Raw genomic sequence first — 57,671 nt, 5'->3', positions numbered from 1 at the left:
CTATGTTCAAACTATTGAGATTTTGAATATAATTAGCACTCAATTTTCCAAACCGCTTAGATAACATTCTTAATAGTAAGTTGATTGCTTCATCTTGTTTACCTTCTTGCTTTGCTTCTTGATAGACTCTTGTTTGCTTAATATCACTCACTAAAAACATTGCTTCTATCTCCTGACGGCTTAATTGTGAAAACTTTGACAATAAAACAGTCTCTAATAATTCTATTATACCTTGTTTTTCGTTGTCATCTTCAATTTCTGTTTTGGTTCTTTCCATGAGGTTTTTTACTAATTCTGGTGCTTGCGCTTCTTTACTCACAATTAATTCAATTAACCCCATTCCTATTGAACCTGGTGGTAATTCATCTAAATATATTCTTTTAATTCTCCCACTGTTAATTAATTCTTGTTGATAAGTTGTTAGTTCTCCTACGTCTAAACTCCGTTTTGCAAATAACGCTATTGCTTGCCAATCTTGTACAGGTTTAAATTGATTGAGATAAATGTTTATTTCTGCTATTAATTCCCAGTAAAAATCCGGTTTGGGTTGAAATTGCACTTCCACAAAATAGATGGGTTTCTCAACATTATCTGTTTGAAAAATCCCATCAAATCTAAATGCTTTTTCTTTCACTTCTACTGAGGTGAATTGATAATCTTTGGCATTTTCTGTTGGTTCTCCCAATATTTCAAATAATAGGGTGTGAAATGTCAGGAATATTTGGTAGAAGATTGTGTCTGTGTGCATTATTTTGTCGTTATTATTCCCTTTTTTAAACTAACAAAACTTATCGCAAACATCTAATTGCTTCTAATAAACCTCTCGCTTTATTTAATGTCTCCTCATATTCTTTTTCTGGTTCTGAGTCTGCAACTAAACCTGCACCTGCTTGAACGGTAACGATATTATTATTTAAAACCATTGTTCTAATGGCGATCGCACTATTTAATTGTCCTTCAAAGTCATAATATCCATACACCCCAGAATATACACCTCTGCGCGTTGGTTCTAGTTCGTTAATTATTTCCATTGCGCGAATTTTCGGCGCACCGCTTACTGTTCCCGCAGGAAAACACGCTTTTAATAAATCCCATGCGGTTTTATTTTCTGCTAATTTTCCAACTACATTACTCACAATGTGCATGACATGAGAATAAAGTTCAATTACCATTAATTGATCAACTTTAACTGTGCCATTTTTACAGACTCTTCCTAAATCATTTCTACCTAAATCTACTAACATAATATGTTCAGCAACTTCTTTAGGATCTTGTAATAAATCTGCTGCTAATTCTTCATCTTCTTTTGTGGTTTTTCCTCTTGGTCTTGTGCCGGCAATGGGTCGAACTGTGGCAATAATTCCCCCTTCTTCTTCTCGTTCTGCTTTCACCATTACTTCAGGACTAGAACCGATAATTTGCCAGTCTTGGAAGTTAAAAAACGCCATGTAAGGTGAGGGGTTAATTTGCCGTAAAGAACGATATAAAGCAAAAGGATCGCCTTGATATTCTGTGGATAATCTTTGAGAAATCACAACTTGAAAAATATCGCCGGCTTTAATATATTCCTTGGCTTTTTCTACACTGGCGCAAAATTCTTTTTTAGTGAAATTGCTGGTGTATTCTTCTATTCCTGCTTTGGGTTTATTTTGGGGTGATGTCCAAGGTAATTTAGTATTTTCTGGTGATATGGGTAAGGATAATTTGCTTACCATTTCTTGAATGCGATCGCACGCTTTTTGATAGGCAATTTCTAAATTTTCATTGTTCCTTAAATCTGCGTAGGCGATCGCCCAAATTTTGCGTTTTACCTGATCAAATATCAATAAATGATCTACTTGCATCCATAACCCATCAGGGAGATTACGCTCATCCTGGGGATGAATTGGTACACGGGGTTCAATCCAATTTATTAACTCATAGCCCCAAAACCCAAATAAACCGCCAATTCCTGAAGGTAGCTGTGGTAATTTTACGGGGTGATAAGGTGCTAAACATTCCGCTAACACATTAAACGGATCACCTGTAAAAACTTGTTGTGAACCATCTCTATAAGTTTGAGTAGTTTGATCTCCTCTGGCTTCCAAAGTCCAAAGCGGATCACAACCTAATAAACTATATCTGCCTACTTTTTCACCACCTTCCACCGACTCTAGCAAAAAGCTGTAAGGTTGATCTGCACAAACCTTGTACCAAGCGGAAACCGGAGTATCTAGATCAGCAACCCATTCTTGATAAACAGGGACAAAATTACCTTGTTGAGCGAGCTTTGTAAATTGTTGGAAGTCGGGGAAAATCATAAATGCAGAGGTGACAGGTGACAGGTGACAGGTGACAGTAATAAGAAAATAGGAGTTTATGAGTATGGCGATCGCCAAGTTATGTTATCAGAATATAGGAATTAAGAATATAGAGCTTGTCCTAAGTTGACCATTTTATAGACGAAAATATACTTATGTTGACAAAAATGGACATAAGTTAGCTCAGAAAAATGCCAACTTGATATATAATCCTCAGATATCAAGTATTGAATCAGACTATTACCGACGCGAAAACCAAGCATTGATAGTGATAGTCTGTTTCCAAATCTTAACCTGAGAAAGTCGCGTTGGGCTACAGCGTGCAAGTCTACTGAGGGATAACCGCTCCCATGCTCCCGTTGAAGTAGAAAGTAAAGTCTAGCTTTGTCTAGGTTTTATATAGCAGATTTATAACCGTAGACAGAGTAGTTAGGATATCAATGAATCATGAAACTCTCACCCCAATAGGGTTTGACTCCTGACTCCTGACTCCTGACTCCTGCTATAGAATACAGGAATTATAGACGTGAATAATGGGTAATTAGCAAAGGTTTTTGATTACCAATCACCAATTACCAATTACCCATTACCGTTTACCTAGTACCTAGACCTTATGCGTCGTGGGTAGCTTTACCACTGAACTTGAGTTGTGCAGGGCTGGGGTTTTGACCAATTCTGCGGGGTACGTGGCGCACCATTTGACGACCTTCATTTACCTTTTCAGGGAATACTCCATCAGCAGGGTGAATGAGGGTTGTTTCACCACTGGGGAGAATCCGGTAAACTTTGTAGTCAGTAATTTTGAATTTGCGAAGTTGAGCGCCTAAAGCGATGCCATACTCCTTGCGAGCCAAATAAAGCAAGTTTTCGCCTTTACGCATTGTAGCCGCGCCACCAGTGGGCATTTCAAACACTTTTTCCTCTTTAGCAGTCCAGGTGATAGCGTACTTTTCTTCTACTTCTGCTTTTTTGAGTAGACCGCCAGTGCTACCGCCGAAGAGGGGAGTTTGTCCAGTTAGAGTTGCCATAAGGTTAAGGTTTTCTCTCAACGTTTTTAGGGCATACTAACACCGTAACCTACCTTATGTTGCGATCGCGTTATAGACTGTAACAGTTTTTAGGAAATGGGTGATTGGGGACTGGTGACTGGGGACTGGGGACTGGGGACGGGGGACGGGGGCAACCACAGGGGGTTGCCCCTACATTTGATGCAATCTAGCCAAAAGGTGAGATACTGCAAAAAAATTATTTCACATATTCAATAATTGGCTATGGAAAAAGTACAACTGTTTGGTATACCTGCTGAAAAAGGCCGTTGGTTATTGATTCCTCTGAGTATAACTGTTTTGCTGTGCTTGGGTACAGTTTATTCTTGGAGTATCTTTAGAAAGCCTTTGGAAAAACTCTTAAATGTAGGTGCAACTGATAGCCTGTTACCCTTTACGGTGTTGCTGGTGGTATTTGCAATTTTCATGCCGATCACTGGCTTTTACATCAATCGTTTTGATACTCGTTTAATTACAGGTGTCGGTGGGTTAATTACTGCCTTGGGTTATATTCTCTCTAGTTTGGGTGGCAATATCCCCGTATTAACTATTACCTATGGTGTGATCGCTGGTATTGGTGTGGGTATTGCTTACGGTGTACCCTTGGCTGTGGTAGCAAAGTGGTTTCCTGATCAAAAAGGTGTGGCTGTGGGTGCTACTGTCATCGGGTTTGGTTTGTCACCTTTAATTACTGCTCCTTTAGCAAAGTCTCTGATAGATAGTTTCGGAGTTAAGCAAACTTTTGTCATTTTAGGTATTGCTTTTGCGGCTATTATTACGGTTATTTCTACTGTATTAAAAACACCGCCCGCAGGTTGGCAACCAGAAGGCTGGAGTCCTCCTGTTTCCGTACAAGCAAATTCTCAAGGAACAACTTCCGGATCAATTCTGCAAACTTCGGGTTTTTACGGGTTGTGGTTGTGCTATACTATCGGCTCGTTTGCGGGGTTGGCGGCTATTGGTATTTCTAGTCCTTTAGCACAGGAAATTATTAAATTGGATGCAACTACAGCAGCAAGTACAGTTTCTTTGTTTGCGGTTTTTAATGGTGCGGGGCGTTTGTTTTTTGGTTGGTTTACTGATAAATTTACGCCAAAATTGGGGGCAATTGTTTCTTTTGTTTTAATTTTAATTGCCTCAATTATGATGCTTAGTGCTAGTGAAGGAACTGTACTCACTTATATTGTAGCTTTTTCTTTGTTTTACTTGGCTTTGGGTGGTTGGTTAGCGATCGCACCTACTTCTACTTTAATCATGTTTCCACCTCAAGACTACGCCAAAAATTACGGTATTGTCTTCACCGCTTACGGTATGGGAGCTTTGGGCGGAACTTTATTAGCTGGCAGAATTAGGGATATTTTTGGTAGTTACACTGCTTTCTTTTATCCTACTGCGGGGTTAGCAATTGTTGGTATTATCTTGGCTGTCTTTATGCTCAAACGTAAGTAGGTAGGTGTTAAAAATTGTCGTGATGACAAGGCAAGAGGCAAAAGGCAAAAGACAAAAAGCAAGAGTGAAATACCTACTATTACTCAGATTCAGAAATTTTTGATTCTATAACCATCTTGCCTCTTGAAATTCCTCTTCTACATAATTTTTAACAAAACCTTTGATGAGAAATTTTATTACCAAATCTCTATTAAGAATTATCTAAATTAGCTTCACTCATAAATTCAATCATAAATTGTTCAATGCTGTCAGGAAAATCACCATTTTCAACCTTTTTAGTAAACACTTGGTAACAATCTTTTTTATCTCCCTCCTTGCGCGGAAAACCTAACCACAGAATAATAATTATCTTTTGTTAATAATTATCTTTTGTTCTTTAAAAACCTTAAAAAATAATCTATATCTTTCTGGTAGTCCCTTTTTTTTCAGACGACCATATTTTTGTAAAGGTTTCTGTAAAAGGAAATATGATGCAAAAGGGTCTTGGGCAATTTTTTCTTTAATCCCAATATTTAAGGCTTTTAATAATTTCGCGTCTGGATGTTTGATAAATTCCTCTTTGGGTAATTCATCTTTTAATTTTTTGACCTTTTCACGCAATTCTATCCATTGAGTGTTAAATAGTGGGTAGAAAAATATTTGCCAACCATTACAAGTAAATGCAGATCCCCTATTTCCCACTGTCTATTCCTCAATTTCTACATCTGCTACTAAAGTATCTATTTCTTCGCTCATTTCCTGGGTGTACATCACCAATTTATCAGGATTTTTCATAGCATCTTGCATGAGAAAATCTAAAAATAAACTTAACATCACACTTTCATCTTCATCATTATTAATATCATCCGTATCTAATTTTACTAACAATGTGTTATCAGATAATACCTGTAAATAACCTGAAGCATTGGCTAAATGGGGATAATCTTTAAAAAAAGATTGCGGGATACGAAATCCGTTTTGATTACCAATCTTTGCAGGATTAATAGGATAAATTTTATCAGCCATAATGTTTTTATGTTACTGGTTTTGACTAAGTTTTTCCAAAATACATAATTTTATTATAACATAAGTTATAACTTATGCCAATTCTAACTACCATCATTTGACTGTAAGGTTTATTATCAAGATAATCTTCTATAGCTTTACCCTGCCATTATTTGGTGAATTTCTATTAACATAGAACGGAGTTTTTGATTTCCAGGCTATAATTTTAATGCTGTCTCTACAAGGGTTCTGGAAAAGGGATAGTTGCATTTGCTCAATGTCTAATATGGGAATCCTGTTTGATATCTGTTCGCGTAGCGTGGCGAAGCCATAATTCTCTGTGTAGACAGGCAAAAGGGTTTTACAAGATTTATATGTACGGAGTTTTTTAAAAAATCAAATACAGCAGATTTTATTGCTATGAGGTACAAATCATAATAATAAAACTCTTGTGGGGTGGGCATCTTGCCCGCCCATAGTGTACCTCATTACACCGGAAAGTGCTGCATCATTCCTATATCTACAACAAAGCCGCATGATTGGTAACAAGTAAGAGAAGTTACGAAAAATATCAGTGTTTTCCGTGTCTTCCCTGCTCATCCTATTTGCTCATCTTTTCATCTTCTCCACCTCCTGACTACTCTGAACAATAGGAATGGTGAAATGAAACTGACTCCCTTGGTCCTTACCCTTGGACTCAGCCCAAATTTTCCCACTCCAACCGTTGACTATTTGCCGACATATCGCTAAACCCAGTCCTGTACCGCCCGCAGTCCGTCTTAAAGCTCCCTCTTCTTGATAAAATCGGTCAAATACTATTTCTAAGCGATTCGGTTCAATTCCCCTACCAGTATCAGCTACAATCACTTCTACCTCATAATTACCATTTTGACGGGCTTTAATGATTATCTGCCCTGATGCGGGTGTGAACTTACAAGCATTATCTATAATTTTTGCTAATACTTCCACCAACCAATCACCATCAGCCCTAACTAGAGGTAAACTTTCGGCAATTTGAGTTTTGATCGTTGGCGGTTTATCTACCGTAGGGCGTGTACGGATACGACTAAGAGCTAAATCTACACATTCCTGTAAAGTTAATGATTCGGGATGCCATTCTACACGCCCGCTTTCTAAATTAGAAAGAGTGAGAAAATCCTGTACCAGTTTACGCATTCTTTCGGAATCAGAAAGTGCAGTATTTAACATTACCTGTTGTAAATCCCAAGGCATATCCGGTTCACTGGCCAGACTTTCTAAACACACCTGAATGGTAGACAGGGGAGTGCGGAGTTCATGACCGGTGATGGCAATTAAATTACTGCGGGTGCGGTCGAGGGCTTCTAATTGTTTATTTAGTTCTTCTAAATTGGCAAAGGCTTCAGCTTGAATCAAAGCTGCACCTACTTGAGTTGCGATCGCCTTAACTAAATCTAACTCTCCTGCTTGCCATTCATGGGCTGGTAAATGACAAAAATGTAACTCTACCATTCCCAGTAGTCGCCCTTGGGAAAATACAGGTTCTATCAACCACGAATGAATAGTAAACCTTTTGACAATTAAAGAAAGTGCGGTAGAACTAGTAACACGATAATCAGTAAGTGTATCAGTAATACATATACCTTCACCCAGTTGGGTAATTTCGTGAAATAAAGGATTTTGTGCCAAATTCCAGGTTTGTCCCCGTACAGAAATCACACCAGGACTTAAAAACTCATGTTCAATTATTGCTTTGTCATCAGTAGCTTGAGCGCGGTAAATCAGACAGCGATCAGCTTCTAGATGTTGACCCAACTCTTGAGCAGCTACTTGCAAAACTGCCTGTGGATCAAGCGATCGCCTAATTGCCATACTAATAGAATTGATCAACTTTTCTTTTCTAGCCTGAGCAGCAAGAGAACGATAAGCTTTATGTAATTTATATTGACTAGCTTGCAGGTAAGTCACCAATCGCTGTACAAAAGGGTCAGAATCAATATTTACAGCATCTTCATGGGGTGATTTTGGTTGAGACTTGAGTGGTACTGAACCGATACCAAACCTCTGACGTGCCTGGTTGATTTTGCCCGCTAAATCGGGTCTATAAACTTCTATTCTTTGCAATATCAATTCTGCGGCCTTGAGACTAACTCCTCTGTCAGAAGTCCAAATTCCCTCAAATCTCCGCGCTGTGTCTATATCCAGACTAGAGGTGATTTCCGGTAACTGCTGATTTTTAGCAATTGACCTCACACTTTCTCGACACACTAAACAAGTAGCATAATTATCCGCGATTACAACTAAATGCCATTCTTTACTTAAAGCATCATCCGGTTCAAAAGCTACCTTTTCATAGTCATCCGAGCTATTAGCAAACTCTGTTTCTGGTGCAGATAATACGTATATTTGATCACTTCTCTCGGCAAGGCGTTGATAGCGATGAGCTTCTTGACGATAAAATCGCTCTCGCTGAAAACTAGCAATAATAAGCGGTTGATCCAAGGAAGTCGCCAAAACCTGATCTTCCATTGCATGGGAGAGCGCAGTGAGGGAAGCCTTGAAATACAACTGAGTCCGCAAGTAGGGTAGTGACTGTAGCAAATCACTTAGCACAGAAGTCGAAATGCTCATGAATATCTTTAAACGCCCAATCTAGAAAAGATCCACTTCACAGAAACACTTTAAAAATTCAAACTGGTCAGTGGTCAGTGGCAAAACTTTTACCCATTACCGATTAGCAATGCCCAATTGGTGAGGGTTAGAAAGCACCTGTCCAGATATTAACCCAAAAAAGACCTTGGTAAGTTTGATGACTGTTGACCATTGACAAAACTCAAAACTTTTTTAACTCAACATTAACTGGACATAATTTATGAGTATTTCCCAGGTCTATTATCTCTCAATGCTGATCAAAGAATAAAACCCTGGAAAATCCTCAGTTTTCAGCCTTGACTTCAGATGCAAAAGGTATAGATTTATTGGTGATTGGTGATTGGGTTATTAACCTTCCCACCTCCCCTGCTTCCCCTACCTTCCTCACACCCCACACTCTACTTCTCATGACACTGGATTTATTAACGACTGCCGATAAAATCGTCCTCGATGGCAAAATTTTTATTCCTGCTGAACAAGTACCCATTCCAGAATGGCCTTGCGTTGTCAGTGAAAGACCACAACCCACTTTAACGGTTAAAGATGATGATTTATTTTTGGTGACAGATACAATGGGGAACATTTCCGGTTGTTCCCTAGAAGATGGGAATCCGAGTGTGGGTTTGTTTTGTGCTGATACGCGATTTTTGAGTCGTTTAGAGTTACAAATTAATGGGCGATCGCCTGTTTTATTAAGCAGCACTGCTGATAAAGGTTTTGCTCTCTCTGTTTTATGCACTAACCCCAAAATTGATGATCACTTAAATGCTGATACTATTGGTATTCGTCGGGAAATTGTCCTTAATGGTGCATTATTTGAAGAAATAGAAATTTCTAACTACAGCACCTCTAGCATTACTTTTGAAATTAGTCTCAGCTTTGACGCTGACTTTGCAGATTTATTTGAAGTGCGTGGTTTTTATCGAGGAAACCGGGGTAAATTATTACGATTAGCAGAACTAAAAAACTGTTCAGAAAATCTCAGCCTTGCTTATCAAGGTTTAGATGGTGCGGTGATGGAATCCCGGATACAATTTCAACATCAACTACCAGATTATTTTCAAGGTTATACCGCAATTTGGCGTTTAGAATTAGCTTCTCACGAAACCAAAAAACTCGGTTATCGGTTGCAGAGTTTAACCAATAATCAAACGATTTCTCATGTCAATGCTGCCACAACTTTGGCACAAGCAAAAGCTTCTGAATTAATGGAGGAGCAAAACTGGGTACAACAAATTACCCGCATTCACTCAGATAAAAGTCTTTTCAATCGTGTGGTTGAAAGAGCAGAACAAGATTTGTATTTATTACGCCAATCTTTTGGCAAATATAAAACTGTTTCTGCTGGTGTTCCTTGGTTTTCTACATTGTTTGGACGGGATGCTATTATTACCGCTTCCCAAACTTTGATGTTAAATCCCCAAATCGCCAAAGAAACTTTAATGATTTTGGCAGACTATCAAGGTAAAAAATTAGATGATTGGCGCGAAGAAGAACCGGGTAAAATATTACATGAATTGCGGTTTGGAGAATTAGCAAGATGTCAAGAAATTCCCCATACACCTTATTACGGAACAGTAGATGCAACGCCTTTATGGTTGATGTTGTATGCTGATTATTATGCTTGGACTCATGATCAAGAAACTCTAGAAACATTGTGGAGAAATGCTTTATCCGCAATGGATTGGATTGATCGCAATATGCAAGAAACCGGCTATCTCAGCTACAATCGTAAATCAAAAGGCGGTTTAGTTAACCAAGGTTGGAAAGACTCTGGTGATTGTATTGTTAATAGAAAAGGTGAATTAGCTAAGGGTGTAATTTCTCTATGTGAAGTGCAAGCTTATGTCTATGCTGCGAAAATCAAATTAGCAGAAATAGCAAAGATGAAAAAGCGGCTAGATTTAGCGGAAACTTGGTTAGAAGAAGCTAAAAATCTCAGAGTTAGATTTAACAAAGATTTTTGGATAGAAGATCAAGATTTTTGTGCTTTAGCTTTAGATGGGGAAGGAAATCAAGTAGATAGTATTACTTCTAATCCTGGACATTGTTTATCTTTGGGAATTTTTACCCCAGAGAAAGCATACAGTGTAGCGGAAAGATTGCGAGCGCCTGATATGTTTAATGGTTGGGGAATTAGAACTTTAAGTAGTTTTTCACCAGCTTATAATCCAATGGGTTATCACGTTGGTTCAGTGTGGCCACATGATAATTCTTTAATTGCAATGGGGTTGCGTTCTTTAGGTTTAATTGATCAAGCTTTGGAATTATTTCAAGGTTTGTTTAATATGACATTTCAACAACCTTATCAACGTCCACCAGAGTTATTTTGTGGTTATGAAATGAATGGTGATAATGCACCTGTGCAATATCCTGTTGCTTGTAGTCCCCAAGCTTGGGCGACTGGTAGTATATTTCAATTATTGCAAATGATGGTGAATTTAGTCCCAGACGCACAGAATAATTGTTTACGAATTATTGACCCTGCTTTGCCAGAATCAATTAATCGTTTATCGTTGCATAATTTGCGTGTTGGTGGGACTATTTTGGATTTAGAATTTGAGCGAGTGGGTAGTACGACTTCTTGTAGAGTTGCGAATAAAAGGGGGAATTTGCGAGTGGTGATTGAAGCGTAGATTAGTGGATAGATCCCGGACTTATTAAAGAAGTCCGGGATCTGGGTATTAGAATAATTGAACGCAGATGAACGCAGATAAACGCAGATTGTGTTAAAAAAATTATGTTCATCCTTTAATCCTGGATATCCTGATTCTGACAAAAAACCCTCTTCATCAAGAATTAACATAAATTCCGGTAAATCGCTTTCAGTACAGAATCAGAATAACTGAACGCAGATAAACGCAGATAAACGCAGATTGTGTTAAAAACATCCTGTTAATCCTTTAATCCTGGATATCCTAATTCAAACATTTATTGTATGATCAATGAGTTGTCTTGATTTTTCAGTTGATTAATAGTGCTTTCTTCTAAGAGATGGTAGATAAAATGAGATGTTTTTAAATTCACTGAATGTAAGAGTTTTTGGTAAACCTGACAGGCTAATTGATAATTTAAAATTCGATAGGTATCACCTTTTTATTGTTTTGAGATAGCGATCGCAGTATAATATAATTTTATGCTATTAACCCCTTATGCTAACTACATACACTGCCAAATATACAAAAACTAATAGCGGTTATATGGGACAACTCATTGAATGGCAAGAAGTCATTACCGAAGGAGCAACATTAGAAGAATGTAGAGCTATGTTACAAGATGCTCTCCAAGAAATGATTATTGCCTATCGTCAACAAAATAAAGAAATTCCTACAGGAAGCTCTTTACTTGAACAAATTCCCGTAGAGGTTTAATTGTGTCAGTAAAACGAAAAGACTTAATTAAATATTTAGAAGAAAACGGATATTATTTATTACGGGAAGGTGGCAATCATTCTATTTATACTAATGATATCAAAACTATTCCTGTGAAAAGACATCGCACAATTGATCGTATTACTGCCAATGCTATTTGCAAACAAGCCGATTTATTACCCAAGTTCTAAAATTAAACCCCTACCTGATTTTTTAAGTCATGTATAACAAAATGTCAAGCATCAAAAAAAGCTATTTTCATATAAGTAAATCATTCAAACTGTAATTAAATCCCTATGTTAAACCTCTCTAAAATTCAAACCCTAGCTCAAGAATACAGTCCCCAGGAACTTTTTGCAGCATTAGTATGGCAACGTCGCTTTAATCAGTTTAACGGAGAAGAAGTTATTCAGGATCTTATTCAAAATTCCCATTTATGGGCAAGTTTTTTATTTACAAAACCAATTTTTGCACCCGATGAACATGGTTTAAGTTTTGGTGGTTTGGTTGATACTTTATTAGCAATGGCCAATTATCACCCGATGCCAGAATCAAGTATAATTCACTTTATTTCTTATCCTGCGGATACTCTATACATATTGACGGAAAATCAAGATACTATAGTTTCTCAGCTTTTAGATTTGGGTAAAAAGTGGCGTGCAGATTCAGTAGATATTACTGATGGTAATAATGAAGAATATGGTTTGCGACTTCAGCGTAGGTTGCGGATGAGATTGGAAGGTGGTTTGGAAGGTGAGTCATTTTGGGAACAGCGAGATGGTGTAGTTATTGCTTATTGGTGGGATTAAGTTAGATGACTTAAAAATTAAAAATTAAAAATTAAAAATTAAAACATCCTGTAAATCCTTTAATCCTGGACATCCTGATTCAGACAAAATAATAAGGGGTAAAGCAAATTGCTAAACCCCTACAGATTCCCAAATTATAAAAATAATTATTGAATTAATTAAGCATCTTCTGAACGTTCAATTTTTTGACCAGGAGAAGATTCATATAACGCATCCAACTGTTGACGCGCATCATCCACATTAATAGAACGCATTACCAACAGTGGTTCTTTAATTAAATTACCGGAATTATCTAATAATTCTGGATGAGGTACAGATTGTCTTCTTGCTGCATAGTAACCAAAGCTACCTTTATTCCGCGCAGAGGATGTATTTGGATAAGGTCGCTCCCTATCAAAACTGAACATGACCAGGTTACGAATTAAATTACTGACAGCAATAAACGCCAGTACGGTAAAGGCTAAAATGTAGAGCAAGTGTAACATAAAACAATCCTCCAGGGGCAACAAATTTTACAAAATCTAAAGTTTTATATCGTAGTCCTCAACTTTTCTTTACCTGCAATTTACAGGTACAACAAAAGTTAAATTATCTATTTGTGTTGTGATATTTTGTAATCTTATTCAGATTAACGTAACACGGTATACATTATTTTTTTATGAAAATAATGTTAAGGTTTTTGTCCTAATGTTTCAACTTATAACAAGTTAGGTCATTCCTGCTGTGATTGACGGTAGCGGATACCAACTTTCCAACATTCGCCTAATAGTTGATGCCAAGGCATTAATGTAGCCATATCCAGTCCTACTTGTTTACCAGTTGCAGCAAATAGCATCTTAGAAGTATTTAATTCTGATTGTGCTTGCGTAACTCGGTTGAGTAAATCAGATTGTTCATGTTCACTCATAAATGAGATTTTCTCATTTTCTAATAATTGACGCGATCGCGCAAACCAATATTCAAAATCCTCTAACAGCGGCTCCAAGACTGACTTTAGCAACTCAGCACTTGGTGAATTTGAGTCACCCATATATAAGAAGCATATTTCCTAATGTCTTCTTAATATTAACGCTATTTACGAAACTTAACAATCGGATCATAAATTCCCCGCCAAAACAGCCAAAATTTGTAATCTGCTATACAATACACAATTGTATAATTTTGGCAAGAGGTTTGTACAGTTCCTTGCGACTATGTTTTGATCTGTCTAAAGGAGTATCTATTGTGAACATTTAGAGATAAGAATTACAAACAACTGTTAACAGAACTTCAGTTAATCGGAAATGCTTTTCCCAACTAGCTGAGTGGGGGTGATAAATTAGGAGAGTCCAGAGAATAAAGCCCACTGCGTCGTCAGCAAGTGGACTATGATTTTAAGAATATATTTTCAACAATTCTATTTGTAATCGCCAATGGTTCAACAGCCGATGTCGCCAACTCAAGAAACCCAACCAGCAGAAAAAATCTATTTACCCCGCACCAGCGAATCAGAGACATTAAAAAAAATTCGCCATACCGCTTCTCACGTCATGGCCATGGCCGTACAAAAGCTGTTTCCCAAGGCGCAAGTTACTATTGGTCCGTGGATTGAAAACGGTTTTTATTATGACTTCGATAACCCCGAACCCTTTAGCGATAAGGATTTAAAAGCCATCCAAAAAGAGATGGTGAAGATTATTAACCGCAAACTCCCTGTGATTCGGGAAGAAGTCAGCCGCGAGGAAGCAAAAAAACGGATTGAAGAAATTAAAGAACCGTATAAATTAGAAATTCTCGCAGATATCAAAGAAGAACCCATCACCATCTATCATTTAGGTGATCAATGGTGGGATTTGTGCGCTGGTCCCCACGTCGAAAATACCAAAGATATCAACCCCAAAGCCATAGAATTAGAAAGCGTAGCTGGTGCTTATTGGCGCGGAGATGAAACCAAGGCACAGTTACAGCGCATTTATGCTACAGCTTGGGAAACTCCCGAACAACTAGCAGAATACAAACGCCGCAAAGAAGAAGCGTTAAGGCGTGATCATCGTAAAATAGGTAAAGAACTCGGTTTGTTTATTTTCGCCGATCCTGTCGGTCCTGGTTTACCGTTGTGGACTCCTAAAGGTACGCTGTTAAGAAGCATTTTAGAAGACTTCCTGAAAAAAGAACAGTTAAAACGGGGTTATTTACCTGTTGTTACTCCTCACATTGCCAGAGTTGATTTATTTAAAACATCGGGACACTGGCAAAAATACAAGGAAGATATGTTTCCGATGATGGCTGAAGATGAGGAAGCAAAAGCCATTGAACAGGGTTTTGTCCTGAAGCCGATGAACTGCCCCTTTCATATCCAAATATACAAAAGTGAGTTAAGATCCTATCGGGAATTACCGATGCGGTTGGCAGAATTTGGCACAGTTTACCGCTATGAACAATCGGGAGAACTGGGTGGTTTAACGCGGGTACGTGGTTTTACTGTGGATGATTCCCATTTATTTGTTACTCCTGAACAATTAGATCAGGAATTTTTGAATGTTGTAGATTTGATTTTGACAGTGTTTAGAAGTCTGCAACTGAAGAATTTTAAAGCGAGATTGAGTTTCCGTGATCCAGCCAGTGATAAATATATTGGTGGGGATGAAGTTTGGAATCAAGCAGAAGGTGCGATTCGTCGCGCTGTGCAAGAATTAGGAATGGATTATTTTGAAGGTATTGGGGAGGCGGCTTTTTATGGTCCGAAACTCGATTTTATCTTCAGTGATGCGTTAGATAGAGAATGGCAGTTAGGAACAGTGCAGGTAGATTATAATTTACCTGAACGCTTTGATTTAGAATACGTTGCTGAGGATGGTTCACGTAAACGCCCTGTGATGATTCACCGCGCACCTTTTGGATCTTTAGAAAGGTTAATAGGGATTTTAATTGAAGAATATGCGGGTGATTTTCCCTTGTGGTTAGCACCTGTGCAGATTCGACTTTTACCTGTAGGTGAATTGCAAGTTGATTTTACCAAAGAAGTAGCCGCGAAAATGGTAGCTTTAGGAATTAGAGCAGAAGTTGATTTAAGTGGCGATCGCCTGGGTAAATTGATTCGTAATGCGGAAAAAGATAAAATCCCAGTAATGGCCGTAGTAGGTGCGAAGGAAGTAGAAAGTAATTCTTTGAGTATTCGTACCCGTGCATCTGGGGAGTTGGGAGCGATAACTGTAGATGAAGTTGTCAATAAAATGCAGGAAGCGATTTCTAATTTTAGCAACTTCTAAAAAAGTAGGGGTTTAGCATTGTTCATAGGTGTCAACTTAACGTTAAAACCCATAACCCGACTGGGAATGAATTCCCAGTCTCATAGCAAAAGTCATCTAAAGATGACTAAAATAACTACAAAATTCTGCAATTATTTAGTTTACTTTAGTAAACTTTAGCTATTAGCCCGGAAATTCATTTCTGGGCGGGTGCGGAAGCCAAACAAATAAACCATCTGTAGCTTAAATTGACACCAATGAGCATTGCTAAACCCCTACATAAATCAAATCGAATCTCTAAAGACTGAATTTTGGAAGTTCAATAATATTAGATTATAATTATGCCAGCAAAGGATATTTATCATGATAATGTCAGGAAAGCTCTGGAAAAAGACGATTGGATAATTACAGATGATCCTTTGAAATTAACTTGGGGTAAAAGAGATTTTTTTGTTGATATTGGTGCTAAAAAATTGATAGCCGCACAAAAAGGAGAATTAAAAATTGCGGTTGAAATTAAAAGTTTTGCGGGTATTTCCCAAGCAACGGAATTAGAAAAAGCATTAGGACAATATATATTATATCGCAATATTTTAGAAGAAAAAGAACCTGAACGTTTATTATATTTGGCAATTACAAAACCAACATTTAATGATATATTTTCAGAACCTATTGGTGATTTAGTTATCCATAAAAATCAAATTAAACTGATGATAGTTGATGCCAAAAAGGAGATAATTATCAAATGGATAAATTAACTAATTATCGTCAAATTATTGAAAAAGTCCTCACAGAATATGCTGCTATTCCCTATCATTATGGAGATTTAAAAGCCGAATTAATTATTAGCAAAGACGAAAATCGTTATTTAGTGATTACATCAGGATGGGAAGATGATACTAGAGTTCATGCTTGTATTATTCATATAGATATTATTGATCATAAAATTTGGATTCAAAGTGATAGTACAGAAGATGGAATTGCTTTAGATTTGTTAGCAGCAGGTATTCCTAAAGAAGAGATTGTTTTAGGATTTCATGAACCTAACATTAGACAATATACAGGATTTGCAGTAGCTTAAATTCTCAATCCTGTTAATCCTTTAATCCTGGACATCCTGATTCTGACAAAAAAATCTAGCTAGAAATTGCTAATCTCTTTTCTGCGTGGGATATTTACCGATAGGGTTTTATTTCTGCAATGGGTAATAGTAAAGTATCTTCTATATACTGGCGCACATCACGGCTGACATAACAATCACTATTAGACATCTCCAGAAATTAAATATGCGGTTTCCAGAACCCTTGTAGAGACGTTGCATGCAACGTCTCTACATTCTTTTTCGGAGATGTCTATTTAAGCACTCCAGTAGAAAGTTATTGGCATCATAATATTGTTGCAGTAATTGTTTTTGTTTTTTGTTAAACTGCCAATGATGACCAATATTGCGATATTTAATCATGATATTTCTTAATTCTTCAGCCCAATTTTTACCATTAATTGTCCACCAAGCTTCTTTATCTTTGTTGATGTATGGTATTTGTTCTTTCAATTGTTCTAGACAATTTCTGAGTTCTGGGTCGAGGTCGAGGTCGAGGTGGAGGGAGAGGGTTCTATTTTAATTATTGTATTCACCGCGTTATTAACTTGGGCAATTGAAAAATCTGCTGATGCGATTCTAATTTTGATTATCAAGCATATACAAACTGATAATCAAAATGTTGATGAAAGCGAAGACAATTAGATTTTTATATTTACAGTGAGGTGAAGCAGGGGTTCAGCAATACTCATTGGTGTCAACTTAACGTAAAACCGATCACCCAACTGGGAATGATAGCAAAGCACGCTACGCTATCATTTCTGGGCTGGTGTGGAAGCCAACAAAAAGACTTTCTGTTACTAATTGAATCTCTGTCATGGATTTAATAGATTTAATTTAATTTAATAATTTAATGGTGCGATCGCAAATCATAACATACATAAATATTATCACATAGATATACCCTCATCAATCCTTAGCATAGGAATTTTCTAAGTATTTATTCTCTCTATACCAACCAAAGGTAAAAATTTATAAAGAAATTGTTACAAAGTCCAGTACAATATCTTCATTACACAAATAAGTATTTTTCTCTATTGACATGATGGCGGAACAATTTCCCTGGCTGACCGCGATTATCCTCCTACCCCTCCTGGCATCCTTTTTGATTCCTGTCCTACCTGATAAAGACGGTAAACTTGTCCGGTGGTATGCTTTGGGTGTAGGTATCGCTGACTTTGCGTTAATGTGCTATGCTTTCTGGACACATTACAATCCTGCTGATGCGAGTTTTCAACTAATAGAAAATTACGCCTGGATGCCCACCCTGGGACTCAACTGGTCTGTTGCAGTTGATGGTATTTCTGCGCCTTTGGTACTTTTAGCAGGTTTTGTCACCACCCTTTCTATATTTTCCGCTTGGCAAGTTGACCGCAGACCACGCCTATTTTACTTTTTAATGTTGGTGCTATATGCGGCACAAATAGGGGTGTTTGTCGCTAAAGACCTAATGTTATTTTTCATTATGTGGGAAGTAGAACTTCTCCCCGTATATCTATTAGTTTCCATTTGGGGTGGTCAAAAACGACGCTACGCCGCAACCAAATTTATACTATATACCGCAGCCGCTTCTATATTTATCTTAGTAGCCGCCCTAGCAATGGGTTTACAAGGTGACGGTGTTCTCAGTTTTGATATCAGTGACTTAGCTACTAAAAGTTATCCTCTCGGTTTACAATTACTGCTTTATGCAGGTTTGTTTGTTGCCTTTGGGGTGAAGTTGGCGATTTTCCCCTTACATACGTGGTTGCCCGATGCCCACGGTGAAGCATCTTCCCCTGTGTCTATGATTTTGGCAGGTGTGTTACTGAAAATGGGCGGTTATGGTTTAATTCGCCTCAATATGGAACTTCTACCCGATGCTCATATTTACTTTGCACCAGTTTTAGCTATTCTCGGTGTTGTCAATATTATCTATGGTGCGTTAAACTCCTTTGCCCAAACTAACATGAAACGGCGTTTGGCATTTTCCTCTATCTCTCACATGGGTTTTGTGCTGCTAGGTTTAGCTTCCTTCACCGATTTAGGGATGAATGGAGCTATGTTGCAAATGATATCACATGGTTTAATCGCCTCAGTGTTATTCTTCCTAGCAGGTGTCACCTATGACCGCACCCATACAATGGTGATGAAAGATATGGGTGGTATCGGTCAAGCGATGCCTGTGGTGTTTGCATTGTTTACTATAGGTGCAATGGCATCTTTAGCTTTACCCGGTATGAGTGGTTTTGTGGGTGAACTCTCGGTGTTTGTCGGTGTGACAACTAGCGATGTTTATAGTTCCACTTTCTGCACTGTGACTGTTTTCCTCGCTGCTGTGGGTGTTATCCTCACTCCTATTTATCTGCTTTCTATGCTGCGTCAGGTTTTCTATGGTAAGGATGCGGCTTTGATTTGTGATATCAATAATGCAGGTACGGAAAATCTGGAAGATGAAGGTACTGCTTGCTTTGGGACTGATTGTTTATTACCTGGTCAATCACTGTACACTGATGCTAGACCCCGTGAAGTGTTTATTGCAGCCTGTTTTCTAGTTCTGATTATCGGTATTGGTTTCTATCCTAAAGTGGCTATGCAGATGTACGATGCTAAGACTGTGGCTGTAAATGCTCATGTTCGTCAATCTTACACTGTGATTTCCCAAACTAAACCCGGTATCTATGCAGGTTTCTTAACTCCCAAAATTGCTGAGGTTGAGGTGAACTCGGTTTTGGCAACTGTTGAATAAACCTAATCTTGGGAACGAAATTAAGTTTTTTATTGTTTACTCAACAAAATAGAAAATTTTTGATCATAAATTAATCCCACTACTTTTACTATATTGGTAGTGGGTATTTTTTATAGTGAAGCATTAAATTTAAGTGAAATTAGCTAACTCATCTGATCTTGAGATATCAGATATAATCTGAACTTGAGGTTATCAAGTCAGTAGCTAGTTGCAATTAAATATAAGATGTGGGATGGGCCAGACAGCCCGTCAACAGGCTAGAAGCCTGTTCCACTATCTAACAGTTAATTAAGCCTACTTACTTATTTCTATTGAGAGTGTGACAAAATTTGTAATCGGCGATCGCTCTCTTGATATCTAGTCAAAAACATTGATAAAAGAAAGAGTAATCTTAAATTTGATTACCCCTTTTTTTATATCAATTTTGATATCTAGGAAAGCAATTTGTGAGTGTTTTTCTGTGAAATGTGGGTTACGAATTAACCGCCGCCGCCGCCACCACTACTTTCACTAATTACTGGAATTACTTCTTCATACTCGTTATGGTATGAGCAGTTTGTACAGTGGTGGGTTACTCTTTTCTTTCCTGTACTGCTAGTCGTTGCAGCAACTAATATTGTAGAATTCCTGTTGAGCGTAAATTTTTCACATTCAGGACATTTTCGATTATTGATTGCTGAAAAGAGGTGTTTGTGCGCCAGCATGATTGAGAGAAAGTGCAATAGTGAAAAATAGAGCAACGCAAAATAGAGACAATCTTCGGATAAGTTTAGTCCACATAATTTAACCTATTGAATGTAGTTCAAGAATTATTTATGAAGCGGAAATTTCACAAATCTCCGCACAATAATTAAAAGCTTCTCTATTACTCAAAGTCATAGTATTGAGAGCCAGAAATCAGTTGAACTTGACGCTAACGATGATATCATTGAAATCTTTATCACCACCATTGGGCAAGTCCTCAAATCCGAAGACATTGTTGCCTAACATCCGCACATGGTCTACTTTGTCCGAATTTGCACCAAGATACGGGAAGTAAATGGCGGGGTTATTATTGGGGTTGCTATCAAGAAATTGGTCTGGTGTGCCATTGACAATGAGAAACGGCGCAAATATTGAGCCACCCTCAAACTGACCCGTAAAGCTTGCTTGACCTTGGTTTCCCACACTCAGGTTAATACCACCGACACGGTTCTTTACCGCAACTTCTCCATAACCTGTTTGTCCGGGTAGCAAATCCCCTATACCGTCACCGTTGATATCAATACTACCGTTGGCATCAGCTACACGAAAGAACCCGACAAAGTTGTTATATGCTGCCTCACGGTTGACCGTAAATGTTGCCGTTTGCGTATCTGTTAGCCCACGTAAGTCAAGTACCTCACCTTCCTGCTGGTCTTGTAGATTAGTACCTATAGGTTTGTCAGCTTCTGTTCCCAGTTGCATTTGCACCACTGCATCATTGAACTGACCACTACCGCTATCTTCAAAACGCAGGTCAAAGGTGCTGTTACCTACGTCAGAAACTTGCAAGGAGGCAGGAGAGGATAGCAACAATTGTGACAGTGGTACTGTACCATTCCTTAAACCATCGAGAGTGCCGTTTTGTACTAATAGGAGGCGGAAGCGAATACCAGCATCGAGGTCTAGAGTCCGGGTGAGGTTAGTATCAAATCCGTTGGGCGAATTTCCTAAAGTTGAGAAAATACTGCGAGAACGTGACAGCACCGCTTGAGTGTAATTAGAATCGTTGGGCGCAATACCGTCTATAGTTCCTTGATCATCGTCTACAGTAAATAGTCCAATTTCGTTGACAACACTAGGACTGGCACTTTTGAGGAGAAACTGTATAGGGGTTGCAGCACCGTTAAGATTGAATACGCTGTCAGTATTATTAGGTATTAGAGTGATTTGTGTTTCCCCTACTTCATCCCCAAGCTTGACAATAAAGGCATCTATGCTGCCAGCACTGGTGAGGCTGGTATTACCAAAGGTGGCAGTATTCCCAAAGCCTCCCGTAGCGTAGATGTTACCCTTGCTGTCGCTGGCGATGCCAATACCGAGGTCGAGGGATGTACTGCCAAATTTCTGAGCCGATAGGACATTACCATTGCTGTCAAGCTTGGCAATGAAGGCATCAGCATCACCTGTACTGCTGAGGGTGGTGCTACCAAAGCTGGCAGTGCCACTGAAAACCCCTGTAACATATACATTACCCAGTCCATCAGTGACGATTCCTAAACCTTCATCAACCCCGGTACTGCCCAAATTCTTTGCCCACAGAGCTTTACCATTATTGTCAAACTTGGCGACAAATGCATCCTCATCACCTGCACTAGTAAGGGTGGCGCTGCCAAAGCTGGCAGTGTCTCGAAAGATTCCCGTTACGTAAATGTTCCCTGCTTCATCAGAGGTAATGCCAACACCTCCATCAGACAAAGTACCTCCCAATCTTTGCGCCCACAGGAAGTTTCCACTGGTGTCAAGCTTAGTGATGAAACCATCTTCATTTCCTACACTGGAGAGGCTGATATTACCAAAGGTGGTAGTACCTGAGAAAAATCCTGTGGCATAGGTGTTACCTGTTATGTCAGAGGTAATGCCAATACCTCTATCAGCTAAAAAAGCACCACCCAAGTTTTTTGTCCAGAGGATGTTACCCTTGTTGTCTAGTTTAGTGATGAAAGCATCATCGCTCGTATAGGTATTTGTGGGTGCGTTAATATTTCCAGGTGAACTTATTGTATTTAGTACGCCAGTAACATAAGTGTTGCCTACGCCATCGGTAGTGATGCTGTACCCAGAGTCAGATGACGTACCACCCAATTTTTGCGCCCAGAGAAATTTGCCACTACTGTTGAGCTTAGTAATGAAGGCATCCTCATTGCCTGCACTGGTGAGGGTAGTGTTGCCAAAGGTGGCTGTACCTGTGAAAAACCCTGTGGCGTAGCTGTTACCAGACTCATCGACAGTGATGCCAAAGCCTTGAGCAGACGATGCTCCAACCAATTTTTGCGCCCACAAGACGTTTTTATTGCTGTCTAATTTGGCGATGAAGGCATCGCTAGAACCCAAACCTGTGTGGGTGAGGGTAGTATTACCAAAGGTAGCTGTACCTTTGAAAGCTCCTGTTACATAGGTATTACCTGAAGTATCGGCCGCGATGTTCCAGCCAGTATCAGGTGATGTGCCGCCAAATTGCTGCGCCCACAAGACGTTGTTAATGTTGCTCATGATAGATATGTATTAGTTGCTAGTAAATTTCTTTTGCCGTTAATTTTTCGGCTCAAAGTTTAGTTTATGGAATTTCTGCTTGACGACCAGTGATTTTTTCTAACTGCGATCGCAGTTCTCTACCAGTTTCTCGCTCAACAAATAGCCTTAAAGAGTTCTCACTTTTTTCTTGGCTGGTATCTTGGGGAGTAGTTGATATATAATCAATCTCAATTTCTGATACTTTTTTGTTAGGAGTGAGTAGCAACCCAGCAACTCCAAATAGGATAGTGTTGACAACCTTTGCCTCTGTATTATCTTTTTCATCTTCACGATATTGAATTCTACCCACGCTAGTCGGGGTTATGTTTACGGTACGAGTAGATTTTTTATCGTTAATAATTTCCAGTTCTTTGCCAGTTTCTTGGTAGATGGTAATGCCTGTATCATTGACAGTAATCTTACAAAGTCCTCGGCTTTCTACCTCATTATTTTTAAAGATACAATCACCTATTTTTCCGGCTCGATCATCCAAAGCTATAGGGGTTTCGTAACCCTGACATTGGGAATTGAGGGGAAAGCGAGAACATAGCTGGTATAGCTTTCTTGCATCCAACCCATGAGCAGCAGGTATAAAGACTGCCTCTACTAGCAGCAAGGGAATACATACAATTCCCAAGACTTTACTTTTTTGCATAATTTTCCTGTCTTCAATTTTGAATTGTTTACAATGTATCTTTGCTATCTAGCTCTTTTTCTGCGGTGTCTGCAATGTTGAGAATTTCTATGATGTCCTTACGTCCCAAATTTGGATCTTTGTTTAGAGGTATAATCTTGTAGTAAAAAGTGGAATATATTCCTTCTTTATAAACTGTATTGCAACCGCTTGATATGTCATTAACTCTGCTTTCCAATTGCTTGATTTTATCCATAGACGTGGTTTTTTTCATCGGGTTATGGTACGTCGTGATTGCAATTCCAGTGAGTTTGTGTTTATTCCAAGCGATCGCTGTCTAAAATGTCAGTTTTAGTGTTAGATTATTCCTTTCCATGAGATGCTATTTTATTGATTAATAAATATCGGCAAATGTCTACTATTTCTACTGTTACTGTTCAAGTTCCTGCTACTACTGCTAATTTGGGTCCTGGTTTTGACTGCATCGGTGCGGCTTTACAACTGCACAATCAATTTAAGTTTACTCGCAATCTGGGCGGTTTGGTGATTCAAGTTTCTGGTACAGAAGCCAAAAAGGTGCAAACTGATGAAAGTAATCTGCTTTATCAGGCTTTTGTGAAGTTATATGAGCATATCCAAGAAACTCCGCCTGCTGTGAAAATAGAGATTAAGTTGGGTGTACCTTTGGCGCGGGGTTTGGGAAGTTCTGCTACTGCTATTGTGGGTGGGTTGGTTGCTGGTAATGCGTTAGCGGGTTCGCCGTTGTCTGATGTGCAGGTAATGGAATTGGCGATCGCTATGGAAGGACATCCTGATAATGTTGTACCCGCTTTTTTGGGTGGATGTCGTTTAGCTGCTACTGGCAGTAATGGTTGGGAAATTTGTGATCTGACTTGGCACAGAGATATTATACCTGTGGTGGCAATTCCTGATTTTGAGTTATCCACTTCGGAAGCACGTAAGGTTTTACCTACGGAAATAAGTCGGGCTGATGCGATTTTTAATGCTGCTCATTTGGGTTTATTATTGCGGGCTTTGGCAACGAGTCGGGAAGAATGGTTAAGGGCGGCTTTGCAAGATAAATTACATCAACCCTATCGTAAAGCTTTAATTCCTGGTTATGATGCTGTGGAAGCTGCTGCTATAGCTGCTGGCGCTTATGGGATGGTTATTAGTGGTGCTGGTCCGACGCTTTTAGCTTTAACAGATTATCTACATAGTTCTGGTGTAGCCACAGCAATGGCTAATGCTTGGAAACAGGCAGGAATTATTGCTAATGCGCGATCGCTCCCTATTGATATACAAGGGGCGGTGATTTTATAATTCGTAATTCTTAATTTATCAATAACAGAATTTACCCACGATTTACGGGAGAAATGAACCACGAAGACACGAAGAACAAGAAGGAAAGGGGGTTTGAGAGATATTTTTTGTAAGTCGTGAATTTCATTAATATCAAATATCTAGAATGCAAAATGGAAGGTTTACTTTTATTGATCTTTTTGCGGGAATTGGTGGGTTTAAAATTGGATTAAGTAATAATGGTGGTGATTGTATAGGGTTTAGTGAAATAAATCAGGATGCAATTAATACATATTGTGAAAATTTTCAAGTTTCACCTAGTTTGAATTTGGGAGATATTACCAAAATCAAACAATTACCACCTCACGATTTTTTAACTGCTGGTGTTCCTTGTCAAAGTTGGTCTATTGCTGGTAAAAATTTAGGTTTTAATGATGATCGAGGTCAGTTATGGAATGATACAATTTATTTACTGGAACAATCTCAACCCAAGGTATTTATTTTTGAAAATGTTAAAGGTTTGGTTGATCCTCGCAATCAAAATGCTTTATCTTATGTCTTAAAAAGAATTGAGCAAGCTGGATATTATGCTAACTATTTTGTAATTAACTCTTTTGATTATGGTGTACCACAAAATAGGATTCGAGTATATATCATTGGCTTTAAGGAAAAGGCATATTTCCAAAAGTTTGTATTACCCAAACCTCTAGAAAATAAGCTCAAGTTAGGTGATATTTTAGGTATTAATTCGCCTCAAACAGAAAACAAACAAGAAAGTAAAATCATTCAAAGAGACTTATTGGGAAATGTTGTTGAATCTAAAAGTATGAGTCTTTCAACAACAAACGGATTCAATGATTACTTTTTGTTTAATGATCTGAGAAATGGTCATACAACTATACATTCTTGGGATATTATTGATACTACTCAAAGACAGAAAGATATTTGTTTATTATTACTGAAAAACAGAAGAAAAAGTAATTATGGTGAATTAGATGGAAACCCATTGTCATTAGCACATTTCCAAAGTCTAGATCCGTCAATTACACAATCTGAAATTGATGAATTGATCAAATTAGAAATATTAAAGGTTGAAGAGTATCGTTTTATTGTTAAGCAGTATCATATTAATGATTTAACAAAGGATGAAGAATTTATACTGTCATTGAAAAACAATCAAGAAATCATTGTTGATAATTTGAAAAAACAAAAGGAATTGAAAATCAAAAAGATTCCAATTATGAAAGTTATTGCATCTCTTAAAGCCAAAAATATTATTGAATGTACAGAAATTCGTTATGATTTTAAAAAAACTAAAATAAGTACAGGATTATTTGGTGTAAATCGGATATTTTTACCAAGTTCTGATATTTTTCCTACATTAGTGGCAAGTGATACTAATGATTTTATCACTTTAAAAACCATTTCTGCCCAAAATCATCATGATTTTAAACAAAAATTCATCGAGGAAGTTTATAGAAAACAAGAATTTAGAAAAATTACTCAAAGCGAAGCTTGTTTAATACAGGGTTTTCCCAAACATTTTAAATTACCAGAGTCAAGATCAAGATGGATGAAATTAATCGGTAATAGTGTTTCTGTGCCAGTAATTGATAAACTGTGTAAAGCGATTATTGAAACTGGGGTATTTGCAAAATAAGTGCGATCTTGTAATTGTATTGCAGATGGGGTATAATTATTTATATATGATTAAGTTACCCCATAGCCGTAGGGTAATCGCTGTTTTTGGTTAGGTTGAGGAAAGGAATTTAATTTTATCCAACTAATTAATTATTTATGAATTACCGAGATTACATCACGATTGAACCAAATAAACGCGGTGGTAAGCCTTGTGTGCGCGGTTTGCGGATAACGGTTTATGAAGTGCTTGAGTACCTAGCCTCTGATATGACAGAAGCAGAGATTCTGGAAGATTTTCCCGATCTAACACGGGAAGATTTTAAAGCGTGCATCGCTTATGCTGCTGACCGCGAGCGACGATTTATGACTGTGCCATTATCTGTATGAAATTACTTTTTGACGAAAATCTCTCTCCCAAGTTGCCACTCCGTTTGATTGATATTTTTCCAATTATTATATTTTCAGCCGATAAGTAAGCTGTTGTGCGATCGCATTGTATTCTTTCATCATTATATATATGAATAAAATTCAAGCAGAAATCAATGAACTAAACTCACAAATTCAAGCTCTCCTCAGAGAAAGGGCAGTATTAACCCAAAATCATATAGCATCCAGTGAAAATAACACAACCTTGGCAATAGTAGAAGCTTATCGCCGGCAAGCTAGGGAAAATCCCGAAATTGCGGCAGAATTAAAAGGTATTGATGATGCGATCGCCTTTTTAGAACAACAAAAACAACAAAAACAAGCACAGTTAAATAGTTCACTAACTTTTTCTAAACGTCTCTCTCAAAAACAACAAGAATTAGAAGCAGCCAAAAAAGTTGCCGAAATTCACGCCCAAAGGGTAAATGAACTCGCACAAGAACTAGCAGAAGAAATTAAACTGCTCAAAGCCTGTGCTGATGAACTTAGCCCCATGTATTGGCAAGTTTACTACAAACCCTTTATTACCGGATTTAAAACTATCTCAGTTCCTCATGTCCGTTCTGATGGAGAAGTGTGGACAATTGTCAACCGTATTGTTTAAGTATTTAATACATCGCGTGTATTTGGGTTTCTGATCTTTTTAGCTCAAGAAAATCTGCCTTTGTATCTTCCCACAAGATAAAATTTTTAGTAAAAGCGTTGATGAATCGTCAGAGGAACTCATGGCTGTAAAAAAAGGAAATATGGTTCGTGCTGTGCGCGAAAAGTTGGAAAATAGTGTAGAAGCAAAAGCTAGTGATACTCGCTTTCCCTCCTATTTATTTGATAGTCCAGGGGAAATAGTAGATATTAAAGGTGATTATGCTTTGGTGAAGTTCGGAAAAGTACCAACTCCCAATATTTGGTTAAAATTAGAACAATTGGAAGAGTTTGCATAACAAAGGTTGTGCTTTAGTGTACAATTCCCGCAAGGAACTTAAGTTCCTTGCTAATAGCTCAAGTCATCTAAAGATGACTAAATAATTGGGAGTTTCCCAAATTTGTAAATTTATTTCTATCCAAGGAAATAAAATAATCCAAGGAACTGGATATGATTGAACCGCAAAGGGTGCAAAGGACACAAAGGTAAGAGAGTTTAAGAGATTTTTTGGTTTTGCTGCGGTGATTTTTTCCAAATTGGGATGCTCCCAATTAAATTAGAAATTTAATTTCTAACTTCAGTGGATATTAATATTTACTAATCTACTCTACTATTAGTCAGGAATTGCAATTGTCAAGAAAATATTGCTTATGTCTTATTTACTTTCTTCTACTGTTTCCTGTAAATCTCCCCGTGTGACTATTGTGGGTGCGGGTAGAGTTGGTAGCACTTTAGCCCAACGCATTGCAGAGAAAAATTTAGCTGATGTAGTATTGTTAGATATTGTCGAAGGAATGCCCCAAGGTTTAGCTTTAGATTTGCTAGAAGCGAGGGGATTAGAATTACATAATCGGCAAATTAGCGGTACTAATAATTATGCAGATACCGCTAATTCTAATATTGTAGTCATCACCGCTGGTTTTCCCCGTAAACCGGGAATGAGTCGGGATGATTTGCTAAAAATCAATGCCAAAATTGTGGTTGAAGCGGCAAAAAATGCGATCGCTTATTCTCCCCATGCTATTTTTATTGTCGTCACAAATCCTTTGGATGTGATGACTTATTTAACTTGGCAAGTTACAGGTTTACCCAGAAATCAAATCATGGGAATGGCTGGAGTTTTAGACTCAGCAAGATTTGAAACTTTCATTGCTTTAGAATTAGGGGTTTTACCTGCTGATGTCAAAGCAATGGTTTTAGGTAGTCACGGTGATTTAATGGTTCCTTTAGCCCGTTATGCTACTGTTAATGGTATTCCGATTACAGAATTATTAGATGCAGAAAAAATTGAAGGTTTAGTACAAAGAACCCGCAACGGTGGCGCAGAAATTGTGGAATTAATGCACACAGGCGGCGCGTTTTTTGCTCCTGCCTCTGCCACTTCTTTGATGATAGAATCTATTTTATTAAATCAGTCTCGCTTATTACCAGTTGCAGCTTATTTACAAGGTGAATATGGTTTAAATGATGTAGTGATTGGTGTTCCTTGTCGTTTGGGATGTGGTGGAGTAGAAAGTATTTTAGAATTGACTCTCAACGATACAGAAAAAGCAGCTTTACAAACTTCAGCTAATTCTGTCAGTAATAATATCAAAAGAGCGCAAGAAATTTTATCTAATATAGGGAATAGGGAATAGGGAATAGGGAATAGTTTTTTATCCATTACCAATTACCAATTACCAATTACCAATTACCAATTACCCATTACCAATCACAAATTCATCAAATTTCACAACTTGCGAATCAGGTTTTTTGGTATTAAAGCGATAACTGCTAATAGTACCTGTTCCCGTGTCGAAAATGCTGAAAACTGTAATCTCATTACTTGCAATATAAGGTAAAGGTTTACCATCTTCTCCTAATAATGGCGAAATATTTGGTATAACTGGTTCTAAACCATTAGGATCACCAATTCTGGTATAATCATTTTCTGGATAATTGACGGGAATATCTCGCTTTCTTTCACCCCAAGCAGCACCATAGGAATTACCAACATTAGAAGTTTCTAAAAAGTGCATTCCACTTTCACTAACAAACCTATTCCATAAATGGGAATGTCCATAAAATACTAACTGCACTTTAGCAGCTTCTAATAAAGGAATCACATCCTGAATAATATAATCTGCATTTTTGGGATATTCGTAATTTACAGATTTAATATTTCCTGTTTGATCTTTTTCAATAATTTGCACAGGATTAGTGTAAGCTGGAACAATATTATCACCCAAAGTATGAGGAGGATGATGAAACATGACTACTTTATATTTTGCTTGTTTAAATTCAGGACTTTTTAATTCTTCCTGCAACCAATTATATTGATCACTTCCTTGAAAAATAGGTTCATAAATTAACTGTCCATAACCCCAATTTTCAGGATGATCAAAATCCTTTTCTGGTTCTATATATTTACCTTTCCTCTCGGAATTTAATTGAGGATGTCGCCACATATTTGTAATATACAAAACCACCAAACGGACATCACCAAAAGTAACAGTGTAATAGGTTTTTCCACCTGATTTAGTTTGCGGTAAAGTAAAAATTTCCTCGTAAGTGATAGTATTAAAAGAATTATCTTTTACAGATTTTACACCATACAAATTTTCGGCAACTTCACGGGGAATAGTATCATTAAATTCATCATTTAAACTCTTTGTTCTCTGATATCTTCCCATGACTTCATGATTACCAATACAAGGAAACATAGGGGCATTTTGAATAATTTTACCACCAGTGTAAGTAACCTTGACACCATCATGAGATTCCATTGTATAATTAGCACGACCTTGTAAACCTGGAAACAAAGCATTTCCGCGATTATCATCAAACCATTCAGAAGCACGATCTGGAACATTAATTAAATCTCCTGCAAACCATACCCCGTCAACTTTCCCGACAGTTTCCACCACTTTTTGTAAATTTGCTGCTGTCATCGGTTTTAATTGATGATCAGATGTGAGGAGAATTTTTAAAGGTGTATCGGGTTTTGGAGTAGGTGCAAGAGTAAAAACTTCACTATTAACCTTTTTCCCATCTTCTCGTATACTGGTGACATAATAAGGAACTCGCAGATTAGGAGTTAAACCAGAAACTTCAGCTTCATGTCGCCAAATATCTCTTTTTACAGGTTGTTGATAAACTTGCCCATTTGCCTTTTGATCTGCTACTCTTGATTCTTGATCTTCCCGAACACGACTAAGTTTAGTGGTTTTTGCAATTGAATTTCTATCAAGTTGATCACCGTAAACAACCAAATGTTTAGCACCTGCAAACTCAGTAAACCAAACTACTCGCACAGAATTTTCTGTTGGTAGTTGTAAAAATGGATCTGTTAATAGTTGCGGTGGTGATATCATAGTTGCTTCTCCCAAAAACTCACACTTACTACCGTCAAACATATTACCAGAAAAAGTACAATATTTAGGGTATTCTTTATATGCTTAGACCAAAAGCTGAACTCCTACCTTCAAACGGAAAGAAGACTTCTTTTCTTCCTTTGTGTACTTTGCGTACTTTGCGGTTAGTTTAATCAATATCAAAAGCAGCATAACAGATAATTCTTATTACTTTGCGTCTTTGAGTGAGAAAAAAATATGAACATCAAAAAATCAAATCGGCAAATTTTCATTATATACGGATTATTGACAGCGATCGCACTCCTCACCCTTTTTCCCTTATTATGGCTCATTAGTACAGCATTAAAATCACCAACAGAAAATCTTTTACAATCTCCACCACAATTATTACCCCTTCAACCGACTTTAAATAACTTCACTCGTGTTTGGCAATCTTTACCCTTTGGGCAATATTTATATAACAGTATTTTCGTGTCTTTCTTGACTGTAGTATTGAATTTGCTATTTTGTTCTTTAGCTGCTTATCCTTTAGCCAGATTATCATTTGTAGGACGCAACGGAATTTTTATTGCTATTGTTTCCACAATTATGATTCCCTTTCAAATAGTCATGATTCCCTTATATATTTTGACAGTGCAGTTAGGTTTAACAAATAGTTATTTAGGAATGATTTTTCCCGGTTTAGCTTCTGCTTTTGGGATTTTCTTATTAAGACAAGCTTTTATGGGAGTGCCTAAAGAAATAGAAGAAGCAGCCCGCATGGATGGCAGTTCTGAGTTAGGATTGTGGTGGTTTGTGATGTTACCCGCTATTAAACCAGCACTAATAACTCTGGCTATTTTTGTGTTTATTGGTGCTTGGAGTGACTTTTTATGGCCTTTAATTGTTATCCAAGATGAAAGTTTATATACTTTACCCTTGGGAGTGGCTAAATTAGCAGGTACATTTTCTTTAGATTGGCGATTAGTAGCAGCAGGATCTGTAATTTCTATTGCTCCAGTTTTGCTATTATTTCTCTTTTTACAAAGGTTTATTGTCCCTACAGATACAGGTAGCGGTGTTAAAGGATAATTGATAATTGACAATTGATAATTGATAATTGTTTCATTCAAGGCTTAAAACCTCTCCCTTCAAGGGAGAGGTAATTGTCAATTTTTCATTGTTAATTGTCCATTATTGAATAATATCATGTCCGGGTAATGACTTACGATTAAGCGCCAGTTTGCAACCACCAATGAAAACCCGTCAAACCACGAATTAAATCAGGCTGTTGGAGTAAAGATTGACACCGATGAAATAAGACATCCTCTAAATCATCGAGTGTCTCAAAAGATTGATTAGCAATTGGTTCGTCCACCAAAGTCCAAAGCCTTTCTGCGGGTTGTAATTCAGGTGAGTGAGATGGTAATAATGTTAAATGCAGCCCTTCGGGAATCTGTAAACTCTTACTGGTATGCCATCCGGCTTGGTCAACGGCTAAAAGAATACGTTTATTAGCACCTAAGCCAAATTCTTGAGCAAAATCGGCTAAAACCTGATTGAATAGCTCTGTGTTCACATAAGGAAGAATCCACCAATAGGTTTCTCCAGTTTTAGGATGTACAAAAGCATACAACCATAGCCATTTAAACCGCCAATTCACATCAGCAATTGGTTGTTCTCCTTCTGGTACATAAACTCGTCGTAAAACTGGTTTAAGTCCCAAGCGATGTTCATCTTCGCACCACAACTGAATTTCCGCATCTGGGTAGCTGGTTTGCAGTTGTTCTACTTCTGTAGCAATTTTTTTTTCCAGGCTTGTTGTTCAAAAGGGTCGCTTTTTGTATGAGACGGACGGGGTACTCTGAGCCTGAAAGTCATCTGCCGCAATATTTCCCATCCCCTCTGTCTGCTTATCTTTGTTCCTGTGACTTCACTCAACCAATCTGCTACCTTTCTCCCATTCCATAATCCTCCATCTGGTGCTTTTTCTTGTAACGCTTGCCATAAATGTGCCTGCTGGATATCATCTACTAGCGGCTGTGTACCTTGGTTTAACTGTCTACGATCGCCTAATCCTTCGATCCCTAACTCGTTGTATCTTTTTACCAATGCGTACATCCATGTTCTGCTGTAGCCTGTGATTTCCTCGATTTCTTCCGTTTTTTTGCCTTGCGCTACTAACCAAATAATCTGGTACTGACGGCTTTCTATCCCGTCTTTAGCTTGACGGTAACGTTTTTCTAACTCTTCAATACTCAGATGTGTGGCTACACTAATTCGTTTCGGCATTGGTCATCTTTGCACTCACCTCTTTTATCGTAAGCGATTAGCCGGACATGATATAATTTTGGATTTTGGATTTTGGATTTTGGATTGTTTTTGTTATCTCCAATCTAAAATCTAAAATCTAAAATCTAAAATTTTCCTCCCTGTTCCCTGTTCCCACAAAAAGACTTTTTCAGCAAACCCTATTTATTGGCTAACAGTTGAGACAAAGTTAACCGCTAAAGGTTCTTCTAGTGATTGTAAAGAACTAGCTTTGATAGCATCCAAATAACGACGCAACAACAAAAGTTGTTGAGAATTGGGACGATATGTGAGATTTCCTTGTTTTTGAAACAATGGTGCGGAGGCGATCGCCTGATAATCAGGATTTTCCTGAGAAGTTTTTGCCAACCACAGAGAATTTAAAGATGTTTGCCCTGAAAGATGTTTATCATCCGGTTCTGGTAAGGTTTCAGCAGCAACAGTAGGTATTAAACCAGCAGGTAGTTCACCTTCCAAGAAAGCCAGCAAACGCTGTTGACAAATGCGGGTATTGATGCCACGATTCTCAAACAATTGCAGAATTTCACCAAAAGATAGAGAACGCATGGTTTCACCACCTGAGCTATGCGGTAAAATTTTCAGCAATTCCGAAAACAAGAAGTAATCTGTATACTGTTGTCTAGGTATTTCTAAAACCTGGGGATGTAGAGGTAAAGTAGCCAAACCATAAGCCACCCGACTGCATTTAGGAGCGCCATTTTCACCCAGATATAAATCCTGAATAATTTTGGCATTGGGAAGTTTTTGTCTTAACCAACGGTTGACTGTAGCAATGGCAGCTACCCCACCAGAAATAATCGCCTGATCAACAGCTTCTGTAGGAATACCACGAGCTACTAATAATTTATTCAGTTCCCGGTTGAGACGACGTATGTAGGGGACAAAAACCTGAGTTTCCAAATCTCGTCGCTGCAATACCCAGCACTGATCTGCTAACTCCAGAGTGAAAGATTCTTGATGTTGCAAAATCAGCTTCAGAGCCAGAGCAGCATCTAACAATCCCTGTCCCAACAAAGAACTTTCCAACTTTTGCTGTAAGCGGATGCGGGAAAGTAGATCCGGTTCTCCAACTCGTGGTAGTTCTAACGCTTCCAAACTCAAACTAGACCATTGTATCTGGTCTAAACCAGGAATTGAGGGTTGCCAATGCCAAGGATTACTACTAGAAATGCTACTGTTAACTTTTGACCTCCCACGAAGTTGACGAGATTTTGGTGGTAGTAGCAACTGACAAATAATATCCTGCTCCATAGCCTTACCAGCATAGGCAAAACTGTGAAGCATAAAATCTCTGTATGTTAATTGGCTCAAATCTGCCGGTAAATCAACCAATGCCATCTCTGTAGAAGTAGCACCAATATTTAGAGCCAGAGTTGTACCCGCATGGAAATTTTCACTGGTTTTTAAAGGACGCAAACCTTGATGATCATGCAACTGTACTGAAGGAGAATTGCTAGGATTAAGTTCTGGCAGCAAACTAGCGATCGCCTCCTCCACAAAAAATATCTCTTGGGGATGGGAAACAAGCTGACTAGCCAATATTGCTTCCCGCACATTAAAACGATATTGTTCAGACCAACTAGAAGGACAACTACAAACAACACCGGCAATATTATTCATAATCTCAGAGAAAACTTGAGTATCTATCCCCACAGCATGAGGAATTAAAGCCGGAGTTGTACTAGTTTGATCCGATTTGAGAGTTAACAGTAATTTAGAGAGCGATCGCACCACCCAAATCAAAGGACCTGCGGAAAATTCATTTAACTGCAACACAGGTTCCCATTTTTGCTGCGTAGTTCTATAGGAAATCCCTATGTCTAAAAAAGGCTTTAAATGAGCAGAGTAAAGATTTTGTTTCGGTGCTGTTGTGGAGCGAGTTTTATCCTGTGACACCACCGCAGGTGTTGTCTGCTCTATATTTTCTCTGCTTTCCGTGTCTGAATGAGGTATAGAAGCCGTAGGTAAATAAACTTCTGCTGGTAAACGAAAAGATTGCTCAAAAGCAGTATTACCTGATGGATTTTCTGTTGACCAGTAAATCGGATACACAACCAACTGCGAACGATTCAACAACGCTGCGGAAATCCCAGTTGTACCCAAATCAATTCCTAAATACCAAACAAAGTTTGGGTCGTTGACTCTCAACACAGAATTATCACTTAACTTGTCATCGCCCAGCAAAGCAGCTTGTGGTGCAGAATTTGTGACTTCCTTTTTTTTTTCAGTTTGCGGACTATTCAAATTAGAAACAGCAGCTAATGGGATATTTTCTGTTGCTGTGCTGCTAGGAGATTCCATCAACTGCATTCCTGTATCCAGGATATCCTGGAGAATATTCTGACCTTCAGATACCGAATCCTGCAAACTTTCTACTTTCGTTGTCTGTTGCGATTCAGAATTTAACCGCCAATCAAAATTGGTTAAATCTCGATCCAACTGCTGCAACTGCGCTTCATCTAAAACAATATTCGGTATACCTTGCGTCTCTGTATCCGTATGATTTAGAGATAGTAAATTTTCCTGTGGTGAAGCCAGAATATAAGCAGATGCTAAATTTTGTGTATCTGTCGATTCTTCTACAGGAGAGCTAACTATGGGAGTCTCTAGTTCTGTAGTGTCTGGATGATCATCAACAGCTAAAGCTTCTGTAACTTGTTCTTCACCGAAGACATCAACTAGCAAGTCCGTCAGGACTGTGATTGTATCACTACTATCTGGATGAAAGTTCAGTAATGTAGGAGTGCTGGCAAATTCAGCTTGTGATTGCGTATCCTCTGGCAACAAGGATTTTTCCCATAAATCAGATGATGCTGGCTCTATAGTTTCTACAACCATAGCCGCATTTTCAGGTGGAAAATTGTTACTCTGCTCAAAAAGATTTAAATCCTCTTGCTCTACAGTCTCTGACGACACCTGCACATTAAGCTCTTGTGCTTCTTCCTGTGCTTCTTCTTGTGCTTCTGGAATAATTGGTGATGCTGACATACTTTCACCAATCTCAGCAGTGTTATCTACTTCACTTGTCACCACTGGCACAGCAGTAGATTCTGTAGTCGATTCTGTAGTCGATTCTGTTGATTTAATCCTATCTGCACCACCAAACAAACTCGCATACAGTTCATCTACTTCATCAATACTCTCTGACTGAGTTTCATCAGGGGTGGTAAAAGAAGCAGCAACTGAACTTGAAATCTCATCTGACCTCAGTTGTAACAGCACTGCCTCCAGATTCTCCACAATCTCAGGTTCTTGAATGTCCGCAGTCACAATATCCTGAATTAATTCCTCCCCATTCTCTGATGGAGATTCATCAGAACTAATATTAGAACTCATAAAACTATCAAATGCTGAAACTGGTGCTGGTTGTGCAGTCAGTTGTAACAGCACTGCTTCCAAATTTTCCACAATCTCAGGTTCTGGTGTTTGAGCCGCAATAGTATCCTGAATTAATTCCTCCCCATTCTCTGATGGAGATTCATCAGAACTAATATTAGAACTCATAAAACTATCAACTGCTGAAACTGGTGCTGGTTGTGCAGTCAGTTGTGAAATCACTGCTTCCAAATTTTCCACAATCTCAGGTTCTGGTGTTTGAGCCGCAATAGTATCCTGAATTAATTCCTCAGCAACAGAAGAAACAGGTTGTACTTCTGTTGCAGAATCTAACCCAAAGGTTAAAGGTGGAGCATCTGGAGATTGTATTTGTAAAATCTGATGCAAATTATTCAGAAAATTTGCCATCAACTGTTCACCTTGCAACCCCTGACTGTGCATTCTTGCCAGTGCTTGGGATAAAGACTGATAATAAGTGTTAATGTTACGCTCTAATGCCCCAAAGATAACGTTAACAGTTCCATCTAGTGATAGTAAACGTTGATCCAACTCCTTGGCCAAACTAGCTAACCTTTCTAACCTTTCGACGGATTCCACAACAGGTTGAATAGCAGAGTTGCTGACTTCTTGCTTAGTTTCACCTGTAGTCAAACTAGAAGAATTAGCTGCATTTCTTGTTAAATATGGAATTAAATTTGGCACTAAACGACTGACTAACACTTGCAGAAATTCGCTAATTATCTGCTCTTGGGTGGCTAACTGCTGTGTTAAGGAATAGTTTTGCAGTCGCTTTTGCTCTAGCTGTCTAATTTCCTGGACAAGAGAAGCTCTTTCTTGCAACAGACTTGATAATTCTGCTTGCAATGGTTGAAGCACAACCGAAATTTCATCTTTTAATTGTTCTGCTGTAAAATTAGCCTCTGGCTGTTGGGATTGATAAGACTGTGATGCAGCTTGGTTATGCTCCTGCTCCACATATCGCGCCAACAAAGATGACAGTGGTGGTGTCTGTGATTGCTCCACAGGAGTTTCTTCTGGTGTCTCACTTTCATTGACTTTGACAAGAAACTCACGCACTCGCTGTAAAACATCTCTCTCTTCTTGTCCCTGACCAGACAGCAGTTTTGATAGGGGATTACCACTATTGGCAAGCAAGTTGTCAATATCTGCAATCAGTTTGTGAATTTCATCTTTACGGGAAGTCACGTTAAATTACCTTAGCTAGAAATGTACTGTGATGTTTATGGTGATTAAATTTACAAAAGCACTGAGTGACCAAATTTATTGCTCGTACTTCTGACGGCAATTATGTTATGAATCACTCAGAGATGCAACTTGATTCCGATGATTAGCTTTGTTTTTAGGTAGTTCGCCAGATTTTGAGTTAAGTTAACTGTAAAATCAAAATTCGATGGTTTAGTGGTGGCAGGGAGGTCAGCCTGGTGTATTTAATCAGCAAATACTAAGAGAAAGTAAAAATTGTTGAGAAAAAATTATATTGTCGTTTTCTTGTGTAACATAGTTTAGTCTCCTCTTTGAAAGCGGCTGTAATAATTTGATAGGTAAGGCTCAAAACACCGATCTTACTTGTTCTGTTCATAGCAGCTTAAATAAATATGTCCTAATGGAATACCGATATAGCTTGCAGACATACGCTAAAAACTGGATCACTTCAGCACCCTTTTTTCAAGGGTTGCCTCAATCTATTGTAGAAACAGCCCTCACCAATCTTGTTACCCGTACCCACCCAGCCAACCAAGTGATCCTGCTAGAAAATGACTGGGGTGGTTCAGTATATTTTATTTTAGAGGGATGGGTAAAAATCCGTACATACAATTTAGAAGGAAAAGAGGTAACACTAAACATTATTGGGCATGGGGAATTATTTGGAGAAATGGCGGCACTAGATGAAGTTCCCCGTTCCACTGATGTCATCACTCTTACCCCAACCATGATCGGCAGTATGCCTGCTCAAGATTTTGTCAAATTGTTACAAACAGAACCTTTAGCGGGAATGAGATTATCCCAATTAATGGCGCGACGATTAAGACAAGTAAATCGTCGTTTGCGTCTGCGAGAATCAGATAGTCAATCACGGGTAGCAGATACTTTGCTATTTTTAGCAGAGGGACAGGGTAAGATAGGAGAAACAGGTACAGAAATTCCTAATTTACCCCATCGAGAATTGAGCAGTTTGAGTGGACTGGCACGGGAAACAGTTACACGCATACTGACAAGGTTAGAAAAAAAAGGCTTGATTATCCGGGAACAAGATGTCATCTGTATCCCCGATGTAGTAGCTTTGGAAAAAATGATCATTTAGTAGGGAAGAGGGAAGAGGGAATAGGGAATAGGGAATAGGGAATAGATGATTATTTATTACCAATCACCAATCACCAATCACCAATCACCCATCACCAATCACCCATCACCAGCCAAAACAGATATGATAGGTGTTAAAACAAACATGATATGAGTATTTTAGATTCTCTGCCAGATGAACCGGGAGAAGATCCATCACCTGAATCATTAACTCCTGGTAATCAGCCTGATCAACACCAACAATTAAAGCGCCCCCAACTTAAAGTTGATGCTCCTTTGAGGATGGTGGAAACGGCATTTTTAGCCAGTACCTCTAGTTTAATTTGGTTTATTAATTTCTATTTTCCCTTGGGTCCGGTTTTACGGATGTTTTTCCCTGTTCCCATTGCTCTAGTTTATTTACGCTGGGGTAAACGCGCTGCTTGGATGGCTGCGGTAACATCTGGTTTACTGTTGGCGGTGCTGATGGGACCTGTTCGCAGTATGTTATTCGTGATGCCTTTTGGTTTGATGGGTGTACTGTTAGGAGCAACTTGGCATCGTCGTGTACCTTGGATTGTGTCAATTACTTTAGGTATGCTCCTGGGTACTTTGGGTGTGTTTTTCCGTCTGTGGTTACTGTCGGTTTTATCTGGTGAAGATTTGTGGGTTTATGTGATTAACCAGGTGACAGAAATTATTGAATGGATATTCCTGAAACTGCAAATATTAGCAACTCCAAGTGTGTTTGTTGTTCAAGTGGGCGCTATGCTTTTGATTGCATTCAACAACTTGATTTATTTGTTTGTGGTACATCTGGTAGCATGGTTACTTTTGGATCGTCTGGGAAATCCTATTCCCCCTCCCCCACGTTGGGTACAAATCTTATTGGATTATGAAGGTTAATTGATAATTGATAATTGATAATTGATAATTCATAAACTCCTGTCTGTTCCCTATTCCCTGTTCCTAATGACAATGATTAAAATTTATACCCAAATTGAACAGGGTGAAGCATGGCTCAAACCTTATTATGGTAGTTTACCTATTTTTGCCTGTGTTTTAGGTTTTACAGAAACTTGTTTGATTCCTGGTATTTCTGCTGCTGGGTTGACTCCAGAGGATAGAAAATATACTGCTTGTGCTGATGCGGAATTTTTGTATTATGGTGCAACCCCTCAGCCTAAATACCCTTTACCACCTTTGACTGCTGGCGCTTCCCCGGTGCTAATTTCTCGTGCTGTGGTGGAAGAACTAAAAATACCAGTTTATTTGTTTAATGCTGGTTTACCCTTAACTCCATCTGTACCATTTATTGATTTGGGAGGCACGACTGCCAGGTGTTTAAGTACAGGTACTGCTATGGAAATAGCCACAGTTAAACATTTGCTGGAACAAGGTTTACTTTGGGGTGATCAACTCGGTGCTAAACACTCTCAGGGATATCTAATTTTAAGTGAGTGTGTTGTGGGTGGTACTACAACTGCTTTGGCAATTTTAACTGGTTTAGGTATTGATGCGGCTGGAAAAGTTAATAGTAGTCATTCTGTTTGTAATCATGCACAAAAGTGGGCTGTAGTACGAGCAGGTTTGGAAAAACGCCACAATTTTACAGATCCTCTGGAACTTGTAGCAGCAGTAGGTGATCCAATGCAAGTAGTGGTAGCTGGGATGGCGATCGCTGCTAGTCGGCGTTGTGGGGTTTTGCTGGCTGGTGGTACACAAATGCTGGCTGTTTATGCTTTACTGCAAGCGATCGCTCAAGCTTACTCTTTGTCTTGGCAACCAGAAGCAATAGTTGTTGGTACAACTCGTTGGGTTGCAGAAGACACTACCGGGGCTACAGTTGACTTAGCCCTCAGCTTGGGTAAAAACAACTTTAGTCGAGGTAAAATCACTCCTCCCCTACTAGCTACACAATTAAGTTTTGCTGATTCTCGTTATCCCCAACTCCAAGCTTATGAGCAGGGTTTTGTCAAAGAAGGTGTTGGTGCTGGAGCAGCGTGTATAGCCGCCTATATCAGTCAAAATTGGCAGCAAGAACAGCTTTTAACAGCTATTGAAGCCCAAATAACACAATTAATGAATTCGTTGTCGCATTAATTGTTCTTCTAAAGCAGCAATACGATTATATGCTGCTGTTAATTGGGCTGTTAGTCGTTGGATTTGAATCTCTGGTGTTATTAGCTTATCTCCAGCTTGCATATTCATATCTGGATAAATGCCATCTATTAACACATCCTTATGTTCCAAATCAGAATTGAAAGTAATCTGTGGTTTGAAGTTGAACATTTCAAGTTCATGATTTTCTAGATAATTATCTTTTGGCTGTTTTTGCTCTAAAAAGCAATCTGACAAACCCTGAGATAGTTTCCTGTCAAGGTTGTCAATCACTTGGTATAGAGCATCTACTTTCTGGCTCAAAGTCAGTATCTGTGTTTGCAGTGAGTCCATTTAATACCTTTATTCCCAAATAGTGTTTCTATGTTATTCAATTTACTGGAAATGTTAAAAATACTTATGATTTATTTAATCTTTGATATTTTTCTTGGTATGATCCTAAATAAATCATTAATTATATTCCTAAAGTTAAAAATAAATGAATCGACGTTCTTTTTTGATAGGTACAAGCGGACTGGTTATTTTCCAAATGCTGATGGGGTGTAATAGACCGAACCAGACGCAATTTAATGTGCAACTGTTAAAAGGTTCTATACCTGGATACGTGGTTAATCAGTTTCGTAAAACTTTACAGTCAGAGGTAAATTTAAAGTTTGTCCCTGTTAATCAAATTTATGATTTATTTAAACAGTTACAAACTTGGCAACAACCAGATGCTAATAACAAAGAAGGATGGAGTCGTTGGATTCCATTTAGGCAAAATTCAAAAGTTACTAAATCTGACTTAGTAACATTAGGAGATTATTGGCTAAAAGCAGCTATTGAACAGAAACTAATTCAACCATTGGAAACAGAAAAAATTAAACAATGGTCAACTTTAAATCCAAAATGGCAGCAACTGGTAAAAAGGGATGATCAAGGAAACATAGATCCACAAGGTAAGGTTTGGGCAGCACCTTATCGCTGGGGTAATACAGTAATTGTTTATAATCGGGAAAAGTTGCAACAATTTGATTGGCAACCAAAAGATTGGAGTGATTTGTGGCGCAGTGATTTGCGATCGCGCATTTCCTTACTGAATAATTCCAGAGAAGTTATTGGTTTAGTTTTAAAGAAACTAGGAAAATCCTACAATACAGAAAATCTGGCAGAAATTTCCTCTTTAGAAACAGAATTACAAACATTAAATCAACAAGTAAAATTCTATGATTCCACTACCTATCTAGAACCGCTAATTATGGGAGATACTTGGTTAGCTGTGGGTTGGTCAAATGATGTCATACCTGTACTCAGTCGTTATCCCAAGCTTAATGCTATCATTCCCCAATCAGGAACAGCAATTTGGGCTGATTTATGGGTAAACCCAGCAGGAGTTGAGCAAAGCAATTTATCATCCGAATGGATTAATTTTTGTTGGCAACCAAATATAGCTAAGGAAATTACTATATTGACTAAAACCAACACGCCTATTACGACAAATATTCCTGCCTCTGATATTTCCCAACCATTACAAAACCTATTATTAACTAATCAGGAAGTATTTGATAAAAGCGAATTTATTCTACCATTATCAGCAGCAGCAACAAAACAGTATGAATCTTTGTTTACGAAAATGAAAAATCCAGGATAATTGAATTATCAATTATCAATTAGTAAGTATTCAGCTATCAGTAATCAGTAATCAGTAATCAGCTTTTACCTACATTGAGACAGATTTGTCTTAAAATTAGCAGAATGTTGTCAAATTTCACAACTGTTAATGAGAGAAAGCTACAGGTTAGTATTGATGTTTTTTAGGCTCTTGCTGATGGCTGATGGCTGACGGCTGAATGCTTACATCAATTATCAATTATCAATTATCAATTATCAATTATCAATTATCAATTATCAATTATCAATTGGTAAACCTAACTTACTTTGATTGGTCATTTGGATATTACATATTTCTGGATTTAAATCCAGTTTACAGGTGTAAGTTGCTAACATTTCTTTTTGATAATTGAAAACGCGGATGTTATAACCAAAATTACGAGTATAATTACCCAGATTATGCACAAATCGGTAGCGTTCTAGATAATCTAATAAACTCCAAATTTGCTGATTTACGATCAAGTCTACACGGGCTGATTCATTTTCAGACGCTGGATATGCTATCCAATTATCTAAAAGTTTATTTTCGGCATTTTCTTTTGCCCACCATAAACTAGGGATAGTTAAACCTTGTGGGTTGATAGTGTTAGCTGTGATGACGGAGCTTTTGGGCTGACTCAATAAATTTAGTTCTAGTGGTGCATCGGAAGGACGGGGTATATTTCCCGCCTGTGAAGCTAGAATGGGTAAACTAGAAAAAGTAGTCAGACTCGCGCTGAGTATGAGTAACAGAGATTTTTGGGAAGTGATAAAATTCTTTTTAGACATAAGTACAAATCAAGAATTTTTGTGTTATTTATGTGTTATTTATAATATATGCAATTCCAATTTCTCAGTTTCTTTTGGTACTGCTAAACTGGTTGAGAATCCTAACAAACACAAATTATGCTGAAGCGTTCCAAGTTCGAGACAACCCAATCTCAAATTATGCACCGTGCCGAGGATCTGATTAGCGCCGCTTCAAATCGCTATCGGATTACTGTGCAAGTAGCTAATCGTGCCAAGCGTCGGCGTTACGAAGATTTTGAAAATAATGAAGATAGCATGATGAAACCTGTACTTAGAGCCATTATTGAAATGTCTGATGAACTAACTCAGCCAGAAATTATCGGCGATTTGTAATTTAGGCGATTTGTAATTTATATGATGCTGGGGATGGGTTATTAGTTCCCATTTCCCAGTTTTTCTCTAAACATGAAAAAGACAAAACTTTTATTTTTGCGCTTTCATTCAGGACTGATAATTACAGTAATAACTGTGAGTTTATTGGTTTTGGGTTCAGGAAACTTCTATTTTCTTAGTATCTCACCTGCTGTAGCCCAGAGAATCAGCCCTAGTGATATTTGGCAGTTAGTGTATCAGCAATTACCATATCTGCCAAAAGAAAATCAATATATCAGTAAAGAAACTGGAAAGGTGGCTGAAAATAATACTTTAGCTAGTCGGTTGCTTCGTTATCACATTTATGTAAAAGGTAGAGCGCCTATATATCGTTTCGATTGGAAACTAACTTTAGCTGACTATTTGAATGCCAATGAAATTATATATGAAGCTTCCTATCCGGGTAATGATTCCTTAAATCAAAATCCCTTAGAGGGCGATCGCACTGCTATAGCTAAACTCACCCGCAACCAACGTCATCAGTTAGTACAAGTCCTGGTTGATATTTTTAATACTCCATCATCAGGTGACAGGTGACAGGTGACAGGTGACTGGGGAGGAAAATTTTAGATTTTAGATTTTAGATTTTAGATTGGAGATCACAAAAACAATCCAAAATCCAAAATCCAAAATCCAAAATAAAAAACTCCTGCCTCTTGCCTCCTGCCTTCTGTTCCCTGTTCCCTGTTCCCTGCTCCCTATTCCCTCACCAATAACTAATGGAAAAAGTAATTAAAAGCGGAACTGGTTGGCATATAGGTTGGAATCCAGACGCACCCGAATTTAAAGGCTTAGTTGGTACAGATAATTGGGCGGTTGAATTAACCGAAGTTGAATTAGATGATTTTTGTCGCTTATTAAATAAGCTTGCAGATACGATGAAGCATTTAGCGACAGAATTAATGGATGAAGAAAAAATTGCCTGTGAAGCCGAAAGTGATTTATTATGGATGGAGGTAGAAGGTTATCCCCACTCCTATAGTTTGCGCTTTATCCTCAACACTGGGCGATGTGCAGAAGGACAATGGGATGCTCATGCTGTACCGGGTTTGGTGGCAGCAGCGGCGATGCTGAAAGTTTTTTGAAAAACCCCTTGCGTTTTCCTTAGACTTTTGATATATTTAGAAAAGTGACTTAATAAAGGTTAGATTCAAAATATAGATTCACAAATTTGGAAAAATCCCCAATCCAAAATCTAAAATTGAGAATCTAAAAGTTAGGTTAGCGGGGCGTAGCGCAGCTTGGTAGCGCGCCACTTTGGGGTAGTGGAGGTCGTGGGTTCGAATCCCGCCGCTCCGATTTTATCGGAAGTAAATTTCCGATTCAGTAATAACACCTTGTAAACGTTTATCCCAATTATCAGAGGGTAGTTGAGAGAAATAGGCAAAGTCAAAAACTACTCCTATAGTGGGTAATTTAGACCAAACGGGAGAACTCAAAAAACGGTCATAATATCCACCACCATAACCTAAACGATATCCTTGGCGATCGCAAGCTACACTAGGAACAAGAATTAAATCGACTTCTGTAGGATCTATAGTTGGTGCTTCTGGGTGTGGTTCAGTAATACCATAATTACCAGTTTGCAGTATATCATCTGGCTGCCACAAATGCCAGGATAGAGACTTACCAACACAACGGGGAAAACCCCAACGACGCTGCGAGTCGGTAAACAGTGGACTTAAATCAGGTTCTTGACGAAAGCTGAAATAGGCCAGGATAGTAGTTGCTTGGCTAAATAAAGGCGAATTTTGCAGTTGTGAAGAAATGCGATCGCTCTTTTTTTGCCAATCTTGAACAGTCATAGATTGACGTTTTCTTAGCAAACTACGTCGAATTTCTGTTTTGTTTAGCTGTGAATCAATTTTTAGCAATGTGCGAACAGGTGAATTGATAATTGATAATTGATAATTGATAATTGATAATTGATAATTGTTTCATTCAAGGGTAATTGTCCATTGTTAATTGTCAATTGTCAATTGCTGCTATATAAAACCTAGACAAAAATAGACTTTACTTTCTACTTCAACGGGAGCATGGGAGCAGTTATCCCTCGGTAGACTTTCACGCTTTAGCCAAACGCGATAAATTAATTGCAGCATTCAGATCCCTATCCATCTCAAAACTACAGTTCTCGCAGTGATAAATTCTTTCAGATAAAGAAAGACTATCTTTTCTATGTCCACAGTGAGAACAGGTTTTACTTGATGGATAAAATCTATCAGCAATTATAATTTCACAACCAAACTTTTTAGTTTTATATTCTAGCTCTTTGATGGCATTCCCAGTCAGAGACTGGGAACGAGATAAAATGCTAGGTTTTTACCTATGCAGCGTTTTGACGATACCACTCAATGGTATTTTTTAGCCCTTCTTCAAAGCTGACTTGAGCATTGAAACCAAACGCTTCCTTGGCTTTTTCCGTATCTAAACAACGTCTTGGTTGTCCGTTGGGTTTGTCAGTTTCCCAAACAATCTCCCCTTCATACTCCATTAACTCACAAATCAGAGTAATCAAATCTCTAATAGAGATTTCATAACCTGTACCCAAGTTAACAGGATCAGACTCATTGTAGAACTGAGTACCCATGACAATACCCCGCGCTGCATCTGTAGAATACAAAAACTCGCGGGTAGGAGAACCATCACCCCAAACAGGAAGTTGCTTTTCTCCCTTAACTTGTGCTTCGTGAACTTTGCGGATCAAAGCTGGAATAACATGAGAACTTCTAGGGTCAAAATTATCTTCAGGACCATATAAGTTCACCGGGAGTAGGTAAATACCATTAAACCCATACTGCTGACGGTAAGATTGCAGTTGGACTAACAGCGCCTTCTTAGCTACTCCATAAGGAGCGTTGGTTTCCTCTGGATAGCCATTCCACAAGTCTTCTTCTTTAAAAGGGACTGGGGTAAATTTAGGATAAGCGCAGATAGTACCAACGCAAACGAACTTTTCTAAACCTGCTTGATAGGCCGCATGAATTAGCTGAGTACCCATGATCAAGTTATCGTAAAATAACTCACCTGGTTTTTCGCGGTTGAGGCCAATTCCACCGACATGAGCAGCTAAGTGAATAACAATATCCTGTTGATTAACTGCACGTTGGCAATTTTCCCAAACTCGTAAATCACAATCACGCGATCGCGGTACTGTAATTTTCTCACGGTCAGCCCCAGCTTGACACAATTGATCAATTACTTGACGGCCAAGAAAACCTGCACCACCAGTAACAAGAATGCGTTTATTTGTTAATTCTAAAGCAGTCATTCGATTTTGGATTTTAGATTTTGGAATAAACAGGAGTCAGGAGTCAGGAGTCAGGAGTCAGGAGTCAGGAGTCAGGAGTCAGGAGTCAGGAGTCAGGAGTTCAGAAGTTCAGGATTTCAGAACAAATATTCCCCAGTCACCAGTCACCAGTCCCCAGTCACCAGTCACCTTTCACCTAATTAAAAATGCAAAGAACCTAATTCTTGACGAATAGTAGCAATATCTTGGGGTTGTTGTGAACCATTGCCATTAGGGGAAGTATAACCTAGTGCTTGTAAGTCAGCTTCTACCATTAAAGAAACAAGTTCTTTGAAGGTAACAGAAGGTTTCCAACCTAACTTTTGTTGTGCTTTGGTAGGATCACCAATTAATAAATCTACTTCTGCTGGTCTGAGATAGCGTTGATCAAATTCAACATAATCTTGCCAGTTGAGATTAACATAACCAAATGCTAATTCCAAAAATTCCCGTACTGAGTGAGTTTCCCCTGTAGCAATAACGTAATCATCTGGATGATCTTGTTGCAACATCAGCCACATTGCTCTAACGTAATCTTTGGCATAACCCCAATCACGTTTAGCATCTAAATTACCCATATATAAGACTTTTTGCTTACCAGCGACAATGCGAGCAACAGCTCTGGTGATTTTTCTAGTAACAAATGTTTCACCCCGACGGGGTGATTCATGGTTAAAAAGAATACCGTTGCAAGCAAACAAGTTATAGGATTCTCGATAATTTACTGTTTGCCAGTGGGCATAAACTTTAGCACAAGCGTAGGGACTGCGGGGATAAAAAGGTGTTGTTTCACTTTGGGGGACTGCTTGCACCAAACCATACATTTCTGAAGAACCGGCTTGATAGAAGCGTACTTGAATCCCTGTGCGGTGTTGATAGTCGCGGATGGCTTCTAATAAACGAAGAGTTCCCATCCCTACAGCATCTACTGTATATTCAGGAGAATCAAAACTAACTCTAACGTGAGATTGAGCGCCTAAATTATAAATTTCTGTGGGTTTAACTTCTTCTAAAATGCGGCGCAGGGTAGTACCATCAGTTAAATCGCCGTAGTGGAGAAATAATCTTACACCTTCTTTATGTGGATCTTCGTAAATATGATCAATGCGATCTGTGTTAAAGGTAGAGGTACGGCGGATAATTCCGTGAACTTCATAACCTTGTTCTAGTAAAAATTCGCTTAAGTAAGAACCATCTTGACCTGTGATACCAGTAATCAACGCTCGTTTTTTTTCTGTCATGCCCAATTATCTCTTGTTGTTGAAGTTGTAAAATTTACAGGCAATACTAGATAAATTAGCAACTCATTGCTAAAATTGCCTGATTTTAAACATACAAGTCTTAGTTGCTATTCAAGCTCAAATGTCAACTACTGTACTAAACAAAAACCATTTTAACAAGTTAGGTTTCCATTATCTATAAAAACAAAGCGGTTAAGTTTGTCTGCCAAGATCCAAAACTTGACCTCAAGGGGTTTCAGGCTTTTTTCTAATAATTTTTCTGAGATTTGCAAAAATTAAATAAACTATAGATTTATATGAAGATTTAATAAAGTTGACAGTAGACGTTGTAGCATTTTTTTGTGAGGCTACTGATTTTATTAGGTTTGGCATTAGCCATACTCCTGATAGGGGAGTGTGGCGTTAGCCATAGGGCGTTAATAAGCCCCGTTATTTTTAGGCATGATTACCACATTAATGGTTTTCAAGATGATCCATAAATCTAGCCAAAAATTTCTGAATTTAACATAGTGTAGGTCTATTTGGACTCGCCGGGGGTAAGGTATATCATTACGTCCAGATACTTGCCATAATCCAGTAATGCCTGGACGAATGGTTAAAACTTCATTAATGTGAGAGCCATATTTGGACAATTCTTCCGCTACTAGGGGGCGGGGTCCGACTACACTCATATCCCCTTTTAAAACGTTCCAAAATTGGGGAAATTCATCTAAGCTGGTAATTCGCAGTAAGTGACCAATTTTGGTAATCCGGGGGTCTTTTTTCAGTTTAAAAGTGCTGGTAAATTCTTGACGTAACTCTGGGGAAGTTTCCATCATTTGGGCGAGTATTTCATCCGCATTTGTTACCATTGTGCGGAATTTGATACATTTAAAGGGACGATAGTTTTTACCAACTCGTTCTTGGATATAAAAAATCGGACCTTGTGAGCTTACAGCAATCAGTAAGGCCAAGATTATGTATATCGGGAAAAACAAAATCAAAACCGACAAAGAAAATGCAATATCGAACAGTCGTTTGGCTAACTCTCCGTTTAAACCCTGATCAGATAAACCTCTGGGTTTGATCTTGGGCGGTTTTGATTTTTGACCACGTTTGACTAAAGTATGCGTCGAGGCATTAGCATCTTTACGTGGGTATCGCTTGCCGGAGAGAAGTGAACTCTGGGCAGTCATCATACTCCTTAATAATCCACACCACACATAGTCCCAATCTTAAAGCTAAAAGGCAGTGATTCTGGGGGGAAATTCCCAAAAGCCTAGAAAATAAATACAAAAATCCTGAATATTATTTCAGGGAAGGTCTTTTTTCTTGACACTGATTCAGGAAATCTAGATAACGATCTGCAAAAACCTGTCTCGAAAACTGACTAGCGTGTAATTTTATATACTCAGATTTTAAAAAATCCTGATAGACTTCAAACTTTTCTACGGCCTCCACCAAAGCTGCTACTGTTTGTTCTTTAAAGAATATACCTGTTCCGGTGTCCATACAAGTGCGAATATCTCGCACGGTTTCTAAAGCACCACCAGCACCATAAGCAATAACAGGAGTACCACAAGCTTGTGCTTCTACTAAGGCAATGCCAAAATCTTCACAAGCTGCATAAACAAAGGCTTTAGCACGAGCCATATAGGTTTTTACCATATCCTCAGGTTGCCATCCGAGTATTTGGATATGAGGACTGGCGATCGCTTGCAGATGTTTCATTTGCGGTCCTGTACCAATCACCACCAATGGTCGTTTGAGTTGATTAAAAGCCTGAACAATCAAGGATACTTGTTTGTAGCTGACTAATCGGGAAACGATCAGATAAAAATCCTCTTTTTCAGCGCAGAAGGGCAAGTTTTCGATGTTTACTGGTGGGTAAATGACTTTTGCTTCTCGGCGATAGCAACGCCAAATCCTGCGGGCTGTATGCTGGGAGTTGGCGATGAAGTAGTCAACCCGGTTGGCACTCAATACATCCCATTGACGTAAGCTATGCAATAAGTATTTTGTGATCCATCCAATTCCACCTTTTCCTAGTTTGCTTTGGTTGAGATAATCAAAGGTCAAGTCCCAAGCATAACGCATTGGACTATGGCAATAACAAATGTGCAGTTGATCTGGAGTGGTGAGGACTCCTTTGGCTACTGCATGGGATGAAGATAAAATTACCTCATATTGACGTAAATCTAACTGTTCGATGGCCAATGGTAACAAGGGTAAATATTTTTGTACCCCTTGACGGGCTAAGGGTAAATGTTGCAAAAAGGTTTTACCTATCTGACGCTGGTAGAGATAACTTTCTGGGTTGGTAGATTCAAAATCTATTAAGGCATATAAATCAGCATCTACATGATTTAATATTTCCTTGACTACGAGTTCTGAACCGCCTGTGGCTTTGGGTGTTAGCCACTCATGAACTAAAGCATATTTTGAAGACATGAGTTCAATTAAAAATTAAAAATTAAAAATTAAAAATGGGTAATTGGTAATTGGTAATTGGTAATTGGTAAGAATAAACTTTTGCCTCTTGCCTATTGCCTCTTGCCTTTTTACTGTCACCTGTCACCTATCACCTATAACCTGATAATCTCAACAATAGGGGTGTTTTGTCACCTGTGTTTATAAGGATTTGGGATTTTATGCGTATTCTGGTTATTGGTGGGACTCGGTTTATCGGTGTCTACTTGACTCAACTGCTGGTAAAAGCTGGCTATGAGGTGGTTTTGTTTAATCGTGGTAATCATCCCGCACCTGATGGTGTAGGACAGATTATAGGCGATCGCACTGACCCAACTCAGTTAAAGGATAAGTTATCACAGGAAAGTTTTGATGTCATTTTTGACAATAATGGTCGGGAACTTGCTGATACTCAACCTTTGGCGGAAATTTTCAACGGACGGGTCAAACATTTTGTTTATATGAGTTCGGCGGGGGTATATTTAAAGTCTGATCAAATGCCCCATATTGAAGGTGATGCTGTTGATCCGAAAAGTCGTCACAAGGGTAAGCACGAAACGGAAGCGTTTTTACAACAGTTAGGAATACCTTTTACTTCCATTCGTCCGACTTATATTTACGGACCACAAAATTATAATCCTTTGGAAAGTTGGTTTTTTGATAGAATTGTCCGCGATCGCCCTATTCCTATTCCGGGAAATGGTATGCACATTACCCAGTTAGGCCATGTTAAGGATCTAGCACAGGCGATGTTACAGGTAATTGGCAATGAAAAAGCCATTGGTGAGATTTATAATGTGTCAGGTGATCGCTTTGTCACTTTCGATGGTTTAGCCCGTGCTTGTGCGATCGCTGCTGGTAAGTCTGCGGATGAGATTAAAATCGTCCATTACGATCCGAAAAAGTTTGATTTTGGTAAACGGAAAGCTTTCCCCATGCGAGTACAACACTTTTTCGCATCGGTAAATAAAGCCATGACTGAATTAAATTGGCAACCAGAATATGATTTAATTTCTGGTTTAAAAGATTCTTTAAACAATGATTATTTAGCTAATGGACAAGATAAAACAGAAGTTGATTTTTCTGTAGATGATGAGATTTTGAAAGCTGTTTAATTAGGTAATGGGTAATAGGTAATGGGTAATGGGTAATCAATTTCATTTTTCCCAATCACCAATCACCAATCACCAATTACCAATTACCAATTACCAATCACCTTTCATTACAAATCATCAGGATTAATTCCCAATTCTCGCAACTTCGCCGCTAATTTATCAGCCCGTTGTCTTTCCTTTTCCACAGAGGTAAGAACCCAATTTCCTGCACTATCATACCAGCGTAACCATAAACGTTCAATCCCTTCAAAACTACCTTGCCAAAGTCCCACACCTAACTCTATTCCTGGCATCCAAATTTTACCAGAACTCACATCTATTTCTTCATAGCGATCCGCCACTAATTGAAATGCTTGTAATTTATCAGTGTACCGATCAAAAATAATATAATAAGGCACTCTGACAATTTTTTCATATACTTCCCATTTTGTAGGCGGTTGGTTCACTTCTCTCAAAGTTCTACCTAAATCTTCCTTTTCTGTTTTGGGTGACAATAATTCTACCATCACTAAAGGGGCAATTATTTCTTGCCACATTACATAACTTAAACGTAATTCTCGCTGATCAAATAAACGAGAAACACCAACCACCGCAAACCAATCTGGACGTTTATACCATAATGGATTACGAGTATCATAATAAAGATTTAAGTCACTGGCAACAAATACCTGATCTGGGGGATAATTAGCGGGTGAAAAGGTATCCGTTAAAAGTCTCGGTTGTAAAAGATGAAATTCGTCTGGCAACCCTGCATCCTCCACGTACTCACTAGGAAGATCATACATGGTAGGGAGGGTTTCTTGAGCAGGAACAGGTGGTTCTGTTTGGTACATAAAAATCATTCTTATTTAGTAGCTATTAGACAGGGAATTTATTCCCTTACTGCTTCTGGGAATAGCTTCTATAACTAAACCCTTATATAACAATTTTATAACCAATTACCAATTAATACAAAAGCTGACCAATAATAAGGATGATTAAAGTTTTCTTGCTTTAAAACTTCTAATTGGGGCTTGCTGAATAAACGCAAAAGCCAGATAAATAAAGAGTTTAGGGGTCAGAAAAGAGAAACAAAGTGCAAGAAAAAAGGGTAAAATATGTAAAAATCCTTGCATCAAGGTGCATCACAATGTATCGTAAACAAAAACAACAAGACACGCTACCGGAAGAGTTTGAACTACCCTTTGGGGGAAAACTAGCAGCAGATAACCGTTGGGTAATCTTAGCGAAAATAATACCGTGGACAGAATTTGAAGCAGAATACGCAGCCATATTTACTGAAGTTTTAGGCGCACCAGCCAAAACATTTAGAATGGCATTGGGAGCATTAATAATCAAAGAAAAACTAGGAACAAGTGATAGGGAAACAGTAGAACAGATTAGAGAAAACCCTTACCTGCAATACTTTATAGGAATGTCAGCCTATAGTAATCAAACACCATTTGACCCATCAATGCTAGTTCATTTTCGAGAAAGAATAGATATGAACCTAGTCAACAGATTGAATCAAAAAATAGTCAAAAAGGTATTAGAAAATCAAAAGGAGTCAGAAGTAAAAGGAAAAAAGTCAGAAGTCGAGGATTCAAAAAGTGAGGTGACGAATCGAGGGAAATTAATATTAGATGCCAGTTGTGCGCCAGCAGACATCAGTTATCCCACAGATTTAGGATTATTAAATCAAGCTAGAAAGCACACAGAAATAATTATAGATATATTATATAACTCTGTAAAAGTAAAAAATAGCAACAAACCAAGAACCTACAGAAAAATAGCCAGAAAGGAATATTTAGTAGTAGCCAGAAAAAAGAAAGTCCAATCCGCTGAAAGAAGAAAAGCCATCAAGAAACAACTGCAATATATCAAAAGAAACCTAGCGCACATTCAACAAATAATGAATGGGGGTGCATCACTCTTAGAATTGAGCAACAGACAATATAAAATGTTGCTAGTAGTGGCAGAAGTTTATCGTCAACAACTATGGTTATATGAACATGAGAAACGGAGTATAGAAGACAGGATAGTTAGTTTAAGTCAACCACATATTCGTCCCATAGTCCGTGGTAAAGCCGCTAAAAACACGGAATTTGGGGCAAAGTTCTCAGCTAGTTGTTTTGATGGATATGTATTTTTAGACCAGATTAGTTGGGATAATTTTAATGAATCTGTTCATGTAGATAAAATTTATCGTACTAGGGATAATCGAGACTGGTGTAAAGAAAGAGGAATTAGAATTAGTGGTCCGCCACTGGGTAGACCACCTAAAAATGTCAGCAAAGAAACAAAGAAACAAGCTATTGATGATGAACGGATTCGTAATTCTATTGAGGGGAAGTTTGGACAAGGAAAAAGAAGATTTAGCCTGGGTAGAGTTATGACTAAATTGCCTCATACTTCTTTAACTTCTATTGCTATTTCCTTTTTGGTTATGAATCTTTCTACCCTGTTATCAAGACTTTTTTGGGGATTTTTTTGTCCATTTTTCAAAATTACGTCTTTTCTCTCTTATTTGATTAGTGAAATTGATGTTTTCGTGAGGTTTAGACAACAAAAACTTATCTTTATTTCTGCTTGACTACCCACTCAATTTTCCTCAAGGTTTTTTTCGACTTTTTCAGCAAACCCTACTTATTCCTGATTGATAAACTCCAAATATCCCTTACTCAACTCCTCCACAGCTACATCATAAAACTGCTTACCATGTTCAGGAGTCGCTAAATCAGGATTTGAACCCATACGGCCATCAGGATAACGTAACCGGAAATCAGCAGCACCATAAATTTTATGTCCACCTGCAACTTCTGGAGACAAAGGAGCTTTTTTAATAGCTTCAGGATAGACATATTGAGTAACAGCAACTTCACTAGGAGTAGCATGAGAACCTTCTTGATCCCCATACAATTCTTTCGCTAGTTTATATACAGAACTGCACATAAACCAATTAGCAATTTGACATTGGACTTTTTGGTAGTTTTGAATTTGTAAATCTTCTAAATGTGCATAGGTTTCAGAAAAAGCAGCTTTTAAATTAGCAATATTTCCACCATGTCCATTAATAAAATAAAACTTCGTAAAACCAGCTTTTGCTAAACAAGTGATGTAATCTTTAATCACTAAAATTAAAGTGCTAGGACGTAAACTAATTGTACCGGTAAAAGCAGTGTGATGTAATGCCATACCGACATTAATTGTTGGTGCAACCATCGCTGATGTTGCTTTACCGACACCATGAGATATAGTCTCGGCACAAATCGCATCAGTTCCGATTAAACCCGTTGGTCCATGTTGTTCAGTTGAACCAATGGGAATAATAATTCCCTGAGATTGTTGTAAATAAGTTTCAACTTCTGGCCAGGTGCTAAGATGTAATAACATTTTGTGTAAATCTTATGTAAATAGGAAAATATAATTATATATCAGTTATTCCTGATTGATGAATATTTTTACAAATGATTTTTAAGCTTTAACTTTTAACTGGTAATTGTAATTGTAATTGTAATTGTAATTATTTGGGAGTCGCAACAAGTGATGAAAATATTGAACAATTGACAACTTGAATTTACAATTTGCAAATTATTGCAACTGGAGTTAATCAAACTCGTTGCGAATCTCCAGACAAGACTTACTCCAAGTAAATGATGAAATGTTTCTTTTGTAAATCGTCAACTATACCAGGAGACAAAGATCATAAATCTTGACTCTTGGTGCAGAAGTGCCGAATTAATTAAAGGAATAATGTTTTTTTACGTCTTTGATAATTTCCCATGTACAAGACATCCCAGCAGGAAATGTTACTAAATCTCCTTTACCCATTTTCACTGGTTGTCCGCCATCAGGGGTAACAACTACATCGCCTTCTAAAAAGTAACAAGTTTCTTCAGAATCATAAGTCCAAGGAAATTTGGAAGCTTGTTTTTGCCAAATTGCCCATTTGTATACACCTAACTGATTGAGGCTCTCTTGACTCGGTTGATGCTCGATCTTAATTTCCATTTGTTGTTGTATCTAGGGTGATTTAGCAGTAGGATTGAATATCCTCGCCACATTCATCTACTAAATAACACAATGCGCGAAAACGCAAGCCTACAAATTGTTCGTATAGGGGATTGAGTTTGCACATAGGGGGAATGTGGGCAATTTTGCGACCGAAAAATACAATATCACGTTCAAAGGGACATTGAGCAGGAATCAGTTTAGCGATCAATTTAGCTAGTTGACGATTGTGAAATTCGATTTCATCTAACCATTGACGTATTGGTTGTAGTAAATCAGACTTATGACTTGTTTGTTGGGTTGCTTCGATATGGCTAATCAAGTTAGGGAAAATGATAGATTGAGAATTTGTGGTGATCATAGTTCTACATCCTGTTGTCTTCTAATTGATAAACTTGATAAACTTCTGCCATTTTGGCTGATGACCATGCAAAATCTTACAGAAATCTGCGTTGCCTTAGTAATTCTAGATCAAAAAATTGCAATTGGAATATCTTACAAGTAATGGGCAGATAAATTCCTTAATTAATTGCTATTTAATCTCACGGTGTGTTGAATAACTGTCCCGTTAAATACAAAATAGCAAAGAAATAATAAAAATGGTATTACCTTAACTTATTAATTACTGATATCGAATATTGTGATCCCATATATCAATCCCAAAAGCTTGGTGGGAAAACTATACAGTGTTGCACATTGTCACTGTTCTCATCAAAATATAGGTTGAGTGTTGCTATAACGAGCGTCTATCAATATTCAGCAATGACCTTAACCGATTTTAAATCAAATCCTAGCCTAAAAAATGTTATATATATTACATAAGTTACCCTAGATATTATCTAACTAGTAGCAAGAAATTCTTTGATAAGAACAAACTAACAGACTGGTAAAATTAGTTTATAAAACACAAAATATGTTATAATAGGTGTAAAAATTTAGCTATCAGTAATCTGTAAATGGCGTAGCAATTTACTGATTTCTGAATTATTACTATAAATCATCTAACTTTTTGATGTTGACAAGCTTTGCAAAATATAACTAGATAACTCAAAAAATCCTGCTCCTTCAGCCGCATTAGTTACATAAGTAGGTTGATACTGTAACTGATTGGCATATTTCATCACATTTGCCACACCTACAGAAATAGGAAAATAACGACTATCAAATAAACTTTCATCATTGGGACTATCACCTACAGTAACAACTTGTTCTAGTGAATATTCTGGGAAGTATTCGCGTAGCACTTGTAACAGTCCCACAGATTTATTTTGTGCTTGTGGTTTAATGTGACATTGGACATTACTATAAGTAAATCCCCAACCCTCAAGTTGACAAAGGTTACTGAGATATTGCAATTCATTTAATGTCAAATCAGCAACATCAAATGTCCAATCAGTGACACGAAACCGATTGTCAGCAGATTCCTGAATTTGCGGAAATTGACTTTGTAATTTGGTAAAAGTTGTAGCTAAGTCCTGACGATGTTGAGCTAAATCAGGAATAGGTGTTAAAGTTAGTGGTTCTAATTTAAGAGATGAATAGAACAAACCCCCATTTTCTGCTAAAGCACCCGCAACTGGCATCAAACTACTGAGTCCACTTACCCAACCTGCGGAACGCCCGGTGACAATCAATACCTTAACTCCTGTGGCTGCTAAATTCTCCAAAGCTTGCAACAGTGAGGAGGTGAATTTTCCCTCTTGAGTCAAAGTTCCATCCATATCTGTGGCTACGAGACGTATATTCTGCCACTCATGAGAATTGCTAATGTGTCTGTACATATAAAAATGACAATCAAGGAATATGATGTA

The 57,671-nt window shown here is 38.1% G+C and carries 52 protein-coding genes, 1 tRNA gene and 3 pseudogenes (1 of these 56 only partly in view); 26 read left to right on the top strand and 30 right to left on the bottom strand.

Translation table 11 applies throughout. The features are described 5' to 3' along the window. The 3 genes from K2F26_RS07360 to K2F26_RS07350 form a co-directional block, all read right to left on the bottom strand. On the bottom strand, positions 1-748 hold the 5' portion of the coding sequence (locus K2F26_RS07360) for an Rpn family recombination-promoting nuclease/putative transposase (RefSeq protein ID WP_220610949.1). The gene continues 89 nt to the left of window position 1, outside the view; 748 of the gene's 837 nt are visible here — the first part of the coding sequence; its start codon is at positions 746-748; the stop codon falls past the left edge of the window. A gap of 40 nt (positions 749-788) precedes the next feature. Then, a complete protein-coding gene (gene trpE, locus K2F26_RS07355; protein WP_220610948.1) occupies positions 789-2,300 on the bottom strand; it encodes an anthranilate synthase component I in 1,512 nt (503 codons plus the stop codon). Between the two features lie 611 nt (positions 2,301-2,911). Next, positions 2,912-3,328: a photosystem I reaction center subunit II PsaD gene (locus K2F26_RS07350; RefSeq protein WP_220610947.1), complete on the bottom strand. Its 417-nt coding sequence runs from the start codon at positions 3,326-3,328 to the stop codon at positions 2,912-2,914. 243 nt (positions 3,329-3,571) lie between these two features. Between K2F26_RS07350 and K2F26_RS07345 the strand changes: the two genes are divergently transcribed. Beyond that, positions 3,572-4,795 carry an L-lactate MFS transporter gene (locus K2F26_RS07345; RefSeq protein WP_220610946.1) on the top strand — a complete coding sequence of 408 codons (1,224 nt, stop codon included), beginning with the start codon at positions 3,572-3,574 and terminating at the stop codon, positions 4,793-4,795. Between the two features lie 190 nt (positions 4,796-4,985). On the opposite strand, the pseudogene K2F26_RS07340 reads toward K2F26_RS07345, so the two are convergent. The 4 genes and pseudogenes from K2F26_RS07340 to K2F26_RS07325 form a co-directional block, all read right to left on the bottom strand. Then, a pseudogene (locus K2F26_RS07340) lies at positions 4,986-5,476 on the bottom strand (type II toxin-antitoxin system YhaV family toxin). A gap of 3 nt (positions 5,477-5,479) precedes the next feature. Next, entirely contained in the window at positions 5,480-5,800 is a 321-nt protein-coding gene (locus K2F26_RS07335; RefSeq protein ID WP_220610945.1) for an AbrB/MazE/SpoVT family DNA-binding domain-containing protein, read from the bottom strand. Positions 5,801-6,211: 411 nt separating this feature from the next. Further along, positions 6,212-6,379: a hypothetical protein gene (locus K2F26_RS07330; RefSeq protein WP_220610944.1), complete on the bottom strand. Its 168-nt coding sequence runs from the start codon at positions 6,377-6,379 to the stop codon at positions 6,212-6,214. 9 nt (positions 6,380-6,388) lie between these two features. Further along, the gene (locus K2F26_RS07325; protein WP_220610943.1) at positions 6,389-8,389 is read right to left on the bottom strand and encodes a DICT sensory domain-containing protein; all 2,001 of its coding nucleotides are present in this window, start codon (positions 8,387-8,389) and stop codon (positions 6,389-6,391) included. Positions 8,390-8,817: 428 nt separating this feature from the next. Between K2F26_RS07325 and K2F26_RS07320 the strand changes: the two genes are divergently transcribed. From K2F26_RS07320 to K2F26_RS07305, 4 genes are all read left to right on the top strand, one after another. Next, positions 8,818-11,046, top strand: coding sequence for an amylo-alpha-1,6-glucosidase (locus K2F26_RS07320; RefSeq protein ID WP_220611815.1), 2,229 nt, complete (start codon positions 8,818-8,820; stop codon positions 11,044-11,046). A gap of 516 nt (positions 11,047-11,562) precedes the next feature. Next, positions 11,563-11,781, top strand: a complete 219-nt coding sequence (locus K2F26_RS07315; RefSeq protein ID WP_220610942.1) for a type II toxin-antitoxin system HicB family antitoxin — start codon at positions 11,563-11,565, stop codon at positions 11,779-11,781. Between the two features lie 2 nt (positions 11,782-11,783). After that, positions 11,784-11,972 (top strand): type II toxin-antitoxin system HicA family toxin, encoded by a 189-nt coding sequence (locus tag K2F26_RS07310; protein WP_220610941.1) that lies wholly within the window; start codon positions 11,784-11,786, stop codon positions 11,970-11,972. Positions 11,973-12,077: 105 nt separating this feature from the next. Continuing rightward, positions 12,078-12,590: a hypothetical protein gene (locus K2F26_RS07305; RefSeq protein WP_220610940.1), complete on the top strand. Its 513-nt coding sequence runs from the start codon at positions 12,078-12,080 to the stop codon at positions 12,588-12,590. Between the two features lie 158 nt (positions 12,591-12,748). Here the strand turns inward: K2F26_RS07305 and K2F26_RS07300 are convergent, their stop codons facing one another. Then, the gene (locus tag K2F26_RS07300; protein ID WP_220610939.1) at positions 12,749-13,075 is read right to left on the bottom strand and encodes a DUF2973 domain-containing protein; all 327 of its coding nucleotides are present in this window, start codon (positions 13,073-13,075) and stop codon (positions 12,749-12,751) included. 227 nt (positions 13,076-13,302) lie between these two features. After that, on the bottom strand, positions 13,303-13,620 hold the full coding sequence (locus K2F26_RS07295) for a DUF2605 domain-containing protein (protein WP_220610938.1): 318 nt from the start codon (positions 13,618-13,620) through the stop codon (positions 13,303-13,305). Between the two features lie 382 nt (positions 13,621-14,002). Between K2F26_RS07295 and thrS the strand changes: the two genes are divergently transcribed. The 3 genes from thrS to K2F26_RS07280 all read left to right on the top strand — a co-directional run bounded on the left by thrS (position 14,003) and on the right by K2F26_RS07280 (position 16,898). Next, positions 14,003-15,838 (top strand): threonine--tRNA ligase, encoded by a 1,836-nt coding sequence (gene thrS, locus K2F26_RS07290; protein WP_220610937.1) that lies wholly within the window; start codon positions 14,003-14,005, stop codon positions 15,836-15,838. 320 nt (positions 15,839-16,158) lie between these two features. Further along, positions 16,159-16,575 carry a XisH family protein gene (locus K2F26_RS07285; protein ID WP_194060065.1) on the top strand — a complete coding sequence of 139 codons (417 nt, stop codon included), beginning with the start codon at positions 16,159-16,161 and terminating at the stop codon, positions 16,573-16,575. Then, positions 16,563-16,898, top strand: coding sequence for a XisI protein (locus tag K2F26_RS07280; protein ID WP_220610936.1), 336 nt, complete (start codon positions 16,563-16,565; stop codon positions 16,896-16,898). The genes K2F26_RS07285 and K2F26_RS07280 overlap by 13 nt, the downstream gene beginning before the upstream one ends. A gap of 249 nt (positions 16,899-17,147) precedes the next feature. Here the strand turns inward: K2F26_RS07280 and K2F26_RS07275 are convergent. Further along, positions 17,148-17,378: pseudogene (locus K2F26_RS07275) on the bottom strand (NACHT C-terminal helical domain 2-containing protein); the annotation flags it as partial. Positions 17,379-17,958: 580 nt separating this feature from the next. Here K2F26_RS07275 and K2F26_RS07270 point away from each other — a divergent pair. Beyond that, a complete protein-coding gene (locus K2F26_RS07270) occupies positions 17,959-19,644 on the top strand; it encodes an NAD(P)H-quinone oxidoreductase subunit 4 (RefSeq protein WP_220610934.1) in 1,686 nt (561 codons plus the stop codon). An 897-nt stretch (positions 19,645-20,541) separates the two neighbouring features. Here K2F26_RS07270 and K2F26_RS07265 read toward each other — a convergent pair. The 3 genes from K2F26_RS07265 to K2F26_RS07255 all read right to left on the bottom strand — a co-directional run bounded on the left by K2F26_RS07265 (position 20,542) and on the right by K2F26_RS07255 (position 23,807). Further along, the gene (locus tag K2F26_RS07265; protein ID WP_220610933.1) at positions 20,542-22,857 is read right to left on the bottom strand and encodes an SBBP repeat-containing protein; all 2,316 of its coding nucleotides are present in this window, start codon (positions 22,855-22,857) and stop codon (positions 20,542-20,544) included. Between the two features lie 85 nt (positions 22,858-22,942). Then, on the bottom strand, positions 22,943-23,554 hold the full coding sequence (locus K2F26_RS07260; RefSeq protein ID WP_220610932.1) for a hypothetical protein: 612 nt from the start codon (positions 23,552-23,554) through the stop codon (positions 22,943-22,945). Between the two features lie 28 nt (positions 23,555-23,582). Then, entirely contained in the window at positions 23,583-23,807 is a 225-nt protein-coding gene (locus K2F26_RS07255) for a hypothetical protein (protein ID WP_220610931.1), read from the bottom strand. Between the two features lie 137 nt (positions 23,808-23,944). On the opposite strand from K2F26_RS07255, the gene thrB reads away from it, so the two are divergent. The 5 genes from thrB to K2F26_RS07230 all read left to right on the top strand — a co-directional run bounded on the left by thrB (position 23,945) and on the right by K2F26_RS07230 (position 27,843). Then, complete coding sequence (gene thrB / locus K2F26_RS07250) at positions 23,945-24,856, top strand: homoserine kinase (RefSeq protein ID WP_220610930.1); 912 nt, start codon at positions 23,945-23,947, stop codon at positions 24,854-24,856. Between the two features lie 145 nt (positions 24,857-25,001). Then, complete coding sequence (gene dcm, locus K2F26_RS07245; protein ID WP_220610929.1) at positions 25,002-26,495, top strand: DNA (cytosine-5-)-methyltransferase; 1,494 nt, start codon at positions 25,002-25,004, stop codon at positions 26,493-26,495. 137 nt (positions 26,496-26,632) lie between these two features. Continuing rightward, positions 26,633-26,863, top strand: a complete 231-nt coding sequence (locus K2F26_RS07240) for a DUF433 domain-containing protein (RefSeq protein ID WP_220610928.1) — start codon at positions 26,633-26,635, stop codon at positions 26,861-26,863. Positions 26,864-26,993: 130 nt separating this feature from the next. Continuing rightward, positions 26,994-27,506, top strand: coding sequence for a hypothetical protein (locus K2F26_RS07235; protein WP_220610927.1), 513 nt, complete (start codon positions 26,994-26,996; stop codon positions 27,504-27,506). A gap of 121 nt (positions 27,507-27,627) precedes the next feature. Next, the gene (locus K2F26_RS07230; protein WP_096572168.1) at positions 27,628-27,843 is read left to right on the top strand and encodes an NAD(P)H-quinone oxidoreductase subunit O; all 216 of its coding nucleotides are present in this window, start codon (positions 27,628-27,630) and stop codon (positions 27,841-27,843) included. Between the two features lie 63 nt (positions 27,844-27,906). Here the strand turns inward: K2F26_RS07230 and K2F26_RS07225 are convergent, their stop codons facing one another. After that, positions 27,907-28,080 (bottom strand): hypothetical protein, encoded by a 174-nt coding sequence (locus K2F26_RS07225; protein WP_220610926.1) that lies wholly within the window; start codon positions 28,078-28,080, stop codon positions 27,907-27,909. Between the two features lie 115 nt (positions 28,081-28,195). On the opposite strand from K2F26_RS07225, the gene mdh reads away from it, so the two are divergent. Beyond that, complete coding sequence (gene mdh / locus K2F26_RS07220) at positions 28,196-29,182, top strand: malate dehydrogenase (protein ID WP_220610925.1); 987 nt, start codon at positions 28,196-28,198, stop codon at positions 29,180-29,182. 60 nt (positions 29,183-29,242) lie between these two features. Here mdh and K2F26_RS07215 read toward each other — a convergent pair whose 3' ends face one another. Further along, a complete protein-coding gene (locus K2F26_RS07215; RefSeq protein WP_220610924.1) occupies positions 29,243-30,898 on the bottom strand; it encodes a metallophosphoesterase family protein in 1,656 nt (551 codons plus the stop codon). A gap of 237 nt (positions 30,899-31,135) precedes the next feature. On the opposite strand from K2F26_RS07215, the gene K2F26_RS07210 reads away from it, so the two are divergent. Continuing rightward, positions 31,136-31,969, top strand: coding sequence for a carbohydrate ABC transporter permease (locus tag K2F26_RS07210; protein ID WP_220610923.1), 834 nt, complete (start codon positions 31,136-31,138; stop codon positions 31,967-31,969). Between the two features lie 139 nt (positions 31,970-32,108). Here K2F26_RS07210 and K2F26_RS07205 read toward each other — a convergent pair. Continuing rightward, positions 32,109-33,169, bottom strand: a pseudogene (locus K2F26_RS07205) (IS630 family transposase). A gap of 183 nt (positions 33,170-33,352) precedes the next feature. Then, positions 33,353-37,750 carry a hypothetical protein gene (locus K2F26_RS07200; RefSeq protein WP_220610922.1) on the bottom strand — a complete coding sequence of 1,466 codons (4,398 nt, stop codon included), beginning with the start codon at positions 37,748-37,750 and terminating at the stop codon, positions 33,353-33,355. Between the two features lie 418 nt (positions 37,751-38,168). Between K2F26_RS07200 and K2F26_RS07195 the strand changes: the two genes are divergently transcribed. From K2F26_RS07195 to cobT, 3 genes are all read left to right on the top strand, one after another. Then, positions 38,169-38,867, top strand: coding sequence for a Crp/Fnr family transcriptional regulator (locus K2F26_RS07195; protein WP_220610921.1), 699 nt, complete (start codon positions 38,169-38,171; stop codon positions 38,865-38,867). A gap of 149 nt (positions 38,868-39,016) precedes the next feature. Continuing rightward, complete coding sequence (locus tag K2F26_RS07190) at positions 39,017-39,751, top strand: DUF2232 domain-containing protein (protein WP_220610920.1); 735 nt, start codon at positions 39,017-39,019, stop codon at positions 39,749-39,751. Between the two features lie 72 nt (positions 39,752-39,823). After that, positions 39,824-40,948: a nicotinate mononucleotide-dependent phosphoribosyltransferase CobT gene (cobT, locus tag K2F26_RS07185; protein WP_220611814.1), complete on the top strand. Its 1,125-nt coding sequence runs from the start codon at positions 39,824-39,826 to the stop codon at positions 40,946-40,948. On the opposite strand, the gene K2F26_RS07180 is transcribed toward cobT, so the two are convergent. Continuing rightward, positions 40,925-41,299, bottom strand: coding sequence for a hypothetical protein (locus tag K2F26_RS07180; protein ID WP_220610919.1), 375 nt, complete (start codon positions 41,297-41,299; stop codon positions 40,925-40,927). The genes cobT and K2F26_RS07180 overlap by 24 nt on opposite strands. Positions 41,300-41,444: 145 nt before the next feature. Here K2F26_RS07180 and K2F26_RS07175 point away from each other — a divergent pair, with 145 nt between their 5' ends. After that, entirely contained in the window at positions 41,445-42,596 is a 1,152-nt protein-coding gene (locus K2F26_RS07175) for an extracellular solute-binding protein (protein WP_220610918.1), read from the top strand. A gap of 257 nt (positions 42,597-42,853) precedes the next feature. On the opposite strand, the gene K2F26_RS07170 is transcribed toward K2F26_RS07175, so the two are convergent. After that, positions 42,854-43,384 carry a hypothetical protein gene (locus tag K2F26_RS07170; RefSeq protein ID WP_220610917.1) on the bottom strand — a complete coding sequence of 177 codons (531 nt, stop codon included), beginning with the start codon at positions 43,382-43,384 and terminating at the stop codon, positions 42,854-42,856. A gap of 117 nt (positions 43,385-43,501) precedes the next feature. Between K2F26_RS07170 and K2F26_RS07165 the strand changes: the two genes are divergently transcribed. From K2F26_RS07165 to K2F26_RS07150, 4 genes are all read left to right on the top strand, one after another. Next, positions 43,502-43,738, top strand: coding sequence for a DNA-directed RNA polymerase subunit omega (locus tag K2F26_RS07165; RefSeq protein ID WP_096570468.1), 237 nt, complete (start codon positions 43,502-43,504; stop codon positions 43,736-43,738). Between the two features lie 72 nt (positions 43,739-43,810). Beyond that, a complete protein-coding gene (locus K2F26_RS07160) occupies positions 43,811-44,314 on the top strand; it encodes a hypothetical protein (RefSeq protein ID WP_220610916.1) in 504 nt (167 codons plus the stop codon). 182 nt (positions 44,315-44,496) lie between these two features. After that, the gene (locus K2F26_RS07155) at positions 44,497-44,862 is read left to right on the top strand and encodes a DUF1818 family protein (RefSeq protein WP_220610915.1); all 366 of its coding nucleotides are present in this window, start codon (positions 44,497-44,499) and stop codon (positions 44,860-44,862) included. Positions 44,863-45,002: 140 nt separating this feature from the next. Continuing rightward, positions 45,003-45,076: transfer RNA gene (locus K2F26_RS07150), tRNA-Pro, on the top strand. A 2-nt stretch (positions 45,077-45,078) separates the two neighbouring features. On the opposite strand, the gene K2F26_RS07145 is transcribed toward K2F26_RS07150, so the two are convergent. The 6 genes from K2F26_RS07145 to K2F26_RS07120 all read right to left on the bottom strand — a co-directional run bounded on the left by K2F26_RS07145 (position 45,079) and on the right by K2F26_RS07120 (position 50,737). Next, positions 45,079-45,651 (bottom strand): 5-formyltetrahydrofolate cyclo-ligase, encoded by a 573-nt coding sequence (locus tag K2F26_RS07145; protein ID WP_220610914.1) that lies wholly within the window; start codon positions 45,649-45,651, stop codon positions 45,079-45,081. 190 nt (positions 45,652-45,841) lie between these two features. Continuing rightward, positions 45,842-46,054, bottom strand: coding sequence for a zinc ribbon domain-containing protein (locus K2F26_RS07140; RefSeq protein ID WP_302850059.1), 213 nt, complete (start codon positions 46,052-46,054; stop codon positions 45,842-45,844). 49 nt (positions 46,055-46,103) lie between these two features. Continuing rightward, positions 46,104-47,048, bottom strand: coding sequence for a GDP-L-fucose synthase family protein (locus tag K2F26_RS07135; protein WP_220610913.1), 945 nt, complete (start codon positions 47,046-47,048; stop codon positions 46,104-46,106). A 179-nt stretch (positions 47,049-47,227) separates the two neighbouring features. Further along, the gene (gmd, locus tag K2F26_RS07130; RefSeq protein WP_220610912.1) at positions 47,228-48,307 is read right to left on the bottom strand and encodes a GDP-mannose 4,6-dehydratase; all 1,080 of its coding nucleotides are present in this window, start codon (positions 48,305-48,307) and stop codon (positions 47,228-47,230) included. A gap of 416 nt (positions 48,308-48,723) precedes the next feature. Then, the gene (locus K2F26_RS07125; RefSeq protein WP_137666546.1) at positions 48,724-49,482 is read right to left on the bottom strand and encodes an undecaprenyl-phosphate galactose phosphotransferase family protein; all 759 of its coding nucleotides are present in this window, start codon (positions 49,480-49,482) and stop codon (positions 48,724-48,726) included. A 112-nt stretch (positions 49,483-49,594) separates the two neighbouring features. Beyond that, complete coding sequence (locus tag K2F26_RS07120; RefSeq protein ID WP_194051710.1) at positions 49,595-50,737, bottom strand: glycosyltransferase; 1,143 nt, start codon at positions 50,735-50,737, stop codon at positions 49,595-49,597. A 200-nt stretch (positions 50,738-50,937) separates the two neighbouring features. Here K2F26_RS07120 and K2F26_RS07115 point away from each other — a divergent pair, with 200 nt between their 5' ends. After that, entirely contained in the window at positions 50,938-51,870 is a 933-nt protein-coding gene (locus K2F26_RS07115) for an NAD-dependent epimerase/dehydratase family protein (protein ID WP_220610911.1), read from the top strand. A gap of 107 nt (positions 51,871-51,977) precedes the next feature. Here the strand turns inward: K2F26_RS07115 and K2F26_RS07110 are convergent, their stop codons facing one another. Beyond that, complete coding sequence (locus K2F26_RS07110; RefSeq protein ID WP_220610910.1) at positions 51,978-52,703, bottom strand: Uma2 family endonuclease; 726 nt, start codon at positions 52,701-52,703, stop codon at positions 51,978-51,980. Between the two features lie 296 nt (positions 52,704-52,999). Between K2F26_RS07110 and K2F26_RS07105 the strand changes: the two genes are divergently transcribed. Further along, positions 53,000-54,442, top strand: a complete 1,443-nt coding sequence (locus K2F26_RS07105) for an IS5 family transposase (protein ID WP_220610909.1) — start codon at positions 53,000-53,002, stop codon at positions 54,440-54,442. A 53-nt stretch (positions 54,443-54,495) separates the two neighbouring features. Here the strand turns inward: K2F26_RS07105 and K2F26_RS07100 are convergent, their stop codons facing one another. From K2F26_RS07100 to K2F26_RS07085, 4 genes are all read right to left on the bottom strand, one after another. Continuing rightward, the gene (locus tag K2F26_RS07100; protein WP_220610908.1) at positions 54,496-55,242 is read right to left on the bottom strand and encodes a creatininase family protein; all 747 of its coding nucleotides are present in this window, start codon (positions 55,240-55,242) and stop codon (positions 54,496-54,498) included. A gap of 345 nt (positions 55,243-55,587) precedes the next feature. After that, on the bottom strand, positions 55,588-55,860 hold the full coding sequence (locus K2F26_RS07095; RefSeq protein ID WP_220610907.1) for a cupin domain-containing protein: 273 nt from the start codon (positions 55,858-55,860) through the stop codon (positions 55,588-55,590). A gap of 22 nt (positions 55,861-55,882) precedes the next feature. Next, positions 55,883-56,221, bottom strand: coding sequence for a Mo-dependent nitrogenase C-terminal domain-containing protein (locus tag K2F26_RS07090; RefSeq protein ID WP_220610906.1), 339 nt, complete (start codon positions 56,219-56,221; stop codon positions 55,883-55,885). Positions 56,222-56,861: 640 nt separating this feature from the next. Next, positions 56,862-57,641, bottom strand: a complete 780-nt coding sequence (locus tag K2F26_RS07085; protein ID WP_220610905.1) for an HAD family hydrolase — start codon at positions 57,639-57,641, stop codon at positions 56,862-56,864. Positions 57,642-57,671: the final 30 nt, after the last annotated feature.

The organism is Sphaerospermopsis torques-reginae ITEP-024 (assembly GCF_019598945.1).
GTDB lineage: Bacteria > Cyanobacteriota > Cyanobacteriia > Cyanobacteriales > Nostocaceae > Sphaerospermopsis.
Note: the sequence above shows the minus strand (reverse complement) of the source record. Positions and strands in the feature narration are given on the sequence as shown.

Excerpts from the sequence above, each read along its gene's own strand:
- K2F26_RS07240 (WP_220610928.1), top strand. The coding sequence starts at position 26,633 with ATGAATTACCGAGATTACATCACGATTGAACCAAATAAACGCGGTGGT.
- K2F26_RS07125 (WP_137666546.1), bottom strand. The coding sequence starts at position 49,482 with ATGACTGCCCAGAGTTCACTTCTCTCCGGCAAGCGATACCCACGTAAA.
- K2F26_RS07170 (WP_220610917.1), bottom strand. The coding sequence starts at position 43,384 with ATGTCTAAAAAGAATTTTATCACTTCCCAAAAATCTCTGTTACTCATA.
- K2F26_RS07270 (WP_220610934.1), top strand. The coding sequence starts at position 17,959 with ATGATGGCGGAACAATTTCCCTGGCTGACCGCGATTATCCTCCTACCC.
- dcm (WP_220610929.1), top strand. The coding sequence starts at position 25,002 with ATGCAAAATGGAAGGTTTACTTTTATTGATCTTTTTGCGGGAATTGGT.
- K2F26_RS07230 (WP_096572168.1), top strand. The coding sequence starts at position 27,628 with ATGGCTGTAAAAAAAGGAAATATGGTTCGTGCTGTGCGCGAAAAGTTG.
- mdh (WP_220610925.1), top strand. The coding sequence starts at position 28,196 with ATGTCTTATTTACTTTCTTCTACTGTTTCCTGTAAATCTCCCCGTGTG.
- K2F26_RS07285 (WP_194060065.1), top strand. The coding sequence starts at position 16,159 with ATGCCAGCAAAGGATATTTATCATGATAATGTCAGGAAAGCTCTGGAA.
- K2F26_RS07350 (WP_220610947.1), bottom strand. The coding sequence starts at position 3,328 with ATGGCAACTCTAACTGGACAAACTCCCCTCTTCGGCGGTAGCACTGGC.
- K2F26_RS07330 (WP_220610944.1), bottom strand. The coding sequence starts at position 6,379 with ATGAGCAGGGAAGACACGGAAAACACTGATATTTTTCGTAACTTCTCT.
- thrB (WP_220610930.1), top strand. The coding sequence starts at position 23,945 with ATGTCTACTATTTCTACTGTTACTGTTCAAGTTCCTGCTACTACTGCT.
- K2F26_RS07135 (WP_220610913.1), bottom strand. The coding sequence starts at position 47,048 with ATGACTGCTTTAGAATTAACAAATAAACGCATTCTTGTTACTGGTGGT.
- K2F26_RS07160 (WP_220610916.1), top strand. The coding sequence starts at position 43,811 with ATGAAAAAGACAAAACTTTTATTTTTGCGCTTTCATTCAGGACTGATA.
- K2F26_RS07110 (WP_220610910.1), bottom strand. The coding sequence starts at position 52,703 with ATGTACCAAACAGAACCACCTGTTCCTGCTCAAGAAACCCTCCCTACC.
- thrS (WP_220610937.1), top strand. The coding sequence starts at position 14,003 with ATGGTTCAACAGCCGATGTCGCCAACTCAAGAAACCCAACCAGCAGAA.
- K2F26_RS07085 (WP_220610905.1), bottom strand. The coding sequence starts at position 57,641 with ATGTACAGACACATTAGCAATTCTCATGAGTGGCAGAATATACGTCTC.
- K2F26_RS07195 (WP_220610921.1), top strand. The coding sequence starts at position 38,169 with ATGGAATACCGATATAGCTTGCAGACATACGCTAAAAACTGGATCACT.
- K2F26_RS07165 (WP_096570468.1), top strand. The coding sequence starts at position 43,502 with ATGCTGAAGCGTTCCAAGTTCGAGACAACCCAATCTCAAATTATGCAC.
- K2F26_RS07260 (WP_220610932.1), bottom strand. The coding sequence starts at position 23,554 with ATGCAAAAAAGTAAAGTCTTGGGAATTGTATGTATTCCCTTGCTGCTA.
- K2F26_RS07210 (WP_220610923.1), top strand. The coding sequence starts at position 31,136 with ATGAACATCAAAAAATCAAATCGGCAAATTTTCATTATATACGGATTA.
- K2F26_RS07325 (WP_220610943.1), bottom strand. The coding sequence starts at position 8,389 with ATGAGCATTTCGACTTCTGTGCTAAGTGATTTGCTACAGTCACTACCC.
- K2F26_RS07120 (WP_194051710.1), bottom strand. The coding sequence starts at position 50,737 with ATGTCTTCAAAATATGCTTTAGTTCATGAGTGGCTAACACCCAAAGCC.
- K2F26_RS07090 (WP_220610906.1), bottom strand. The coding sequence starts at position 56,221 with ATGATCACCACAAATTCTCAATCTATCATTTTCCCTAACTTGATTAGC.
- K2F26_RS07235 (WP_220610927.1), top strand. The coding sequence starts at position 26,994 with ATGAATAAAATTCAAGCAGAAATCAATGAACTAAACTCACAAATTCAA.
- K2F26_RS07155 (WP_220610915.1), top strand. The coding sequence starts at position 44,497 with ATGGAAAAAGTAATTAAAAGCGGAACTGGTTGGCATATAGGTTGGAAT.
- K2F26_RS07180 (WP_220610919.1), bottom strand. The coding sequence starts at position 41,299 with ATGGACTCACTGCAAACACAGATACTGACTTTGAGCCAGAAAGTAGAT.
- K2F26_RS07295 (WP_220610938.1), bottom strand. The coding sequence starts at position 13,620 with ATGGGTGACTCAAATTCACCAAGTGCTGAGTTGCTAAAGTCAGTCTTG.
- K2F26_RS07320 (WP_220611815.1), top strand. The coding sequence starts at position 8,818 with ATGACACTGGATTTATTAACGACTGCCGATAAAATCGTCCTCGATGGC.
- K2F26_RS07255 (WP_220610931.1), bottom strand. The coding sequence starts at position 23,807 with ATGAAAAAAACCACGTCTATGGATAAAATCAAGCAATTGGAAAGCAGA.
- K2F26_RS07215 (WP_220610924.1), bottom strand. The coding sequence starts at position 30,898 with ATGATATCACCACCGCAACTATTAACAGATCCATTTTTACAACTACCA.
- K2F26_RS07300 (WP_220610939.1), bottom strand. The coding sequence starts at position 13,075 with ATGTTACACTTGCTCTACATTTTAGCCTTTACCGTACTGGCGTTTATT.
- trpE (WP_220610948.1), bottom strand. The coding sequence starts at position 2,300 with ATGATTTTCCCCGACTTCCAACAATTTACAAAGCTCGCTCAACAAGGT.
- K2F26_RS07315 (WP_220610942.1), top strand. The coding sequence starts at position 11,563 with ATGCTAACTACATACACTGCCAAATATACAAAAACTAATAGCGGTTAT.
- K2F26_RS07100 (WP_220610908.1), bottom strand. The coding sequence starts at position 55,242 with ATGTTATTACATCTTAGCACCTGGCCAGAAGTTGAAACTTATTTACAA.
- K2F26_RS07105 (WP_220610909.1), top strand. The coding sequence starts at position 53,000 with ATGTATCGTAAACAAAAACAACAAGACACGCTACCGGAAGAGTTTGAA.
- K2F26_RS07175 (WP_220610918.1), top strand. The coding sequence starts at position 41,445 with ATGAATCGACGTTCTTTTTTGATAGGTACAAGCGGACTGGTTATTTTC.
- gmd (WP_220610912.1), bottom strand. The coding sequence starts at position 48,307 with ATGACAGAAAAAAAACGAGCGTTGATTACTGGTATCACAGGTCAAGAT.
- K2F26_RS07305 (WP_220610940.1), top strand. The coding sequence starts at position 12,078 with ATGTTAAACCTCTCTAAAATTCAAACCCTAGCTCAAGAATACAGTCCC.
- K2F26_RS07345 (WP_220610946.1), top strand. The coding sequence starts at position 3,572 with ATGGAAAAAGTACAACTGTTTGGTATACCTGCTGAAAAAGGCCGTTGG.
- cobT (WP_220611814.1), top strand. The coding sequence starts at position 39,824 with ATGATTAAAATTTATACCCAAATTGAACAGGGTGAAGCATGGCTCAAA.
- K2F26_RS07280 (WP_220610936.1), top strand. The coding sequence starts at position 16,563 with ATGGATAAATTAACTAATTATCGTCAAATTATTGAAAAAGTCCTCACA.
- K2F26_RS07335 (WP_220610945.1), bottom strand. The coding sequence starts at position 5,800 with ATGGCTGATAAAATTTATCCTATTAATCCTGCAAAGATTGGTAATCAA.
- K2F26_RS07115 (WP_220610911.1), top strand. The coding sequence starts at position 50,938 with ATGCGTATTCTGGTTATTGGTGGGACTCGGTTTATCGGTGTCTACTTG.
- K2F26_RS07190 (WP_220610920.1), top strand. The coding sequence starts at position 39,017 with ATGAGTATTTTAGATTCTCTGCCAGATGAACCGGGAGAAGATCCATCA.
- K2F26_RS07095 (WP_220610907.1), bottom strand. The coding sequence starts at position 55,860 with ATGGAAATTAAGATCGAGCATCAACCGAGTCAAGAGAGCCTCAATCAG.